This is a genomic window from Novosphingobium hassiacum (assembly GCF_014196055.1).
Lineage (GTDB): Bacteria > Pseudomonadota > Alphaproteobacteria > Sphingomonadales > Sphingomonadaceae > Novosphingobium > Novosphingobium hassiacum.
The window spans coordinates 910,772-964,254 of record NZ_JACICY010000001.1 but is presented as its reverse complement, the minus strand read 5'-3'; the positions used below and the strand labels follow the sequence as shown (position 1 = coordinate 964,254).

44 protein-coding genes, 1 tRNA gene and 1 other RNA gene (1 of these 46 cut by a window edge) are annotated in these 53,483 nt (G+C 63.7%); 27 read left to right on the top strand and 19 right to left on the bottom strand.

The window, feature by feature from the left end:
• The first annotated feature begins 66 nt into the window (after window positions 1-66).
• The 13 genes from GGQ88_RS04680 (at window position 67) to GGQ88_RS04620 (ending at window position 17,517) form a co-directional block, all read left to right on the top strand.
• A complete protein-coding gene (locus tag GGQ88_RS04680) occupies window positions 67-732 on the top strand; it encodes a DUF2891 family protein (RefSeq protein WP_183611892.1) in 666 nt (221 codons plus the stop codon).
• A gap of 116 nt (window positions 733-848) precedes the next feature.
• The gene (locus GGQ88_RS04675; RefSeq protein WP_183611891.1) at window positions 849-1,808 is read left to right on the top strand and encodes a LysR family transcriptional regulator; all 960 of its coding nucleotides are present in this window, start codon (window positions 849-851) and stop codon (window positions 1,806-1,808) included.
• 288 nt (window positions 1,809-2,096) lie between these two features.
• Window positions 2,097-4,421 (top strand): TonB-dependent siderophore receptor, encoded by a 2,325-nt coding sequence (locus GGQ88_RS04670; protein WP_183611890.1) that lies wholly within the window; start codon window positions 2,097-2,099, stop codon window positions 4,419-4,421.
• Between the two features lie 15 nt (window positions 4,422-4,436).
• Window positions 4,437-6,233 (top strand): ABC transporter ATP-binding protein/permease, encoded by a 1,797-nt coding sequence (locus GGQ88_RS04665; RefSeq protein ID WP_246385435.1) that lies wholly within the window; start codon window positions 4,437-4,439, stop codon window positions 6,231-6,233.
• Window positions 6,230-7,579: a TldD/PmbA family protein gene (locus GGQ88_RS04660; protein WP_183611889.1), complete on the top strand. Its 1,350-nt coding sequence runs from the start codon at window positions 6,230-6,232 to the stop codon at window positions 7,577-7,579. Before GGQ88_RS04665 ends, GGQ88_RS04660 begins: the two co-directional genes overlap by 4 nt.
• The gene (locus GGQ88_RS04655; RefSeq protein ID WP_183611888.1) at window positions 7,576-9,036 is read left to right on the top strand and encodes a TldD/PmbA family protein; all 1,461 of its coding nucleotides are present in this window, start codon (window positions 7,576-7,578) and stop codon (window positions 9,034-9,036) included. Before GGQ88_RS04660 ends, GGQ88_RS04655 begins: the two co-directional genes overlap by 4 nt.
• A gap of 41 nt (window positions 9,037-9,077) precedes the next feature.
• Window positions 9,078-9,404 carry a thioredoxin gene (gene trxA, locus GGQ88_RS04650; protein WP_183611887.1) on the top strand — a complete coding sequence of 109 codons (327 nt, stop codon included), beginning with the start codon at window positions 9,078-9,080 and terminating at the stop codon, window positions 9,402-9,404.
• Window positions 9,401-10,288 carry a hypothetical protein gene (locus GGQ88_RS04645; RefSeq protein ID WP_183611886.1) on the top strand — a complete coding sequence of 296 codons (888 nt, stop codon included), beginning with the start codon at window positions 9,401-9,403 and terminating at the stop codon, window positions 10,286-10,288. The genes trxA and GGQ88_RS04645 overlap by 4 nt, the downstream gene beginning before the upstream one ends.
• Window positions 10,289-10,304: 16 nt before the next feature.
• Complete coding sequence (locus GGQ88_RS04640) at window positions 10,305-10,466, top strand: hypothetical protein (protein WP_183611988.1); 162 nt, start codon at window positions 10,305-10,307, stop codon at window positions 10,464-10,466.
• Window positions 10,467-10,518: 52 nt separating this feature from the next.
• Complete coding sequence (locus GGQ88_RS04635; protein WP_343057085.1) at window positions 10,519-12,570, top strand: M3 family metallopeptidase; 2,052 nt, start codon at window positions 10,519-10,521, stop codon at window positions 12,568-12,570.
• A gap of 48 nt (window positions 12,571-12,618) precedes the next feature.
• Complete coding sequence (locus tag GGQ88_RS04630; RefSeq protein WP_183611884.1) at window positions 12,619-13,695, top strand: PLP-dependent cysteine synthase family protein; 1,077 nt, start codon at window positions 12,619-12,621, stop codon at window positions 13,693-13,695.
• Window positions 13,696-14,181: 486 nt separating this feature from the next.
• Complete coding sequence (locus tag GGQ88_RS04625) at window positions 14,182-15,294, top strand: serine hydrolase domain-containing protein (RefSeq protein WP_343057084.1); 1,113 nt, start codon at window positions 14,182-14,184, stop codon at window positions 15,292-15,294.
• Between the two features lie 21 nt (window positions 15,295-15,315).
• Window positions 15,316-17,517, top strand: coding sequence for a TonB-dependent receptor (locus GGQ88_RS04620; protein ID WP_183611882.1), 2,202 nt, complete (start codon window positions 15,316-15,318; stop codon window positions 17,515-17,517).
• Window positions 17,518-17,587: 70 nt separating this feature from the next.
• Here GGQ88_RS04620 and GGQ88_RS04615 read toward each other — a convergent pair whose 3' ends face one another.
• The gene (locus tag GGQ88_RS04615) at window positions 17,588-18,682 is read right to left on the bottom strand and encodes a helix-turn-helix transcriptional regulator (protein WP_183611881.1); all 1,095 of its coding nucleotides are present in this window, start codon (window positions 18,680-18,682) and stop codon (window positions 17,588-17,590) included.
• A gap of 263 nt (window positions 18,683-18,945) precedes the next feature.
• Here GGQ88_RS04615 and GGQ88_RS04610 point away from each other — a divergent pair, with 263 nt between their 5' ends.
• Window positions 18,946-21,750, top strand: coding sequence for a DUF3857 domain-containing protein (locus GGQ88_RS04610; protein ID WP_183611880.1), 2,805 nt, complete (start codon window positions 18,946-18,948; stop codon window positions 21,748-21,750).
• A gap of 68 nt (window positions 21,751-21,818) precedes the next feature.
• On the opposite strand, the gene GGQ88_RS04605 is transcribed toward GGQ88_RS04610, so the two are convergent.
• From GGQ88_RS04605 to GGQ88_RS04585, 5 genes are all read right to left on the bottom strand, one after another.
• Window positions 21,819-23,225: an alpha,alpha-trehalose-phosphate synthase (UDP-forming) gene (locus tag GGQ88_RS04605; protein WP_183611879.1), complete on the bottom strand. Its 1,407-nt coding sequence runs from the start codon at window positions 23,223-23,225 to the stop codon at window positions 21,819-21,821.
• Window positions 23,222-25,006 carry a glycoside hydrolase family 15 protein gene (locus GGQ88_RS04600; protein ID WP_183611878.1) on the bottom strand — a complete coding sequence of 595 codons (1,785 nt, stop codon included), beginning with the start codon at window positions 25,004-25,006 and terminating at the stop codon, window positions 23,222-23,224. Before GGQ88_RS04600 ends, GGQ88_RS04605 begins: the two co-directional genes overlap by 4 nt.
• Complete coding sequence (gene otsB / locus GGQ88_RS04595; protein WP_343057083.1) at window positions 25,003-25,713, bottom strand: trehalose-phosphatase; 711 nt, start codon at window positions 25,711-25,713, stop codon at window positions 25,003-25,005. The genes GGQ88_RS04600 and otsB overlap by 4 nt, the downstream gene beginning before the upstream one ends.
• A 261-nt stretch (window positions 25,714-25,974) precedes the next feature.
• A complete protein-coding gene (locus GGQ88_RS04590) occupies window positions 25,975-27,276 on the bottom strand; it encodes a chloride channel protein (RefSeq protein ID WP_183611877.1) in 1,302 nt (433 codons plus the stop codon).
• A gap of 61 nt (window positions 27,277-27,337) precedes the next feature.
• Window positions 27,338-28,027 carry a L,D-transpeptidase family protein gene (locus GGQ88_RS04585; protein WP_183611876.1) on the bottom strand — a complete coding sequence of 230 codons (690 nt, stop codon included), beginning with the start codon at window positions 28,025-28,027 and terminating at the stop codon, window positions 27,338-27,340.
• 186 nt (window positions 28,028-28,213) lie between these two features.
• Here GGQ88_RS04585 and GGQ88_RS04580 point away from each other — a divergent pair, with 186 nt between their 5' ends.
• A complete protein-coding gene (locus GGQ88_RS04580) occupies window positions 28,214-29,353 on the top strand; it encodes a phospholipase D-like domain-containing protein (RefSeq protein ID WP_183611875.1) in 1,140 nt (379 codons plus the stop codon).
• On the opposite strand, the gene GGQ88_RS04575 is transcribed toward GGQ88_RS04580, so the two are convergent.
• Entirely contained in the window at window positions 29,330-30,544 is a 1,215-nt protein-coding gene (locus tag GGQ88_RS04575) for a DUF418 domain-containing protein (RefSeq protein WP_183611874.1), read from the bottom strand. The two genes, GGQ88_RS04580 and GGQ88_RS04575, sit on opposite strands and share 24 nt — an antisense overlap.
• Before the next feature lie 4 nt (window positions 30,545-30,548).
• The gene (locus GGQ88_RS04570) at window positions 30,549-31,694 is read right to left on the bottom strand and encodes an SPOR domain-containing protein (protein WP_183611873.1); all 1,146 of its coding nucleotides are present in this window, start codon (window positions 31,692-31,694) and stop codon (window positions 30,549-30,551) included.
• Between the two features lie 260 nt (window positions 31,695-31,954).
• On the opposite strand from GGQ88_RS04570, the gene GGQ88_RS04565 reads away from it, so the two are divergent.
• From GGQ88_RS04565 to GGQ88_RS04555, 3 genes are read left to right on the top strand one after another with little or no spacing between them, the layout of a single operon-like run.
• Window positions 31,955-32,683, top strand: a complete 729-nt coding sequence (locus tag GGQ88_RS04565; protein ID WP_183611985.1) for a ParA family protein — start codon at window positions 31,955-31,957, stop codon at window positions 32,681-32,683.
• 13 nt (window positions 32,684-32,696) lie between these two features.
• The gene (locus GGQ88_RS04560) at window positions 32,697-33,209 is read left to right on the top strand and encodes a hypothetical protein (protein WP_183611872.1); all 513 of its coding nucleotides are present in this window, start codon (window positions 32,697-32,699) and stop codon (window positions 33,207-33,209) included.
• Window positions 33,210-33,230: 21 nt separating this feature from the next.
• Entirely contained in the window at window positions 33,231-34,544 is a 1,314-nt protein-coding gene (locus tag GGQ88_RS04555; protein WP_183611871.1) for an SPOR domain-containing protein, read from the top strand.
• Window positions 34,545-34,616: 72 nt separating this feature from the next.
• Here GGQ88_RS04555 and GGQ88_RS04550 read toward each other — a convergent pair whose 3' ends face one another.
• Both GGQ88_RS04550 and GGQ88_RS04545 read right to left on the bottom strand, forming a co-directional pair.
• A complete protein-coding gene (locus GGQ88_RS04550) occupies window positions 34,617-35,846 on the bottom strand; it encodes a dihydroorotase (RefSeq protein ID WP_183611870.1) in 1,230 nt (409 codons plus the stop codon).
• Window positions 35,843-36,868: an aspartate carbamoyltransferase catalytic subunit gene (locus GGQ88_RS04545; protein WP_183611869.1), complete on the bottom strand. Its 1,026-nt coding sequence runs from the start codon at window positions 36,866-36,868 to the stop codon at window positions 35,843-35,845. Before GGQ88_RS04545 ends, GGQ88_RS04550 begins: the two co-directional genes overlap by 4 nt.
• 86 nt (window positions 36,869-36,954) lie before the next feature.
• Between GGQ88_RS04545 and sppA the strand changes: the two genes are divergently transcribed.
• Both sppA and GGQ88_RS04535 read left to right on the top strand, forming a co-directional pair.
• Window positions 36,955-38,847 (top strand): signal peptide peptidase SppA, encoded by a 1,893-nt coding sequence (sppA, locus tag GGQ88_RS04540; protein ID WP_183611868.1) that lies wholly within the window; start codon window positions 36,955-36,957, stop codon window positions 38,845-38,847.
• Window positions 38,837-39,208, top strand: a complete 372-nt coding sequence (locus tag GGQ88_RS04535; protein WP_183611867.1) for a tRNA-binding protein — start codon at window positions 38,837-38,839, stop codon at window positions 39,206-39,208. The genes sppA and GGQ88_RS04535 overlap by 11 nt, the downstream gene beginning before the upstream one ends.
• A 56-nt stretch (window positions 39,209-39,264) precedes the next feature.
• Here GGQ88_RS04535 and GGQ88_RS04530 read toward each other — a convergent pair whose 3' ends face one another.
• A complete protein-coding gene (locus GGQ88_RS04530; protein WP_183611866.1) occupies window positions 39,265-39,447 on the bottom strand; it encodes a hypothetical protein in 183 nt (60 codons plus the stop codon).
• Between the two features lie 142 nt (window positions 39,448-39,589).
• Between GGQ88_RS04530 and GGQ88_RS04525 the strand changes: the two genes are divergently transcribed.
• The 3 genes from GGQ88_RS04525 to GGQ88_RS04515 all read left to right on the top strand — a co-directional run bounded on the left by GGQ88_RS04525 (window position 39,590) and on the right by GGQ88_RS04515 (window position 42,299).
• Window positions 39,590-39,674: transfer RNA gene (locus tag GGQ88_RS04525), tRNA-Leu, on the top strand.
• 77 nt (window positions 39,675-39,751) lie between these two features.
• Window positions 39,752-41,344 (top strand): trigger factor, encoded by a 1,593-nt coding sequence (gene tig, locus GGQ88_RS04520; protein ID WP_183611865.1) that lies wholly within the window; start codon window positions 39,752-39,754, stop codon window positions 41,342-41,344.
• Window positions 41,345-41,576: 232 nt separating this feature from the next.
• Entirely contained in the window at window positions 41,577-42,299 is a 723-nt protein-coding gene (locus GGQ88_RS04515; protein WP_183611864.1) for a hypothetical protein, read from the top strand.
• A gap of 13 nt (window positions 42,300-42,312) precedes the next feature.
• On the opposite strand, the gene GGQ88_RS04510 is transcribed toward GGQ88_RS04515, so the two are convergent.
• The gene (locus tag GGQ88_RS04510) at window positions 42,313-43,956 is read right to left on the bottom strand and encodes an amidase (protein WP_183611863.1); all 1,644 of its coding nucleotides are present in this window, start codon (window positions 43,954-43,956) and stop codon (window positions 42,313-42,315) included.
• A gap of 27 nt (window positions 43,957-43,983) precedes the next feature.
• Between GGQ88_RS04510 and clpP the strand changes: the two genes are divergently transcribed.
• Both clpP and clpX read left to right on the top strand, forming a co-directional pair.
• Window positions 43,984-44,691: an ATP-dependent Clp endopeptidase proteolytic subunit ClpP gene (clpP, locus tag GGQ88_RS04505; RefSeq protein ID WP_246385527.1), complete on the top strand. Its 708-nt coding sequence runs from the start codon at window positions 43,984-43,986 to the stop codon at window positions 44,689-44,691.
• Between the two features lie 164 nt (window positions 44,692-44,855).
• Window positions 44,856-46,112, top strand: coding sequence for an ATP-dependent Clp protease ATP-binding subunit ClpX (clpX, locus tag GGQ88_RS04500; protein WP_183611862.1), 1,257 nt, complete (start codon window positions 44,856-44,858; stop codon window positions 46,110-46,112).
• Window positions 46,113-46,225: 113 nt separating this feature from the next.
• Here clpX and GGQ88_RS04495 read toward each other — a convergent pair whose 3' ends face one another.
• The 6 genes from GGQ88_RS04495 to GGQ88_RS04470 form a co-directional block, all read right to left on the bottom strand.
• Window positions 46,226-46,792: a fasciclin domain-containing protein gene (locus GGQ88_RS04495; RefSeq protein ID WP_183611861.1), complete on the bottom strand. Its 567-nt coding sequence runs from the start codon at window positions 46,790-46,792 to the stop codon at window positions 46,226-46,228.
• A 342-nt stretch (window positions 46,793-47,134) separates the two neighbouring features.
• Complete coding sequence (locus GGQ88_RS04490; protein ID WP_183611860.1) at window positions 47,135-48,070, bottom strand: cation diffusion facilitator family transporter; 936 nt, start codon at window positions 48,068-48,070, stop codon at window positions 47,135-47,137.
• Window positions 48,071-48,112: 42 nt separating this feature from the next.
• Window positions 48,113-48,517: RNase P RNA component class A (gene rnpB, locus GGQ88_RS04485), an RNA gene on the bottom strand.
• Between the two features lie 8 nt (window positions 48,518-48,525).
• Window positions 48,526-49,230, bottom strand: a complete 705-nt coding sequence (locus tag GGQ88_RS04480; protein ID WP_183611859.1) for an N-acetylmuramoyl-L-alanine amidase — start codon at window positions 49,228-49,230, stop codon at window positions 48,526-48,528.
• Between the two features lie 2 nt (window positions 49,231-49,232).
• Window positions 49,233-49,874 carry a histidine phosphotransferase family protein gene (locus GGQ88_RS04475; protein ID WP_183611858.1) on the bottom strand — a complete coding sequence of 214 codons (642 nt, stop codon included), beginning with the start codon at window positions 49,872-49,874 and terminating at the stop codon, window positions 49,233-49,235.
• A 55-nt stretch (window positions 49,875-49,929) separates the two neighbouring features.
• Window positions 49,930-50,334 (bottom strand): M67 family metallopeptidase, encoded by a 405-nt coding sequence (locus tag GGQ88_RS04470; protein ID WP_183611857.1) that lies wholly within the window; start codon window positions 50,332-50,334, stop codon window positions 49,930-49,932.
• Between the two features lie 159 nt (window positions 50,335-50,493).
• Between GGQ88_RS04470 and GGQ88_RS04465 the strand changes: the two genes are divergently transcribed.
• Together GGQ88_RS04465 and GGQ88_RS04460 are read left to right on the top strand one after the other, a co-directional pair.
• Window positions 50,494-52,248 carry a methyl-accepting chemotaxis protein gene (locus GGQ88_RS04465; RefSeq protein WP_183611856.1) on the top strand — a complete coding sequence of 585 codons (1,755 nt, stop codon included), beginning with the start codon at window positions 50,494-50,496 and terminating at the stop codon, window positions 52,246-52,248.
• On the top strand, window positions 52,245-53,408 hold the full coding sequence (locus GGQ88_RS04460) for a carbohydrate porin (protein WP_183611855.1): 1,164 nt from the start codon (window positions 52,245-52,247) through the stop codon (window positions 53,406-53,408). The genes GGQ88_RS04465 and GGQ88_RS04460 overlap by 4 nt, the downstream gene beginning before the upstream one ends.
• A gap of 13 nt (window positions 53,409-53,421) precedes the next feature.
• On the opposite strand, the gene GGQ88_RS04455 is transcribed toward GGQ88_RS04460, so the two are convergent.
• Window positions 53,422-53,483, bottom strand: the 3' portion of a protein-coding gene (locus tag GGQ88_RS04455) for a glycosyltransferase family 4 protein (RefSeq protein WP_183611854.1). Its footprint extends 1,000 nt past the window's final position; 62 of the gene's 1,062 nt are visible here — the last part of the coding sequence; its start codon lies beyond the right edge, outside the window — the gene reads right to left on this strand; its stop codon occupies window positions 53,422-53,424.

Below are 53,483 nucleotides of genomic sequence, written 5' to 3'. Positions count from 1 at the left end.
CCGACATTCATATCTGGGCGGCATCAGCCCGCTCGCGTTCGAAGCCAAGGTGGCTTAATGAGATAGGTGACCGGCACAAAACCGTTACAAGTCCAGCAAAGCGAGCTGGTGACGGCGCGCAGCCCGCACGCAGCGACGCTGCGGCCCCTGTCCGATGCGTTTGCGACGCTGTGGCGCGAGCACCTTGCATTGCTCACTTATCCCGTGCGCACCGGCACGCATGCCAGCACCGCGTTCGCGCTGGTGCTCGCCGAGCGCTATGCGCGGGTGTGCGGCGACGAGCAAATGCGCAGCGTGATGACCGAACGGGCGCAACATTGGTTCGGGTTGGATCGCGCGGCGCAAGCCTGGGAGCCGGGCGGCGAGGATTTCCTCTCGCCCACGCTGATCGAGGCACTGGCGATGCGGCGCTTGCTGCCCGGAGACGCGTTCAAGGGCTGGTTTGCGGCGTTCCTCCCGGCACTGGCGCAAGGGTCGCCGCAGGCTTTGCTTTCACCGGCCCATGTCAGCGATCGCAGCGACGGCAGAATCGCGCATCTCGACGGGCTCAACCTGACGCGCGCGTGGGCGATGCGCGAGATCGCGCCGACGACCGAAGGTGCCGTACGGCAGGTGCTCGAAGCCGCGGCGGATGCGCATCTGGCGGCAGCGCTGGGCACAGTGGCCGGCGATTATATGGGCGAGCACTGGCTGGCGACATACGCGCTGCTCGCGCTGACCGGGCTGGATTAGGTTGTCATATCGCTGCGACGCCTTACCGTGAGGACGTGTATCCGTTGGGGGCAGATTGGCGGCACGGCCGAATGCCGGGGATTGAAAGGCACGCCGCGATGAGCTTCGACGGTCCCATGGCGTCCAGGCATGATCGGCGTCCCCCCGCCACGGAAATGCCGATGCATCGGCTCAACCTCAATCTTCTCTACCCGCTCCACGCCATCCTGCACGCACCCACGCTGACCGAGGCGGGGCGCAGGGTGCGGCTCAGCCAGTCGGCGATGAGCCACGCGCTGCGGCGTCTGCGCGATCATTTCGGCGATGATCTTGTCACGCATTCGGGGGGCGATCAGCAGGTGACGCCGCTCGGCCTGGCACTGCGCGTAGAGGTGCGGCGCGTGATGCAGGAGATCGAGGGCACGTTCAATTACGCGCTCGATTTTGACCCGCTCACTGCGTCGCAGACGGTCATTATCGCGGTGCCCGAGGCGATTGAGCAGATGTTGCTGGGACCGGTAATGCGGAGCCTGTCGAGCGACGCGCCGGGCCTGTCGGTGCGGATGCTTCCGCTCGATGCCGATGCGCCCCAGCGCGCGCTCGATCAGGGCGCCGATCTGCTATTCCTCCCCGCAGATTGCAAAATTGACCGACTGGAGACGCTGCCGATCCTGACCGATCATGCGTCGTGCATGGTGTGGAGCGAGCATACCGAGCTTGGCTCCATCCACTACATGGATGAAGCCCAATACCGGGCAGCGCGGCATATCGTACCGCAAGGCGATGCCAGCGCGCGCATTGCCGTCGATGATCTGGGGGAATGCCTGCTCAAGGCACGGCAGATCAGCGTGCGAACGTCGTCGCATGCGACGCTGCCGGCCATTCTGATCGGCAGCGATCTGGTCGCGACCGGCAGCGCATGGCTGTTTCAATATTATGCCTCGTTCATGCCGCTGAAGGTCCTTGCCGCGCCGTTTCCCACCAAGGAGACGGTGTACGTCGCGCAATGGGCCAGCCACCGTCGGCGCGACCCCATGCTGGCCTGGTTCGTCAAGCGGATCGAAGAACATGTGAGCCAGTTTCCAAACCGGCCCTGACAGCCATCAATTTTGCTCATGCCCGACATGAACACTTCGAATTTGCCTGTCATCGAACGGAAGCATAGCCTCCATCTCGACAGGAAAATCCGGCTGACGCTTTAACGTCAAGATCAGGATACCGGTCAACAGGAGGTTCGGTGCGGTTGAGTGTCTCTTCGGAGATCAGCCGCAATAGTGCGCCGCAAGGCGTATCCGCAGTGATCACCAGGTTTCGTCCAAGCCGACGTGCAGCCGTTGCTGCGCGGGGGTTGCGTTCGGCCTGTGGGGGGGGATGATATGCTTGATATGTCTTTAAATACACGCTGGCTTCTGGGGGCTGTAAGCCTTGGCTCCATCGCCATCATGGATGTGGTCGCGCCGTCGACGGCATTCGCACAGGCTGCGGCCAGCGCCGAGATTTCCGTGCCTGCCATGCCGTTGGCCAATGCGCTCAAGGAAATCGCATCGCAATCGGGTACCACCGTCAACTTTGATCCCGATGCGGTCGCAGGGTTGAAGTCCCGTTCTGTGCGCCGGGCATCGTCGACTGAAGCAGCGATTCAGGCAGCGATCGCGGGGACCACCCTCGCCATCAGCCGCTCGCCCGATGGCTCGTGGGATGTCGTCCAGGACATCGTGGTGCGGGCGCGGCGGGACGAGGCCGAAACCAGCGTGCTCGTTCGCCAGTCGTCGACATCCGATCGCAGCGGTCTGGGCCTGCGCGATCAGCCACGCAACACGCAGGTGATAACCGCCAAGACGATTCAGGATCAGCAGGCGCTCGATATCACCGATATCTTGCGCAACGCCGGCGGCGTTTCGGTGCAATCGAACAATCCCAACACGGGTGCCAGCTATACGGTGCGCGGTTTCAGCGCAGCCGGCCTCGTCAACGGCCTGGCGGGCGGATCGCAATATGGCGTCCAATCGGGCGCCAACCAGCCGGTCGCCAACATCGAGCGCGTCGAAGTGCTCAAGGGCCCCGATGCGTTGCTCTCGGGTTTCGGCAATCTGGGCGGAAACGTCAACGTCGTGACCAAGAAGCCCAGCGCCGAGGAGCGGCTGGCTGTTTCGTTCGACACCGGCTCGTTCGGGCTGGTGCGCGGCGTGATCGACGCCAACAACGCGATCAGCGCCGACAAGAAGCTGACCGCGCGCATGATCGCCAGCGTGCAGACGATGGACCACAATTATGGTGGCTACCGGGGAACCGAGGATTATCTCATCGCGCCGTCGCTGCGGTTCACCGACCGGCTGACCGACATCGTGATCGGCGCGAGCTTGTCGAAATCTGAAGCCGGTATCGGCGCTTACACGCTGTTCAACAACAAGACTTTCGAGCTCATCGAGCGCGATCCTTCAGTGCCCATCTATTCGCCCGACCAGGGCATCAGCGTCAAAACCGACCGCTTCTACTTCGACGCTACGCGCAAGATCACGCCTGGAATCGAGCTTGTGGTGCGCGGCCTGCACGACGACAGCAGGCTTGCACTGCAGGTTTATCAGGTGGGCTACAACCGGGCCGGCAACCTCACTTTGGGCGTCGGTGGATCGCTGCAAGAGGGCAAGTCCGATGCGCTCGACGGCTTCGTCCGCGTCAAGACGCAGCTCGGCAATGCGGTGAAACTGAGCTTCAACGTCGGCTACAACTATAGCAAGGGTTTTACCGATCAAAGCAGCGGCACGGTCTTTACCACGATCCTCAACCCGCCGCTCGGCGCCAACACCAGTCTTCCCGTTCGTCCGTTCTCGCCGCTCGGCGCGGTCCAGATCCGTTCTTCGGGCAAGCAGGAGGCCATCTACGGGCAGGCGCTGGTCGAGTTCTGGAAGATCAAGATGCTCGGCGGTGTGCGAAAGAACTGGTTCGAGACAAGCACGGAGTTCTTTTTCCCCGGTGCAACGCCGCAACCGGTGAACAAGAAGAACGGTCTCGTGCCAAGTGCTGGCATCATCTTCGATGTCACCAGCGATCTTTCACTCTTCGCCAACTATGTGCGCGGCGAACAGGCCATCTTCAATCTCGATCGCGATCGGAATTTCCTGCCCAATATCATCACCACCAACAAGGAAGCTGGCGTCAAGTTCGACCTGTTTGCGAAGCGGGCGACGATTAACGCCTCTTACTTCGACATCTTGCAGGACAACACCATCGTCTTCAATCCGACAATCGGCGGTTTCACATCGGAACCGGGCCAGCGTGGGCGAGGCATCGACCTCAACATCGTCGGCCAGGTGTTGCCGGGATGGACCGTGACCGGCTCTTTCACCCGAACCAAATATGCCTTGCTGACCAAGACGGCCACGCTCACTGACGTTCCGCGTCAGCCACGCGATACTTACAGCCTCTATTCGAACTACCGCACGCGGATTGCCGATGGCGTGACCGCAGGCGGCTCTGTCGGCCTGTACGGACGGTCGAGCTCGTTTGCTGATTTTCTGGGACAATATGTCGTTCCGGCAGCGCGACAGATCGATGTCAACGGCTTCCTCTCGGTCGCCGGCTTCGAATTCAACCTGGGTATCCGCAACATCTTCGATCGGCGCAACTACAACACGACAAGCGTCTTCAGCTACGTGCCGGTCGACGAACCTCGGAACGTGCGCCTGTCTATCTCGAAGCGCATCTTCTGATAGTTTGCGCCTGTCATGATGCCACCCCCAGCCAATGTCGAGGAGACCCGCCGCGAGGCGGGTCTCCAGCCAGCGCAGCCAGCGCGCGAACGCTTCGCGCACGCCTGGCGGCTGAGTACACGCTATTTCGTGTCGGAGGACTGGAAGGCGGCATGGTGCCTACTGATCGCATACGCCGCCATTTCCTTTGGCGGGGTCTATACCTTCATCCTGTCCAACCACTGGCAGCGTGACTTTTTCGATTCGATCGAGCAGCGGCAATCGAGCCTGTTCGTGACTCTGATCTTCACCTTCCTGATGATCGCAGCGCTTCAAGTTGCGTTTGTTCTGGCCAACAATCTGGTCAGCTGGACGCTGTCCATGCGGTGGCGCAACTGGCTCACCAACTGGTACATGGACCGGTGGTTTGCCCGTGACCGGTTCTACGAGATTGACCGTCTGCGTATGATCGATAATCCCGATCAGCGTATCGCAGAAGACATCAAGGCCTTCACCAACGTGACGCAGGGCAACTCGCTCGTCGGGATTGCCGTTGGCATCATCGGTAGCCTGATCAGCGCGGTCAGCTTTGGCTATATCCTCCTGCAGACCTCGAGTGCGATAGTGGTCCCGGTCGCCGGTTATGAAATTGCGCTCCCCGGGGGCGATCTCATCTGGTTCGCGATCGTCTATGTGCTGTTCGGATCGGTCGTGATCACCTGGATCGGTCGCCCATTCATCCGCCGCCGGATGCGCGAGCAGCATTATGAAGCCGATTTCCGCACGAACCTGATCCATGTCCGCAGAAATGGCGAACAGATCGCTTTTTCTCGCACGCAGGATATGGAGCGGCGCGGGCTGCAAGGGTCCTTCGCCAATATTCGGCGCAACTGGTATCGGCTGATGTGGGCTAACATTGGTCTGAGCGCGGGAAGCAGCATCTACGATCGAGTTATGGGCGTCATCCCGCTGTTCCTCACCGTACCCAAGTTCTTTGCCGGTCAGATCAGCTTCGGTCAGGTCATGGCCTCGCGCGATGCCTTCACCCAGTTCAGTTCGTCGCTGTCCTATTTCGTTCAGGTCTATCCCGGCCTTGCGCAACAGATCGCCAACATCAACCGTCTCAAGGCGCTCGATGACTCGATCGACAATGAACGGCCACGCGGGATTGATTTCAGGCCGGGTGAAGCGGGCGAAGGCGTCGCTATCCATGTGCAGAACCTGGAATTGCGTCGCCCGAATGGCGAATCCCTGATCGCTTTGGCCGATTGGGTTGTGCGCAATGGCGAACGGTGGGTCATCGAGGGTCCGTCCGGTAGCGGCAAGACGACGTTGCTGCGTGCTATTGCCGGTCTGTGGCCCGATGGCGCCGGTCAGGTTGCGATGACCCGGCACGGCACGGCGATGCTGGTCCCGCAGCGCCTCTATCTGCCGCTCGGATCGCTAAAGAACGCCATCTGCTTTCCAGATCGCGCCGAGGACCATGACGATGCGACCGTCGCGGCGTTGCTCGAGAAGGTCCGGTTGGCGACCCATATCGACGATATGCACCAGTTGCGTATGTGGCAGGACGAACTGTCACCTGGCGAGCAGCAGCGTGTTGCGCTCGCGCGTATCCTGCTTCAGCGCCCGACCTTGCTCGTGCTGGACGAAGCGACCAGTGCGCTGGACGCCGACAATGCGGCGTATTTCTATGAGGCGGTACGTGCGGCGATGCCCGACGCCACGATCGTCAGCGTCGTGCATAACGAGAAGCTGGCCGCTTATCACACGCATCGCCTGCTGGTGCATGATCGCCAAGCGACAATGTCCACGATCGAGACCGAGACATGAGCGAGTTGCTGACCCACAGCGAGTCGGATCTGCGCGATGCGGCGGCATTGGCGGTGGACCTCGCCGCGCGGCGCGGCGCGAGGGCACGTGCATCGGTACACCATGAAGGTATCGCCAAGATCGCGGTACGCAACGGCGAGGTCGAAACGGCCGAACGCAGCGGCACGCAGGGGCTGGGTCTCACCGTGTTCCACGATGGCCGCCAGGGTTCGGCCTCGACCGCGCGGTTCGACCGCGCCGCGATCGAACGCGTTGTCGAAGAGGCGATGCTGATCGTCGGCCATGTCCAGCCCGACGCCGATGCCGACCTGCCCCCGGCGCAATGGCTCGCCTTTTCCGGCCCCGCACCTGACCTGTATGCCGAAAGCCCGCGCAGCCCCGATGTGTTGCTGGACGCGGCGCAGGCGATGGACGCAATTGCCAGCGAGACCGTAGCCTCCGACCGCCGGCTTCGCGCGGGCGAGCAGGTCGCGGTCGCGACCGAGGGCGTCTGGGCGCTGGCGACGAGCGACGGCTTTTGCCGGAGCACGCAGCGATCCAACGATGCGCGCTGGTCGGTCATGCTGGCGCAGGATGAGGGCGGCAGCAATTCTGCCTTCTGCCAGTCGCAAGAGCGGCGCATCGATGCGCTGCTGCCAGCTGCCGTGCTGGTCGAGCGCGCAGCGAACCGGGCGCGCCAGGCGCTGGGGGGGCGCACGATCGAAAGCAGACGTTGCCCGGTGCTGTTCGCCCCCCACACCGCTGCAACATTGGTCGGCGAACTTGCCGGTGCGCTCACCGGCAACGCGCAGTATCGCAAGATGAGCTTCCTTCCCGACCCGCTCGGCCGCGTCGTTGCCGCGTCGCACCTTGACCTCAGCGAAGATCCGTTCGAACCTTTGGGTCTGGCCAGCGGCGGGTTCGACAGCGAGGGGATTGCCGGTTCGCGCCGCGCGATACTGCGCCACGGCGTGGTCCAGGGCCTGTTCCTGTCGACATTTTCGGGGCGCAAGCTCGGCATGCCATCGACCGGCAATGCCGATGGCTTCTACAATCTGCGCCTGACCAGTTCGGCTGCGAGCGGTGATTGGCAGGCGATGCTGCGCATGCTGGGCTCGGGGCTTGTCGTGACCGAGTTTCAGGGCGGCAAGACCGACCCTGCAAGCGGCAACTGGACGCAGGCGATCAAGGGTTTGTGGGTCGAAGACGGTTGCGTGGTCCATGCCGTCACCGATGTGACGCTGGCCAGCAATCTGCCCGCGATGCTGAACGGCATTCGCGCGGTCGGGCTTGATGTCGAGCGTCTGGGTGCGATCCGGACCGGGTCCATCCTGATCGATGACATGCAGCTGGGAGGCAGACGATGAACGGCGGCGATGTTTCGATCGACCTCGCCCGCGCCCGGCTGCTCGGTCCCGCAGGGCTCGACGAGGCGATGATCGGCCGCGCGCTGGGCCATCTGGCCGGGGGCGGTGCGGACATCGCCGACCTGTTCTTCGAAACGACCAGCCTGCGCACGTGGCGGCTTGAGGGTGGCCGTGTGACCCATGGCGGCTTCATGATGCGCCAGGGTGTCGGCGCGCGCGCGGCGCACCGCGGTCATGTCAGTTTCGCGCACTCCGCCGATTTTCGCGAGAGTGCGCTGAATGACACGGTCCGCGCAGTGCGCGCCCTGGCGCGCGATGGCCATGCGGATCGGCATCCGCAGGGGATCGCGCTGAACCGTCATGCAGGACGCCATGACCTGTATCCCGCGACCGACGCGGTGCTGGTCGAGGATGCAAGCGGTTGGATCGCCGTGCTCGAGCGGATCGACAGCCTTGCGCGGGCGCGCGATCGGCGCATCGTTCGGATCGATGCCAATGTGCGCATGCAGGATACGACGGTACTGGTCGCCAATGCCGATGGCCTGCTGGCGGGCGATGTCCGGCCGATGACGATTCTATCGGTCATGGTCGTGGCCGAATCCGGTGGCCGCCGCGCGCGCGGCCAGGCTGGGCTGGGTCGTCGCGCGGGGCTGAATGGGTTCGATACCGCCTCGGTCGATCAGATGGTCGCGGCTGCGGTGACGATGGCGCTCAACAATCTTGATGCCATCCCCGCGCCGGCAGGTGAGATGCCGGTGGTGTTGGGGCCGGGCTATCCCGGGGTGCTGTTTCACGAGGCGGTGGGGCACGGGCTGGAAGGCGACCATCACCGCAAGCGGCTGTCGGCGTTCGATGGCAAGCTGGGCCAGCGGATCGCCGCGCCGGGCGTCACTGTGGTGGACGATGGCGGCATCGCCGCGCGGCTGGGATCGTTGGGGATCGACGATGAGGGCACGCCGCCCGATCGCACGGTGCTGGTCGACGACGGCGTGCTGACCGGGCTGATGCAGGATCGGCTCAACGCCGGGCTGATGAATGCGCGCTCGACCGGCAACGGGCGTCGCCAGTCCTACGCCCATCTGCCGATGCCGCGGATGACCAACACCTTTCTGGCGAACGGGCAGGCCGACCCTGCCGATATCATCGCCTCGATCGATCACGGTATTTACGCGACCGAATTCGACGGCGGTCAGGTCGACATCGTCACCGGGCGCTTCAACTTTACCACGATCGAGGCGTGGCTTGTCGAAAAGGGCAAGCTCGTGGCGCCTGTGCGCGGTGCGACGCTGATTGGCGTCGGCGACGAAGCGCTGCGTCACGTCTCGATGATCGGCAACGACCTGGCTTTCGATACCGGCATGGCCACCTGCGGCAAGCAGGGGCAGACCCTTCACGTCAGTGTTGGTCAGCCCACGCTTCGCATCGACCGGATGATGGTCGGCGGCCAAGCCGGCTGATTTTTCCCCAGAATCCAATAATTCCAAGAGGATCCCTGAATATGCGTCACGCCACCGAACTGGATTTTGACGAGATCGTCATGAAGAATGACAAGCCGGTGCTGGTCGATTTCTGGGCACCGTGGTGCGCGCCGTGCAAGGCGCTGGCCCCGACGCTCGATGATCTGGCCGAGGAATATGCCGACGAGATGGAGATCGTGAAGGTCGATATCGAAGCCAACCCGGGCCTGGCGACTCGCTTTGGCGTACGCGGTATCCCGCTGCTGATGGTCGTACGCGATGGCGCGGAACAGGCGCGCACGGTCGGCACGATCTCGCGCAGCCGGCTCGATGCCTTCGTCGAATCCCATGTCGGAGCGGCAGAATGAGCGACATCGCTTTTCTCGGCGATCCTGCCGTCAAGGCGATGGCGCAGGCCCGCCTGCGCAGCCACATCGCCGCGGGCACCTTCGTGATCTTTCCGGCCTGGGAAGACGGCAAGGCCAATGTGATCGGTGCACTCGTGGAGGCGGACGACAAGGAGGCTTTCGCCGAACAATATGGTTACCCTATCGCATTCGTGACCGCGCTTGAGGTGATCGTCAACGCCTTCAGTTTCGGACCAAGATCAGAAACGTTCGTTGAAGCCCTGCTCGAACGCACCCCTGTCGGTGCTGACCTGTCCGGGGTCGTTTCGCAGATGCTCATCAGTCTTCTTGAACGGCCTGACATTGTCGCGCTGACCGGTCAGGATGCCGAAGTCGAGCGTTGGCGCCTGGCTGTTGTTGCGCTGCATCAGCGGACGATCGACGGTGACGAGCCCGGTCGGAAGGAGTGGAAGGCGGCGCGCATGGCCTCGATTGCCGCGAGCGACACTGTGGTCGATGATCCTGCGCTGCACATGGCGAGCCTGATCGTCGAGGCGGCCGCGTGGCCCGCGACAATGCGCACCGTCCTGCACGATACGCTGGGCGCGTGTGGTCGCTTGGAAAGCAGGCAGGTCATGGACGCAATCGGCTGGAGCGAGGCCGATGAGAGCCGCGTCTTCAAGATTCGCGAACAGGCTGAAACCGACGGCCGCATGGCCGAGCTGTCCGGGCTGGACCGCGTGCTGGGCCTGCTGGATGCCGATGACCCCGAACTGGCGCGCGGCTTCCGCCAGCGACTCGACCAATTTGAGAAGATGGGGGACAACTATCGCGCCGTCGGCTGGAAAATCATCGAGCTGATCGAGCAAGCGCCCGTTTCATCTCCCCACCGAAATGTGGCCTGACGCGGAACGCCAGCACATGAACTGCCCAGCGACGCCGGCAGCCCAGCACAGCAAGGTCCTGATCATCGGGTCTGGACCCGCGGGCTGTACCGCAGCGGTCTATGCCGCGCGTTTCCTTGCCGGACACGGCGATCTAGGGGTTGCTGCCGAAGAGGTTCGCTGCGTAGCCCTTGCCTGAGTTACGCTACTGTCGGTGCTGACCGACCCGCGCACCCTGCATGATGGATGAAATGACAATGAACCCCCTGCTCGCCACGCTGGACCTGCCGCGCTTTGCCGATATCCGGCCCGACCAGATCGAATCTGCGCTCGACAAGGTGATTGCCGATCACCAGGCAGTGGTGCAGATGCTGGCCGAGACCAAGCCGCGCAGCTTCGCCGAGGTGTGGATGCCGCTTGAGCGTGCGGAAGCCGCGATCTGGGGTGTGTGGTCCGCTGTCTCGCATCTCCACGGTGTTGCCGACACCCCCGAACTACGCGCTGCCTTTGTCGCCGGCCAGGCGCGGCTGGTCGAGAACGATCTGCAGGTCATGCAGAACGAGGGCCTGTACGACGTGCTCGTCGCGCTCACCGCCACGAGTGAATTTGCCACTCTTCCCGCCGCAGATCGCGCTGCCGTCGCGCACATGATCCGGGCTTTCACATTGTCCGGGGTAGCGCTGGGCGCCGAGGCTCGCGCCCGGTTCGCGGCGATCTCGCTGGAACTTTCAGGCCTGACCACCGCGTTCGGCAACGCGGTTCTCGATGCGACCGACGCCTGGTTCGAGCATATCGAGGATGAAGCGCTGCTCAAGGGCATCGCCGATTCGGACAAGGCGATGTTCGCGCAGGCTGCCAACGCGCGCGAGCTGGGCGGATGGGTCGTGACGCTGCAAATGCCCAGCGTGAATGCCGTACTGACCTTTGCTGAAGACCGTGCGTTGCGTCAGCGCGTCTATACCGCGTCGGGCACGCGCGCATCCGACCAGGGACCGCATGCCGGTCAGTTCGACAATTCAGGGCGCATTGGCAGCATTCTGAAGTTGCGCCGCGAGGCGGCAGCCTTGCTGGGTTTCTCCGATCCGGTCGCGTGGTCGCTGGCCACCAAGATGGCCCCGGGGTCAAGCGACGTGCTCACCTTCCTGCGCGACTTGGGGCACCGGGCAAAGCCAGCGGCGCAGCGCGATTTTTCCGCGCTGACAGCTTACGCCGCCGAACATCTCAGCATTCCCGACATCCAGCCGTGGGATATGGCCTTTGTGTCAGAGCGCTTGCGCAAGGCGCGCTTTGCCGTGGACGAGCGCGAGGTGCGCGCGCATTTTCCCGTCGAGCGGGTGATCGCAGGGTGGCAGCAGCTGCTTGACCGGCTATTCGGCATTCGTCTGGTGGCGCGCAAGGATGTGGCCGTCTACCATGGCGATGCCTGTTATTACGATGTGCTTGACGAGGCAGGCGCGGTGTTCGCCGGGGTCTATGTCGACCTGCATTCGCGCCCGGGCAAGCGCAGCGGCGCATGGATGGCGCAGGCGCGACCGCGGCTGAACGATGGCGACATCCAGCGCGTTCCAGTCGCCTATCTGGTGTGCAACTTTTCGCCCCAGACCGATGAGAACCCATCGCTGCTGAGCCATAGCGAAGTGACCACCCTGCTCCACGAGACGGGCCATTGCCTGCACCATCTGTTCACACTGGTCGACCGGCCCAGCATCGCGGGGACCAATGGGTTTGAATGGGATGCGGTTGAGCTGCCCAGCCAGTTGATGGAGGACTTTGCCTGGGATCGCGATGTGCTGCGCGCCATGTCGGGCCATCACCAAACAGGCGCGCCCTTGTCGGACGCGCTGTTCGACAAACTGACTGCTGCGCGCGGCTTCCTGTCGGGCATGTTCGTGGTGCGTCAGGTGGAATTCGCGCTGCTCGACCTGTTGCTGCATCTGGGAACGCTGGGCAGCGACCCGATGGAAGTGGCCGAGGCAGTGCGGGACGAGGTCGCAGTGGTGCGACCTCCTGCTTGGCATCGCTTCCCGCACGCGTTTTCGCATATTTTCGCCGGTGGCTATGCCGCGGGCTATTACAGCTATCTGTGGGCGGAGGTGCTCGCCGCTGATGGTTTCCAGCGCTTTGCCGAGACGGGGCTGATCAACCGATCGACCGCTGCGGCCTTGCGCGATGAGATTTTGTCGCGCGGTGCAAGCCGTCCGGCGCTAGAGAGTTTTCGGGCTTTCCGGGGGCGCGATGCCGATCCGCAGGCCATGCTGATCCGGCGCGGCCTGACAGATCACGCGCGCGTCGCGGCATCGTGATCTGCAACGGCAGCGAGATGAACGAACATCTGATGGGGGTGATGCGCGATGACGACTGACAAGAGCAATCTGTCCGCCCGCGCCTGGCGCACCGAAGCCATTCGCCTCATCGAGGCGGACTATAATCGGTCGGCTGACACGCATCTCATCTGGCTGGACCTCCCGCGTCACCCCGGAATCAAGCTGTATCTCAAAGACGAGAGCAGCCACCCGACCGGCAGCCTCAAGCACCGATTGGCGCGATCGCTGTTCCTTTACGCGCTGTGTAACGCATGGATCGGCCCGGACACCTGTGTCATTGAAGCATCCTCCGGATCGACCGCAGTGAGCGAGGCCTATTTCGCCCGGATGTTGGGGCTGCGCTTCATTGCCGTCGTCCCGGCAACCACCGCTGCTCCCAAGCTTGACGCAATTCGCTTCTATGGCGGCGAGATTCACCCAGTCGACGACCCAAGGACTGTTTACGAGGTCGCGCATCGCCTCGCACGCGACACCGGCGGCCATTATCTCGACCAGTTCACCTATGCCGAACGCGCCACCGACTGGCGCGGCAACAACAATATTGCCGAGAGCATCTTCACGCAGATGTCGGCAGAGGAATTCCCTGTTCCGGAATGGATTGTTTGCGGAGCGGGAACGGGGGGGACCTCTGCCACGATCGGTCGCTACATCAGCTATCAACGGCATGCGACACAGCTGTGCGTTGCCGATCCTGTCCATTCCATCTTCCACAGACACCACGCAGACCGTGCCGCCATCGCGCTGCCGGAAGGGTGTGCCAGCTGCATTGAGGGGATCGGGCGCCCGCGTGTCGAGCCTAGCTTCATTCCATCTGTCATCGACAGAATGATCTCGGTCGATGACGCCAGCAGCATTGGCGCGATGCGCGCCCTGTCCAGCCGTCTGGGCCGCCGCGTGGGAGGGTCAACAGGTACCAATCTTGTCGCTTGCGCGCAGCTCATCCAAGAGATGGCGGCGAGAGGCGATCAAGGCTCGATCGTCACCATCTTATGCGATGGTGGCGAGCGCTATGCGTGCACCTATTACGACGACGATTGGCTAGCGGCACGCGAAATTCACTGGCAGCTGCACGAGCGGGCATTCGATCTGCTTATGAGTGGTTGATTGGCCGTGGTGGCGAAGGTCTCCCTGTTGAGGGCTGGGGTCTGCCGGAACCGGTCGTTCAAGCGTCCTCAGCAGTGGGACGTCGTCCGCTGACACAATCCGACGGTGGCTCCATCCTGCTCGATGGAACGGCTCCTAGGTGTGGACCTACCACGACCACATCACGTCAACCCGAGCCAAACGACGGACGGTGGTTGGCGAATTTTGTCCGACTGTACCGCGCGTCAGCATTCCGAACGGTCGGGTTCCTAAAATTGCTATGTCATATACCAAATGGGTCATGCCAATCCTGTGGCAGCGTTTACTATCAAGCCTGAAGACGGCTCTAATTTTTAGAGAAACGTCGCAGGGAGATGGTTCGGTATGGCTCTTTCACGTCATCTATTGATTGGCGCAATGACCGCCGTGCTCCTCGCTCCCATGCCCAGTCGGGGCCAGCAGCCATTGCCGACGCCACTGCAATCAGGGGCTACCTCGGAGGTGCCCGTGGCAACGCAAGTGATGCGCTGGCACATGAACGACGCCGATGTGAACAGCTTCACCTTCCGCAACATGGATCAGCTGTTCACCACGCGCACGGTCGCGCATTCCGGGGCTGTGTGGACCTTTCCCAAGGTCGAAAGACCGATGGATTTCACATATTCCTTCGGCGGTAAGACCTGGACTGCCGAACAAGCGCTTGAGCGTACTTATACCAACGCCCTTCTGATCATGAAGGATGGGCGGATCGTCACCGAGATCTATCGCAACGGATCGAACGAACGCACGCGTTTCATGGGCTGGTCGATGACCAAGTCGATCACCTCGACGCTGGTTGGCGCAGCGCTGGAAGATGGGCTGATCGCCTCGCTCGATGATCCCATCGTCCGCTATCTGCCTGAATTGAAAGGCGGCGGCTATGACGGCGTGACCATCCGCCAGATCCTTCAGATGCGCTCTGGCGTCGATTACGAGGAACGCTACGACTTTGCCAATCCGGGCATCGCAGCCAGCAACCACATCAACGCCTTGGTCAAGAACGTGGCGCGTTTTGCTGATCCGGCGCGCACGATCAAGCGCGGCTCGAAGCCGGGCGAGGTCTTTGCCTACAAGACCATCGACACGGCTGTGCTTGGCTGGTTGATCGAGCGCGTGAGTGGTGGGACGGTCGCCGCATACACAGCGCGTAAACTATGGGAGCCGCTCGGCACGGAGGCGGACGGGTTCTACGTCATGGACGGACAGCCCGGAAAAGGGCGTGAATTCAGCGGTGCAGGCTTTAACGCAACGCTGCGCGATTGGGCGCGCTTTGGCCAGATGATGCTCGACGATGGCGTGGCCAATGGCAAGCGCGTGGTCAGCGCCGAATGGGTCAAGGCAGCGCAAGCCCCTGTGGGCGCCGAGAACGGCTTCCTGGGTGGCTATGGCTACCAGTGGTGGACCATGGCGAATTCGTCCGCCTACTCGGCCATCGGGCTGCAAGGCCAGTACGTATACGTCGATCCAACAAGCAGGACCGTCGTGGTCAAGCTCAGCTACTTCCCACCGCAGGAAGAGGCAGCCGAGCAGGAGACCTTGGCATTCCTTGCCGCCGCGTCGGCGTGGAAACCACAAAACTAATCAATAAAACGGGAGGCTAAATTGAAAACACAATACATGCTGGGGGGAGCTTTGGCTCTCGCCCTTGCTGCACAGCCGGGCATTGCCTTGGCGCAGTCGCAGAACGCAAGCGGCAGTGATGCCACCGTCACCGACGAAGGGCTTGGCGAGATCATCGTTACCGCCCAGCGCCGCAAGGAAAGGCTGCAGGACGTCGCCGTATCGGCTACTGCATTCGATGCGGGCGCGCTGGCCGACAAGGCAGTGACCAACCTTGCCGATCTCCAGAACGCCAGCCCGGCACTGTCGATCTCCGATGGCGGCATCACCCAGTCGATCAATATTCGCGGCATCGGCCTCGCCAGCAATTCGCCGAGCGTTACCGCAGGCGTTGCCACTTACGTCGACGGACTGTTCCAGCCACCGATCGTGCAGGGCAACAGTTTCTACGATCTTGCCAGCGTGGAAGTGCTGCGCGGGCCGCAGGGCACGCTGGTCGGCTCCAATTCCACCGGCGGCGCAATCTTTATCAACACGCAAAATCCGGTGCTGGACGCTGGCCTTGGCGGCTATGCCATGTTTGGCGGCGGCAATTACGGATCGGTGCAGTCCGAGGCGGCGCTAAACCTGCCTGTCTCGGATACACTCGGCTTCCGCGCGGCAGGTTTCTACCGCAACCGCGACAGTTTCTACAACAGCGTCGGGCCGGTCAGCAATCAGGCGGGCAAGCTGCGCGAAGGCGGTGGCCGGTTCACCGCGATGTGGAAACCGGGATCATTCCAGGCTGTCGCCAAAGTCTCGTTCAACGATCGCGACACTGGCGGTTATGCCTATCGTCCGATCATCGGTACGCCCTATGATGCGTTCCGCGTGGGCGATATCCGCTCGATCAGCTTCGATACACCTGTCGCCGAACGTGAGCGTGCATTCCAGGCGAGTCTCGAACTCCGGCAGGAACTCGCCAGCGGCATCGTCCTGCGCTCGGTAACGGGCTATCAGAACAAGCGCATCAACGCTCTGAACGACATCGACGCTTCGGCAGGACCGGGCGGGATCGTGGAGGACTACTTCGCAGGCGAGAAGGTCTACACGCAGGAAATCAACATCATTTCTCCCACCGATGGCCGGTTCGACTGGATTCTTGGCGGGTACTTCCAGCGCAACGATATCGCGATCAGCATTCTGCAGAATCAGGTCGGATTCCCGACCGACATCGTCGGCGGCAACCAGCGCACCACCACCGGGCTGTTCGCGCAAGGCAACTATGAGATCGCCCCCGGTCTGGAAGCGCAGCTCGGCGCGCGCTATTCGACCTACAAGGCCACCGGCTATGGTGACGTGACGATTGGTAACGGCATTCCCGGGTTCCCATCGGGCGGGCTTGCGGTCGCCTCGCTTGCCGGCAGCCACAAGGATTCGCTCGCGACAGGCAAATTCGCGCTCAACTGGAAGGTCGATCCCGACAATCTGCTCTATGCGCTTGTCGCGCGTGGCTACAAGCCGGGTGGGTTCAATTCGCCCACGTCGAACTTCGATAAGGAACGCGTGATCAGCTATGAAGCGGGCTGGAAGTCGGCCTTCCTTCGCAACCGTATCCGCACCCAGATCAGCGCGTTCTACAACCAGTACTCCAATTTCCAGTTCAACCTGGTTGAGCCGAGCACTGGCTTTGCCGGGGTGGAAAACGTCTCCACGGTAAAGATCAAGGGCGTGGAAGCGCAAGTGCAGGGCCGCTTTGGCGGGTTCGGCTTCGACCTGAATGGAGCCTTTGTCGACTCCGACCTGGCGAGCGTCACTTTCGTCAACACGCGGCCATTGGGCGGTGCCAATCTCGGGCCGCAATGCCCCGCCGGTACGCCTTCGGCGCCGCCGTTCTGCTTCGATTACGCGCCGTTCATCCAGACCACGGGCGGCGGGCCGAACCTTTATGCACCGCGCTGGACCTGGGGCGGGGGCGTGGAATACGAAATCCCCCTTGGGGGCGAAATGTCGCTGACGCCGCGCGTGAACTATGCCTATGTCGGCGAGCAGTTCACCTACATCGGTTATTCGCGGCTGTCGGATCGGCTCAATCCGCGAGGGCTGCTTTCGGCCATCGTCACGCTCAAGATCAGCGAAGCGCTTCGGATCGAGGCTTGGGGCACGAACCTGACGAACAAGGAATATGTCACCGGCCAGCTCAACTCGAACGAGTTCTACGGCGCGCCGCGTGAATATGGCGTCAAGTTGAACGTGACCTTCTGATATCAAAGGGCCGGAGCGGGATGATCTGCTTCGGCCCTTCTGATCCGACACACTGTTTCGGGGCAGATTATTACAACCGGGCGAGGGACTGGCAGACCTGCCGGACCAGATCGGCCTGCCGCCCTACGCCTGCTTTTGTCAGCGCGCTTTTGAGCTGCATCCGGGCTGTGCCTTCGGCAATGCCGCGATGCGCGGCGAAGTCCTTGACGGTCATCCCGCCGACCAGGTGCGTGGTCAGCTTCGCCTCCGCCATGGTGAGGCCAAACAGATCCGCCACTTCGGCTGCATCAATCAGGGGTGCAGTGCCCGGAGAGCATAACGCAATCAGAGCGAGATTCCGGCCCCAGCGCCGCTTGTCCGCAGCATCGCGGCGCAGGACGCGCAGGTGCAGCACTTCGGCAGGCTGGTTGCCCTCCACCCGGCAGGTATCGCCCCGCAATCCGTGGACTACCTCTCGGACGACGGTCATGCCATCGCTCGACCGGAAGCGCAGCCTGCCGCCGATCTGCTCCACCTGCGGAAGGGCATGGACAAGGCGCTCGGCGGCAGCATTCATCCAATGAACCCCCAGGTCCATGTCGCAGGCCACCAGCGCAAGGCTGGTCGAATCCATGAACGCCTCTGCCACCGACAGCCGCGCCTCATATTCGCCAAGGTTTGTGAGAAGGCGCGAGAGCTGCCGGAAATGCGGCAGGAGCATTTGCATGAAATGCAGGTCCGCGTCGGTCATGTCGCGCTCGTCACCTGCGTGGCGATGAAAGATCATCGTCGTGTGCTCACTGGGTGCGGTCCGGCAACCCAGCCAGAAACCCGAACCAAGGCCACATGCTGCAAGCCCGTGCTTCAAAGCCTCTCGGTCTATTGCGCTAAGCGCAAGGCAGCGCTGGTCGCTTTCGATCTCTTCCTGCCCGCGCGGTTCGGTATCGCGGCGAAAACGGGGGTTGAGTGGCGAATTGGCCCATGCATCATGGTGGTGCGCCTCTTTTGTCGACCACGTGTCACGATGGCTGATCACCGGGATCAACTCGTCCCTGTCGGCAACAATACGCTGGAAAACGGCGCTCGCAACACCCAGCCGCGACTTGATGGCGTCCAGCACTTCGGTCCACCGAGCACCCTCGCTGACCGCGCCATACATTGCAGCAATCAGGTCGTTGTCATTCACCGCCCGCCTGCACTCCTCCCCTGATGCTCCCGATGCTTGTTCGCCGAGGGCTGAAGCCTCTCTAGCCTATGTTGAGGCAAGGCGCGACATCAAGTTCGCGCCTCATTGCATCGGGGACCCCCAACCCACGCCGACGTGCTGATCCGCCGAACGAACACGCCAAAGTGGGGCTGTCCTGCATAAAGGCTGTGCAGCCAGCCTGAACTGCAGTTGCCAGCGCATCTATTAGGAGGCACCTAACGCTGTGAGTGCAGGGGGTATGCGTGGCCGCAAGATTCGCGTCGTTTGTCATTGGTCTTCTTGCCACGACTGCACCGGCACTTGCCGGCGATACGGTACTCTATGGCCCAGCTCCGAAGTGGGCCGAAGTTCGCGAAACGGCAAAGATCGATACCGCGTCGAACACGGCGCTTACGCTGCTCGATGTGCAACACCGGATCGAGGGCGAGACGCTGAACGTCTATGTCGATCAGGCCTTCAAGCTCGGTAGCCCGGAATCGCTGACGCAGAGCGGGACGAGCACGGCTTCGTGGATGCCCGACAAGGGCGACCTGACCGTGCATCGGGTGGAGATCCTGCGCGCGGGCAAGGCGATCGACGTGCTCAAGGGCGGCGCGCGCTACGAAGTGTTGCGTCGCGAACGCGGGTTGGAACAGCGCCAGATCGATGGCATGCTGACAGCAACACTCGCCATACCCGGCCTTCAGGTTGGGGATGTGTTGCGCATCGCCTATAGCCAGACGACGCGCGACAAGGCTCTGCAGGGCAAGGTGCAGATCGACAGCACATTGCTGACCCTGCCGGTAGAAGCCGGATTTGCGCGCACCACCGTCTCGTGGCCCGAGGGCATGGCAGTGAAGTGGCAGGCGGGGCCAGCGGCGGGCAGCCCGCATGAGATCGTCAAGGACGGCTGGCATAGCGTCTCCGTCCCACTTCCATTGCCCAAGCGCGAGGAGATGCCGCAGGGGGTGCCGTCGCGTTTCACGCGCCCGCCATCGCTCGAGGCGACGACCTTCGCTGACTGGGAAGAGGTCTCGCGCGTGTTTGCGCCGCTCTATTCCACGAAAGATGCGATTGCGCAGGGCAGTCCGTTGGCCGCAGAAGTGGCGAAGATCGTGGGCCAGAGCTCCGATCCACTGACCCGTGCCGCGCTCGCCACGCGCCTCGTGCAGGATCAGGTGAGCTACCTGATGAACGGCATGTCTGGCGGCAACTATGTGCCCCAGGCTCCGGCCCAGACCTGGACTTCGCGCTACGGCGATTGCAAGGCCAAGTCGCTGTTGCTGCTCTCGCTGCTCGAAGCGATCGGGATCAAAGCCGAAGTCGTCGCGGTGAACAGCCGGACCGGGGATGCCGTGCCGGATTCGCTGCCGATGCCTGCGGCCTTCGATCACGTAATCGTGCGGGCGGAGATCGCGGGCGAGACTTATTGGCTCGATGGCACCGCCACCGGCACGCGCCTCGCCACGCTCGGCGATGTCCCGCCCTTCCGCAACGCTCTGCCGATCCGCGCCGATGGTGCTCCGCTGATGGCGATCACGCCGCGCGTGCCGCAGGTGCCGATGGTTGTCGTCAAGATGGTAATCGACCAACGCGCCGGGATCGACATTCCCGCCTTGGTGACGGCGACGACCACGCTCTCCGGCATGCTCGGCAGCAACATGGGCGCCGCGCTGGGGCAGGCGAGTGCCGAGCAGAAAAAGCAAATGATCGAATCCTTCGGGGGTTCGATTTTCAGCACGCTGTCAAAGAACGGCGGGTTGGTGACCGACGGCGACATGAGCTTCGATCCCGAAACCGGTATGGCCACGATCGCCGTCAAGGGGATCGTGACCACTCAGTTTGGCAGCCGCGATGGCACAAAGCGGATGGACCTTTCTGCCCTTGCCAGCGCCAGTGACTCCTTCGACTTCGACCGCAGCCGCGCGAGCTGGAAGACGCTTCCGGTCGATCTCGGCTCCGCGCGCCGCATGCGCGAGGAAGTGGAAGTGTTGTTGCCGGTGGACGAGCCGGGATTCAAGTTGGGCGGCAAGCCCGACTACGAAGCGATCGTTGCCGGCACGACGGTGACGCGAAAGGGCCTGCTCGAAGGTCAACGGCTGGTCGTGTCCGAGGACCACGCGGCGCTCGGTGGTGAGTTGCCCGCCGCCGACATCCCGATCGAGAGGGCCAAGTCCCTCCGGCTGAAGAACACCACGCCGTTCCTGACCGCGCCGGTCACCGCCGCGCGGGCATGGCGCTACCAGTCCGCCGGACTGAAGGCACGGTTGGCACCGGTCGAGGCGGCGTATGCGCAGGCCATCGCTCGCGAACCCGTAGCGGAGCAGGGGACCGCACTCGTTGCCCGCGCAAGCCTTCGCGGTGGAATCTACGACCTCGAAGGCGCGATTTCTGATTACGACAAGGCCATTGCGATCGAACCCGATGCCGCAAGCTACACACGCCGCGGCTCTCTCAAGCGGCAGCTTGGCCGGGTCGACGCTGCGATCGCGGACTTTCGCGAGGCGTTGAAGCTCTCGCCGTCGGTCGACGCTGCGCTGACCCTGGCCGATACCCTCGGCTATGCCGGCAAGGGCGAGGAAGCCCTGAAGCTGCTCGCCGAGTACGACGACATGGGGGACGAGCACAGTGCGGTGGTGCAGGTTCGCTCGGACGTGCTGGCCTATACCGGGAAAGGTGCGGATGGCCTGAAGGAGATCGACGCGCTGATCGAGGAAAAGCCGGGCGACACTTCGTTGCTCAACGCCTCTTGCTGGTATCGCGCGCGCTTCCGCATCGGCGCCGAAGGCATGATGCAAGTATGCAACCAGGCGGTGGAGAGGGCGTCCAATGCTTCTGCTGTGCTCGACAGTAGAGCGATGGCCGGAATCGCCAGCGGCAACCTCATCGCAGCGCTCGCGGATGCCGAAGCGGCATTAAAGATCGCGCCGGGACAGGTTTCGACGCAATATGTCCGGGCGTGGATTGCAAACGCCATGGGCAAACCCGATTCCAAGACCGACCTTGCCTACTTCCGAAAGGTCATGCCCGGCCTTGTGCAGGAGTACGCGCGCTACGGACTGAGGTAGCGCAATGGGCGGCCTGATCCACGCCACCCTCCCGTCTCAGCGCACATTATCAAGAGCGGCGCCGATGGTTAGTGAGCGCCGTGCGGTGATTCATCGTGCGCGGTGCTATGAACGTCGCAGGCCTGAAGGGCATCGGTAAATCGCTTCGACCACCACATCACGTCATGTTCTTCAACGCCCTGCATCAACGTGCGCCAGCGCCGGATGCGTTCGTCGCGCGGCATGGCGATAGCCCGGCCCAGAGCGTCGGAAATTTCCTCTGCACTGTGGGGATTGACCAGCAGCGCTTCAGTCATCTGCTCGGCCGCGCCGGCAAACCGTGACAGGATCAGCACGCCTGGATCTTCGGGATCCTGCGCCGCGACGTATTCCTTGGCGACAAGGTTCATCCCGTCGCGCAGTGGTGTAACAAGGCCTACCTTGCTGGCACGGTAGACCCCGGCAAGCATGTCGCGCGTGTAGCCCTGGTTGACGTAGCGGATCGGGACCCAGTCGAGGCCAGCGTGCGCGCCATTGATCCGCCCGGCCAGCCCTTCGAGAGCACTGCGAATGCGCTGGTAGCTGTCGACAGTGCCGCGCGAGGGCGGTGCGATCTGGAGCAGCGTCACTTCCTTGCGCTCTTCGGGATGCTCGGTCAGAAACCTTTCATAGCCCAGAAAGCGTTCCTCCAGTCCCTTCGAATAGTCCAGCCGATCGACGCCGACGATCAATGTCCGGCCGACGGCACTGCGCCGAACGCGTTCATACGTTTCCTTGGCCTTTTCGCTGGCGGCCAGGGCAGCAAACTCCTTGGCGTCGATACCGGCCGGGCAGGCGATCAGCCGCACCCGGCGCTCGCCCACCGTAAGCCAGCCGTCGTCATCGATCGTTCCGCCGAGGTCATGCTTCACGTAATCACCGAACGATTGCAGCCATTCGTCGGTGTGGAAGCCGATCAGGTCGTAGTCGAGCAGGCCTTCAGTCAAGGTCCGCGCCTCGGGCAGGGTCGCCAGCAGCCGGCGCGGTGGCCAAGGGATGTGCAGGAAAAACCCTATGCGGTTGCCAAGGCCGCGTGCCCGGAGTTCCTTGCCGAGCGGAAACATGTGGTAATCCTGAACCCAGACAAGGTCATCGGGTTCAATCAGTGGCAGAACCGTGTCGGCAAATCGCTCGTTCGCGCGCCTGTAACCGTCGGCAAAACTGCGCTCGTACTCGGCGAGGTCGATGCGGTAATGAAACAACGGCCAGAGCGTGCGGTTGGCGTAGCCGTCATAGTACTCCTCGATGTCCTGCTCCTCGAGATCGACGGTGGCGGTGGTGACGCCATCGACGCGCTCGAAATTGATATGGCCGGTGAATTCGTTCGTCTCTTTGCCCGACCAGCCGAACCAGATGCCACCATGTTCACGCAAGGCTGCAGACAGCGCAACGGCAAGTCCCCCCTGCGCGCCTCCACCTGCGCTCACGCGGTTGGATATGACTATGAGCCTGCTCATCGTACGCTGTTCCAGGGCTTGCTCAGCAGGACAGCGCAGTTGATCAGGCCGACGAGCGAGTAGGTTTGCGGATAGTTGCCCCAGAGTTCACCGCTCACGGGGTCGATATCTTCGGAGAGAAGGCCAGCCTGCGTGCGCCGGGTCAGCATCTCTTCGTAAAGCGCGCGCGCCTCGTCGCTGCGGCCGGTCAGGTAAAGCGCCTCGATCAGCCAGAAGGTGCAGACGTTGAACGCGGTTTCCGGCAATCCGAAATCGTCTTCGGTAGCATAGCGCAGCATGTGCGATCCGCGGCGCAGACCTTGTTCGATCGCCTCCAGCGTGGAGACGAAGCGCGGATCGTAGGGCGCAAGGAAACGCAGGTCGAGCAACTGGATGACGCTTGCGTCGAGATCGTCGCCCGAGAACGTGGCGGACATGCGTTCGCTATCGGGGCGCCACGCGGCTTGCTCGATACGTTCGCGGATGTCTGCTGCGCGCTGACCCCAGAAGCTTGCGCGTTCATCGAGACCGAGCGCCTGTGCCGCATTGCCGAGTCGGTCGCATGCCGCCCAGCACATCGCTGCCGAATAGGTATGGACCGACTGGCGGGTGCGCAACTCCCACAGGCCGGCGTCGGGCTTGTCGAACAGCGCCCATGCTCGCTCGCCGACCTTTTCCAGGGCCTCGAAATCGGCGACGCCAGAGATGCGCAGCAGGCGCTGGTCGAGGAACCCCTGGGTATTCGACAGCACGATCTGGCCATAGGCATCGTGCTGGACCTGCGAATAAGCCGCATTGCCGACGCGCACCGGCCCCATGCCACGATAGCCGGGTAGATCCTCGGCAATGCGCTCGTGGAGCGTGGCTTCGCCGAGAACGCCATAAAGCGGCTGGATATGTCCGCCACGCGCGTTGTCGACGATGTTGCGCAAGTAGGCGAGATAGCCTTCGAGCACGTCGAGCGCGCCCAACCGATTGAGCGCCTGCACGGTATAGTAGGCATCGCGGATCCAGCAGTAGCGGTAGTCCCAGTTCCGTTGCGAACCGGCGTGCTCGGGAATCGACGTCGTCAGCGCGGCTACGATCGCACCGGTTTCCTCGTGCTGGCAAAGCTTGAGCGTGATGGCGGAACGGATCACCACGTCCTGCCATTCTACCGGTGTGGCAAGACCGCGCACCCATTCGCGCCACTCGGCTGCGGTCGCGTCGAGCATCTGCTCGACCGTTTCGGCAAGATTGCCACCGAAACTCTCGTCCGGGCCAAGGAAGAAGTGCTGTGCACGTTCGAGGCGAAAGGCGCGCTCTTCTGCGACAAGACCGATCGGCGCAGAGGTGGTCAGCCGCATCGTTATCGCGCCGGACAAGTAGCGGATGTGGTTTGACCCGCCGACGTTGATGCCGCATTCGCTGCCCCAGCCACAGGTCGGCCGCAACCGCACTCGGATGCGTGGGGATCCGGCGATGGGCCGCACGATCCGCGCAAACGCCACGGGCCGGTAAGTACGGCCATTGCGTTGGAAATAAGGGCAGAAGTCCACGATCTCGATTTCGCCGCCATTGGCATCGCGGTGGCGCGTCACGAGGATCGGGGTATTTCTGAGGTAGGACTGGCTTGTCTCGACCCGATCTTCCAGATCGATGGCCCACAGCCCGCTGGCGGGTTCGTCTCCCCCCAACAGCGCCGAAAAGAACGGATCGCCATCGACCCGCGGCACACAGCCCCAGACCAGTTTTCCAGCGGTGTCGATCAGTGCCGAAACCTGGCAATTGCCGATTGGCCACAGATCCAGCGAAACGCTCATGGCAACACTCCCCAAAGCCATTCGCGAAGGTTGGTCGGGGAACTCAGCCCATAGTTGGCTGCGGTAGGTCGTGGCTCGCCCACCAGAATACCGTGCCCGCCAAGATCGCGTACGGCTTCAAATCCCGGCTCATCGGTCACGTCATCGCCTGCGAACACCGGAATTGTGCCGGGCATTGGCGGGCGGGACATCATGGTGCGAATGGCACTGCCCTTGTCTGCACTGCCGACGCGCAATTCCGCCATCATCTTGCCGTGCTGGAGAAGGAGGCCGTGCTGGTTGGCCAGTTCCCGCGCCAAGGTGAGAGCTGCCGTCTCTGCCTGCGGGGTAACCCTGTAATGCAAGGCAACGCCGAGGCTCTTTTCCTCGACCAGCACACCCGGTCGGTCGTGCGCAAAGGCGTGGAACTGCGCCGCCGCGTCATCCAGTGCAGAGGGCCTTGGCGGACATTCGATCACGCCCTGCCAGCGTCGCTCGCAGCCATGGCTGCCTGAGACCCACAGATCGCTGGCAGTTGCACCGAGCATCCTGTCGATCTGTGCCAGAGAGCGGCCGCTGACCACCGCAAGTCGGCCGTTCAGATGGTTCAGGAGCCGCTCCAGCAGCCTATGGATATGTGCATCAGCACGGACATCGTCGGGCCTGTCGACCAAATCGAACAGCGTGCCATCAAGGTCCAGAAAGAGCGTGGCGTTGTTAAGAACCACGTGGGGAGGACGCGATAATAGGGCGGTGGTATTCCCGATTGTGCTTCTCCTGAGGGTTTATCGCGCAAACGGCGGGGCGCCCGCGCCCTTCCGGAACCGCGTCACCCGGTGTTTGGTTCCTGCCGTCAGCCTACAGGCAACGCGGTATTGGCCGCACTAGCGGGCCCTGCTGCCGCCAATTTCCACGCGATCGCAGGGATGATCAGGCGAAACGCAGCGTTTGTGTGACCGGTCTCGCCTTCCGGCAGGCCGGTGGGCCTGTCATGCGATCGGCTGCTGTGCAGGCGCCGGACGGAAGCCTTGTGCGAGTGCATGATAGAGCTTGGTCTTGCAGACCTTGCTGCTCACCCAGTCCGCAATCAGCGCGGCAATGAATAGCGGAATGATCATCGCACGATCTGCGGTCATCTCCGTCACGATGATGACCGCAGTCAGCGGTGCGCGTACCACGCCGGTAAAATATGCCGCGACACCGAGCAGCACGAGCGCCCCGGATGGCTCACCCGTCGCCACGAGCGACACCAGTTGTCCCATGCCTGCGCCCACCGAGAGGGACGGTGCGAAAATGCCGCCAGGGGCTCCGCTGAGCGCGGTTGCCAGTGTCGCAAGAAACTTCGTCGGCCCGAAAGCAATCGGCGCCTCTCCGCCACTCAGCAGGTTTCGGGTGGTTTCATACCCCGTGCCCCAGCTGACGCCACCACTGATCAGGCCGAGACCGCCAACCACGATGCCGCAGGCCAATGCCAGCTTCATCGGATGGGCACGTGCGCGGGCAAGCAGTGGGTGCTCGGACGTTGCCATAGCCACCAGTGCGCGCGCAAACGCACCTCCCGCCAGACCGCCGAGCAGACCCATCAGCGGCGCAAAAATGGCAATCTCGCGTATTGCCAGATGCCGGGTCATGGCACCGAAATAAACGTAGTCCCCGGCGATGCCGAGGCTGACGAGGCCCGAGATCATTACCGCAGCCATGACCATCAGCGCGACCTTCTGCTCGAACGCTGCCGCCAGTTCCTCGATCGCGAAGGCGACACCTGCCAGCGGTGTGTTGAATGCTGCCGAGACGCCCGCGGCACCACCTGCGATGATGACGCCGGCGTTGATCGGCACGCGCAGCCAGCGATGCACCGCAACCATGAGCGCGGCGCTGATCTGCACCGTCGGGCCTTCTCGACCGACTGCACCGCCGCCAAGCAGCATCAACAGCGTACCTACGAACTTCGCTGCCGCCGTGCGTAACGAGATCAACGGGCCATTGGCGCTTGCATCGGGTTTGTGACCGGCTGCCATGACCTGCGGAATTCCCGAGCCGCGCGCTTCGGGGAACCAGCGCCGGGTCAGCCCGACGACCGTTACGAACATGAGCGGAGTCAGGGCCGACGCCAGAACGGGATGTGCGGCAAATGCGCGCGCGAAAGCATGCTGGGCCAAGTCGCCGGCCTGCGCAAAGACGATCGCAACCAAGCCGAGAAGGACTGCGCCGACGACCGCTGCCGTGCGCGCCAGCCAGAGCCTGCGATCGAGGTTGTTGGTCGCAAGCTGAACCTTTGCCAGAATACTCATAGCTTCCGCCTAGAGATCCGGTGCAGGCGGTACAACCGCAATGGCATAAAACTGATCTGACTTAGTTGGCGTGGTCGCCGGTCAGGATCGGTTGACCGACAGTCAGTTTCTTGCCGTCGGTGATGATCACCTTGTCGCCAAGCTTTGCCAGCTTGAACAGGTTGCGGGCAAATTCATCGGGTACGCCGACGCAGCCGTTGGTGGCATAGCCCATTTCGACCTTGCTGCCGTGAATCGACACGCCGTCGTTGGTCAGACGCAGCATGTGGGGCATCGGCGCGTCGTAAATGTTCGAGACGTGGTCGGCGTCTTTTTCGGTGATCGGGAAAATCCCGGTAGGCGTCGGCTTGTCGCCATAGCCCTTGAGGATGGCAGCCGCGCCGATCTCGTGGCCATCGCGGAAGACGCTGATGACGCGCGCTTCGAGGTCCACAGTCACGACCAGCGCTCCGGAGGCGGGCGCGCGGGTTTCGTCCCAGTAGAACTTGCCGAACTTGATCGGCTCGGCGATCGGCAGGATCGACTTGACCACGAACGGGCCATCGACCGGCTTTGCCGCGAGCGCGGTCGCGGCGGCGGGCTTGGGCGCGGCGGAGACCATCGGCGCTGCTTCGGCCACGCCATTGCCGAACGCGACTTCGGCGATATCCTGCCCGGCATGGAACGCGAGAAGCGAGGCCAGCGACGTCGCCACGAAACCCAGCGGCAACCGCACCCAGCGCTTTGCCCAGAGGTTGTTCGGCTTGGTCATCGCTACGTCGCTCCTTCGCGTAAAGGAATAAGCGTTAAATCTGGGGGTTGCGAGTCCGCAAAATGCGGCGTCCCGGCACGGGACGCGGGGGTTCACATGCGTTTCCAAACAGGGTTAACGCTGCCCGGTAGGCGGCCGTCGACAGCAAAACGGTTTGGTGGCAAGGGCACTTTCGGGGGGTAATCCATGACCGGATCGACAGGCCGTTACCAGTTGCTGGTGGGATCAGCTGCGTTCTGGGCGCAGGCAAGCGCCGATCTGGCTGCGGCGAGTTCGCGCGTCGCGGTGCAGGCGATGACGTTCGAAGCCGACGCGGCGGGGCGGTCGGTTGCCGACGCGATCCTTGGATCACATGCGGCATCCCGCCGGGTGCTGGTGGACGATTACAGTCGCAACGTGATCAACGACACGATGCTGCCCCTGCCGTTCCGACCGGCCGAGGTGGTGGCGGAGGCGCGGGCGACGCTGGCAATGTTCGATGCCATGAATGGGGCGGGGGTGCCCGTGCGGGTGACGAACCCGGTGCTCGGCCATCTGTTGCGTTACCCCTTGCGCAATCACAAGAAGCTGCTCGTGATGGACGATGTCGCGCACATCGGCGGAATCAACTTTTCAGACCACAACTTTGCGTGGGCTGACCTGATGCTGCGGATAGAGGACCAGGAGATCGCGGACTTTCTGGTGCGTGACTTCGACAATGACTGGGCAGGGACGCCGCGCGGGGTCAGCGGGACGTTCGGCGATATCGAACTGGTGTGCTTCGACGGCGACAGCAACGACCGGCTGATGCAACCGCTGATCGATCTTGTCGCCAGTGCGCGCCGTTCGGTCGAGATGGTCAGCGCCTATCCGACGATGCCGTTCGTCGGTGCGATGGCGCAGGCCGCGCGGAACGGGGCGCAAGTCACGATCTACAGCCCGGCACCGAACAACAAGCCGGTGATCCGCGATTACCTTGCAGGCGTGGCGGGTCCTGCCGGGATCCACTTGCGCCTCTTGCCTGAAATGACTCACGCCAAGGCTCTGCTGATCGACGGCGATACGCTGGTGCTGGGATCGAGCAATTTCAACTTCGCCTCGCATCGCACCAGCAGCGATATCGTCGCTGTCGTGCGCAACGCTGCGTTGATTGCCGACTTCGAGGCGCGGTTGCTGGGGCCTGCGAGAGCGTCGTCGTTTCCAATCGGCGAGGCGCGCATTCCGGCGTGGCGGCAGTGGCGCGCGCGGGCGATGCTCGAATTGGCCGACAAGGCGCTGGCGAATCTGCGGCATGGGCCGGTGCGAGCGATGGACTGGAAGGAACTATGCGCGCCGCGGCAGCGCTAGTTTCCGCCACAAACCTTCGAGCGGGCCCTGGCCGTATCGGGCCAGCCAGTGGCGCGGCCAGACGAGCATGGCGCTCCAGCCGAGCAGAACGAAAGCCGGAAGCCAGACGCGCGGCAATTCCGGGCCGAGGCCAAGCCCCCAGCCGCAGAAGATCACGCTCATCAGCACGCTGGTGCCGATGTAATTGGTGAAGGCACAACGCCCGGCCGCTGCGAGCGCCTGCCCTAGCCAGCCATTGCGGATGAGCGGAAACAGCACGAGCAATGCCGCAGCGTAGCCGAGCGCCATCAGCAGGTGCGGCACCGCCATACCCGCCTGCATGGCAGCGAACATCGCGCGTGGCGGCCAGTCGTGTGCGGCGAGCCATTGGAGGCACAGCAGCGTCGGCACTCCGCCCACCACTATTCCGCCGACCGCGCTCGCGGCCAGACGCCGGGTGGGCCATCGGGTGAAGAGCCCACTCCGCAGCAGAGCCATGCCGATCAGCATGAGCGGCAGTGTTTCGGTGAAGGTGCCGAAAGTAACTTCCAGTGGCTGCAGCGCAGAATGCGATAGTTTCAGCCGGACCGCTTCGACGAACCCGGCATTCAATATGGAGGTATCGGCCCCAACCGAATCGGAAATCCGCGCCATCATGCCCGCTTGTTCCGCCATGTCGGAGGGTAGGGCGCTCCCTCCCAGCACGCCCTGCTCAGCGATAAGTCCGGGAAGCGATAGCAGCGCGTCGATCCCGTGCGAGAACAGATAGATCGACAGCGCGATGAATATCTGGCCTGCGGGCTGCACCCGGCGCAGGGCAAGTGCGCCGAGGCCGCACAGCGCATAGGGAAACAGAATATCGCCCCACCATAGCAATGCGAAGTGGAGGTAGCCGAACAGCGCCAGCCACAGAAGGCGGCGCAGTTGCGCGATGTCGGGGTCATGGCCGTGGCGCTCGGCTGCTTGCGCAAACAGGACCATGCTTGCGCCGAACAGCAGGCTGAACATCGCGCGCATCTTGCCTTCGAAGATGACGAAGGCAATGCCGAACCAAGTTACTCCGCCTGGGTCGAGTTCAGGGATCGCGGGCGAAAACGTCGCCAGCGACGGTCCCCAAAACCCGGTTACATTGATCGCGAGTATCCCCAGCACGGCAACGCCGCGCAGGAAATCTATCGCTTCTATGCGGGTGGGGGGAAGGTCCGGGTCCAAGCCATCAGGGCCTTACCACCAGGCAAGTGAACCCGCCAGACTTGAGCGCTGCGCAAGCCTTGTCCGCATCGGCCAGTGTAGCAAAACCGCCCGCCAGTAGCCGGGTGACGCTGCCCGAAGCCAGATCGATCCGGCCGTGTCCGGCAAGCTCAGCCCGTCCCCTGACCTTGGCCCAGAGGCTATCGGCGTTGCTCTTCACCCCGAACGCGCCAAGCTGCACGCGCCAGTTGCCCTTTGCGGCAGGAGCGGGCGCAGGGGCCGCCATGCGCGGCTTGGCGGCGGGTTGCGCAGTCGGCTTGGGCGCAGGCACCACCGCGGGCTTGGCAGGTGGTTTGGTCTGAAGCGCCGGGGCAACAGCAATACGCTTGGGTTGCTGCATGGTGACCGGGTTGGCGAAGTCGGCACCGGCAGTAACCGGACCGGAAGGAACGGAGGGTGGCGCCGGATTGTAGCGGGTCGATGGCGGCAACTCGGTGCGTTCCAGCGGCGCGCCCGATTGAGCAGGGCGCAATGGCGCGGTCGGTGCCGACCTTACGCCAAGGTCAGCGGCTGCGAACTGGCGAGACCGATTTTCCTGCGCTTTCTGTTCGAGTTCGGCCGAAAGTGACATTGCCAACTGACGCTGCTCGAGCGGGACGATCCCGTCCATGGTGGCAAGGCTGCGTGTCGCCTGTTCGAGCCCTGCGGCGGACGCCCGGCTCATCAGCGCATAAGCGCGGACCCAGTCCTTGCCGACCAGGTCGCCGTTGAAGTGGGCGATCCCGAGGATGTACTGCGCGCGCGGCTCTCCACGCTCGGCTGCGGCCTGAATGAACGGCAACGCCTCGGTCTTGCGGTCCTGTTGGAACAACACAAGTCCGAGCGTGTCCGCCGCTTTGACATGACCTTGCGCGGCGGCCTTGCGGTACCATGCCTCGGCGCGCTTCATATCCAGCGTCACGCCCTTGCCCAGCTTGTAGGCCTGGCCCATGTTGAACTGCGCATCGGCATCGCCCTTGGCGGCAGGGCCGAGCCATTCCTTGATCGCAAGCTCGTATTCGCCGCGCGACCAGGCATCGACGCCGGTCTTTACGTCGGCCGATGCCGGAGCGGCAGCCAAAGCCAGCGCGAACCCCAGCGGTAATGTCACAACATGCCTGAGATGTGCCATGGCAAGAAACACCCGTCCTGTTTCGTTAATGAGCGTAGTCCTGCAACCCGGACTGTTGCCGGATCAAAACCGGTCGTCTGTCTGGAAGCGTATAGTCAACGAGGCGTTAGCGAAGTCTTAGCGGCTATTACGCAGGGGAAAACCCACGGCTAGCCTCGTTCGGCAGGTCTGCCAATGCGACGAGCCGTGCATCTTAACCAAAATTTCAACCCATTCTGCGAATCCGTCTCCACGAGTTATCGATTTCGAGGGGTTTGACTTTGCGCGTACTGGCATTGGCATCGCAAAAAGGTGGTTCGGGCAAGACGACCTTGTCTGGCCACCTCGCCGTCCAGGCCCAGCGAGCGGGCGCTGGCCCGGTCGTGCTGATCGACATCGATCCGCAAGGTTCCCTGTCGGACTGGTGGAACGAGCGCGAGGCCGAATTCCCAGCATTTGCGCAGACCACTGTGGCCCGTCTGGCCAGCGACCTCGCAATCTTGCGCCAGCAGGGGTTCAAGCTGGCGGTTATCGATACGCCGCCCGCGATCACCATGGCGATCCAGTCGGTGATTTCGGTTGCCGAACTGATCGTCGTCCCCACCCGTCCCAGCCCGCATGACTTGCGCGCAGTCGGTGCCACGGTCGACTTGTGCGACCGCGCCGGAAAGCCGCTGATTTTCGTAGTGAACGCAGCAACGCCAAAGGCCCGGATCACCGCCGAGGCAGCCGTTGCTCTTTCGCAGCACGGCACCGTTGCACCGATCACCCTGCACCAGCGCACCGATTTTGCCGCCTCGATGATCGATGGTCGCACCGTCATGGAATGCGATCCGGGCGGCAAGTCGGCAGGCGAAGTCACCGCACTGTGGACCTACATTTCCGAGCGTCTCGAAAAGAATTTCCGCCGCACCGTGTTCGCCGTCCCGCAAGCCGCGGCGGCGATCCCGATGAATGGCGGTGCGGCTCGTCCGATGGGCGGCTTTGGCCGCCGCGTTGCGGGTTCGTGAGGGAGATCGTCTGATGAGCGCAGCCAAGCCGCTGGCCTCGCTGTCCCCCGCGCTGCTCGCCCGCAAGGGTGCGGCGCGTCCTGCCATGCGTCCGCAACTGGCTTTGAGCGCGGAAGAGCAGAGCCGTGTCATCGTTTCGATGGGTGGCGCACTGCCGGCGGCGACGCAGGATGATCTGGGCTGGAATGACATGGGCGAGGAAGGTTTCGTGCCCGCCGCCCATGCCGAACCGCCTGCGATCGTGAAGCAGATCGAAGACCTTGCCGCTGCCGTCACGCAGATGCAGGTGCCGGACCCCGTCAGGACACAGCGCACCAAGGGCGGCAAGGCCGTCCGTTCGGCGCTGCAGGAGGGCCGCAAGGCTGCCTTTACCCTGCGGCTCGACAACTATCGCCACCTGCGCCTGCGCCTTGCCTGCACGCTCGAAGGGCGCAGTGCTCAAGGCCTCGTGATCGAGGCGCTCGACCGCTTTCTAGCCGATCTGCCCGGGATCGAAGACCTCGCCAAGCGCGCGGTCCGTAACTGATTGATCGAAGGACCTGAAAGAATGAAAGAACTTCTCTCCACCTTCGCCCCCAGTCGCGCCGCGCGGCTGATCGTGTCGACCGCACTTGCCGCCGGAATCCTCACCGGTTGCGCCGCCGGAAGCAATCGGCCTGCAAAGCTCGCGTCGTCGGCGCAGACCGCTCTGAATGGTGGCAGCACGAAGGTGGCTGTGGACAACGCGGAAAAGGCGGTGCTCGCCGATCCGCGCAACGCGGCCTATCGTGTGCTGCTCGGCAATACCTACCTCAAGGCAGGGCGCTTCGAATCGGCGCGTCAGGCTTATGACGAGGCGATGGAGCTTGGCGAGGACAGCAGCCGCACCGCGCTGAGCCTTGCGCTCGCCGATGTCGCGCTGGGCCGCCATGCCGAAGCGATCGATACGCTCAATTCGTATCGCGACAGCCTCGAAGCGTCGGATTACGGTCTGGCGCTCGCGCTGGCAGGTCAGCCTGCCCAAGGTATCGCTGTGCTGTCGCAAGCGGTGCGGGGCGGTGAAAACACCGTCAAGGTGCGCCAGAATCTCGCGCTTGCCTATGCAATGGGCGGTTACTGGCGCGAAGCGCGCGCGATGGCCGCGCAGGACGTTCCCGCTGCCGAACTCGGCAATCGCATGGAGCAGTGGGCGATGATGGGGCAGCCCGAATTGACGCGCGATCGCGTCGCCGGGCTGCTTTCGGTGCCGTTGCGCGCCGATAAGGGCCAGCCAGCCGCGCTCGCCCTTGCCAATTTCCCCGGCGAGCGGCAGCTTTCTGCACAAGCTGCAGCCCGCGCCGAGCCGCTGGCCGAAGCCGCCGTCGAGGAATTGCCTGCCACGGAAGCCACTGCCGCGCCGCAGCCCTCGCTTTCGGACGCTTCGTCGCAGCCGAAGCAGGACCAGCTCGCGATGATCGACATGCCAGCGTCTTCGCCGCAGCCGATGGCCGCGCCGTACTACCAGCCCGCAGCCAAGACCACCCATGCAGCCCGCGCCGCAGCGCCGACCCATAAGGCCGTTGCGCCTGTCGCTGTGGGCAAGGGTACGCACCTCGTCCAGCTTGGGTCATTCGGCAGCGCTGAAGGCGCGCGCCGTGCATGGCGCCATTTCGCCGCGCGCAATCCGGCGCTCGCGGGCTACCGCAACGTAACCACGCAAGTGACCGTCAATGGTCGCCAATTCTGGCGTGTACAGGCCGCAGGTTTCAACGGTCTTGCTGCCGCCAGCTCGCTTTGCGGTTCGGTCAAGGCACGGGGCGGTGCATGCTTCGTCCTGCGCGGCAGCGGTCCTGCCGGGCTTCCCGGCCAGCGCCCGCTGGAAACGCGCATGGCCAAGCGCTGATCTGCATTAATCGATTACGGGTTCGCGTGGAGCGCCAAGGACACAACGTCCTGGCGCTCCTCTTCTTTGGTTTCAGTCGATCTTCGTCCCGCCCTTGAACAGCGCGGTGACGCGGCCCTCGACCGGGCGGCGGTCGAACGGGGTGTTGCCCGCGCTTGCCGCCATCTTGTCCGAATCGACCACCCATGGCCGCACCGGGTCGATGATTGCAAGGTCGGCTTCTGTGCCCACCGCCAGCCGTCCAGCATCCACGCCCAGCAGGCGCGCAGGGCTTGCGCTGAGCAGATCGAACGCGCGCGCCATCGAGATTACGCCATCGCGCACCAGCGTCAGCGTGAGCGGCAAGAGCGTCTCGGCCCCCGCCATGCCGGGTTCGGCATCCGCAAACGGCAGGCGCTTGTCCTCCGGCCCGCGCGGATCGTGGCCTGACGAGATCACGTCGATCGTGCCGTCGGCGATTGCGGCGATCACAGCCTTGCGATCCGTGTCCGAGCGGAGCGGCGGCGACATCCGGCAGAACGTGCGGAAGCCTACCAGTTCGAGGTCCGAGAGGATGAAGTGCGCAGGCGTCACCCCGGCGGTCACCTGCACGCCGCGCGCCTTGGCCGTGCGCACCAGATCGAGCGCAGATGCCGTCGTTACCTGCCGGAAATGGACGTGGCATCCAGAAACCTCGGCCAGCGCAATGTCGCGTGCCACGGCCAGCGCCTCGGCCACCGCAGGCGCTGATGGCAGGCCGAGCCGCGTTGCAACCTCGCCCGCCGTTGCCACGGCACTGCCGGTCACGCCTGCATCCTCGGCATGGGTCACCACGACCAGTCCGAGCATCGCGCAGTAGCGCAGCAGCCGCAGCATTACCCCCGAATCACCGATCCACGCACGGCCCGTCGCCACGGCACGTGCGCCCGCGTCGCGCATCAGCGCAAGCTCGGCAAGGTCGCTGCCCTCCAGCGCCCGCGTGGCAGCGGCCAGCGGGTGGACCCACAAGTCAGGCTTGCCCGATTGTGCCGCGAACCGCACGCGTGCCGGGTGGTCCAGCGGCGGTCCTTGATCGGGCATCAGCGCCGCGCGCGTGATCCCGCCGAAGTGGAACGCAGGCTTGTCGATGGCAAAGACGCCGAGGTCCACCAGTCCCGGCGCGACCAGCGCGCCTCTCGCGTCGAACACAACGTCGCCCTCGTGTGGCGTCACGTCGCCCAACGCCACGATTCGGCCACCCTCGCAGCGCAGCGCACCGGGTTGAGGTTCTCCATCGCCGAGGACCAGCCGTCCGCCGGTGATCGTCAGGGGGCCCGCGATCATGCTGCTGCTCCCGCTGCTTCCCAGCCGGGCACCTGTCGCGTCCGGCGTGTCAGCACTTCGAGGCAGGCCATGCGGATCGCCACGCCCATCTCGACCTGGCGCGTGATCAGGCTGCGCGTCGGGTGATCGGCTACGGTCGAATCGATCTCTATTCCGCGGTTCATCGGGCCGGGGTGCATCACGAACGCATCGGGCTCCGCCTTGGTCAGCCGCTCGGGCGTCAGGCCGTAGAGGTGGCGATATTCGCGCGGGGAGGGGATGAACTGGCCGGACATGCGCTCCTGCTGGAGCCGCAGCATCATCACCACGCTGGCACCCTTCAGCGCCGCGTCGAAATCATACATGGGCGTGACGCCCATCGCCTCGACCTCGTCAGGCATCAGCGCGGGCGGCGCGCACACGCGCACTTCGGCCCCAAGCGCTGTGAGGCACAGGATGTTCGAGCGCGCGACGCGGCTGTGCAGGATATCGCCGCAGATCGTGACCTTCAGTCCATTGAGGTCGCTCCCGATCGGCAGTTTCAGCGCATGGCGCATGGTCAGCGCATCGAGCAGCGCCTGCGTGGGATGTTCGTGCTGCCCGTCGCCCGCATTGAGCACCGGGCAATCGACCTTCTCCGCGATCAGCCGCACTGCGCCCGAGCTGGCATGACGGATCACGATCGCATCGGCACGCATGGCGTTGAGCGTCATCGCGGTGTCGATCAGCGTCTCGCCCTTCTTCACGCTCGACGTGGCGGCATGCATGTTGACCACGTCCGCACCCAGCCGCTTTCCGGCAATCTCGAACGACAGCAGCGTGCGCGTCGAGTTCTCGAAGAAGGCGTTGATGATCGTCAGCCCGTTCAGCAGGTCGGTCTTCTTGTGGGCGTGGCGGTTGAGATCGACCCACTGTTCCGCCTCGTCCAGCAGATAGAGGATCTCATGGCGGGCAAGCTGGCCGATGCCGGTCAGGTCGCGATGCGGGTAGGCAAAGCCGCCCGCCGGGTAGCGGCCTGCCTGAGGGTTGTTCCGAGCTGTCATTGAAACCAGTTCCCTAGAGGGCGGGAGGGCAGCACTCAAGCCGTTTCCCGCTGGCTTTGGCCCGGCGTCCACAATAGAGGTGCGCCATGAGCTTTGCCCGTTCGGTCTGGAAGATCCTCGTCGCCATCAAGGATGGCCTTGTCCTGTTGTTCCTGCTGCTGTTTTTCGCAGCACTCTACGCCGCGCTGACGGCCCGGCCTGCGCCCGGAATGGTTCGCGATGGTGCGCTGTACCTGCCGCTGACCGGTTCGATTGTCGAGGAAGCGGCAACGCTTTCGCCGACGGACCTGTTGCTGTCGGGGCAGGCACCTGTCGCCGAGTACGTCGAGCGTGATGTCGTGCGCGCGATCGAGGCTGCGGCGACCGATGCCCGGATCAAGGCGGTCGTGCTCGATCTCGAACAGTTTGGCGGCGGATCGTCGGTGCAGATCACCAACATCGGTGCCGCGCTCGACAAGGTTCGGGCTGCCAAGAAGCCGGTGCTGGTGCGCTCGCTGATCTATACCGACGATGCGGTCCAGCTTGCGGCCCATGCCAGCGAAGCGTGGGTCGATCCGATGGGCGGCGTGGCGATCAGCGGTCCGGGCGGGACGCAGATATTCTACAAGGGCCTGATCGATCGGCTCAAGGTCAAGGCGCACGTGTTCAAGGTCGGTGCCTACAAGAGCGCGGTAGAGCCCTACACCCGCGCCGAAAGCTCGCCCGAATCGCGCGAGGCGCTGAATGCCGTGCTCCAGCCGATCTGGCAGAACTGGCAGGACGATGTGAAGCGCGCGCGCCCCAAGGCGGACCTGACGCTGGCGCTGACCGACCCGGCCAAATGGGTTGCCGATGCCGGTGGCGATGCGGCGCAGGCTGCGGTGAAATCGGGGCTGATCGATCGCGTGGGTGATCGGGTGGCCTTCGGTCAGCGTGTTGCCGAACTGGTCGGGGCGGACACGCAAGGCCCGCTCGGCGCGTTCAAGAAGACCGATTTGCGCGTCTATCTCGCTGACAAGCCCGCGCCGACGAAGGGCAAGGCCGTCGCCGTGGTTACCGTGGCGGGCGAGATCGTCGATGGCGATGCCGGACCGGGGACTGCAGGCGGCGACCGCATTGCCGACCTGATCGACAGCGTGACCAAGAGCGATGATTACGCGGCGATGGTCCTGCGCGTCGATTCGCCCGGCGGATCGGTGATGGCATCGGAACGGATTCGCGCGGCGGTCGAACGCGTGCGCGCCAAGGGGCTGCCGGTCGCGGTTTCGATGGGCAGCGTCGCGGCGAGCGGCGGGTACTGGGTCTCTACGCCTGCCCAGCGCATCTTCGCCGAACCCAGCACGATCACCGGCTCGATCGGCGTGTTTGCGGTGATCCCCACGTTCGAGGCGACGCTGCCGCAATACGGCGTGACCACCGAACAGGTCCGCACGACGGGTCTGTCGGGACAGCCGGACTTGCTCGGCGGCCTCAGCCCGCAAGTCGAGGCGGTACTGCAGGGCCAGGTCGAGCGGACTTATGCGCTGTTCCTGGGCTACGTCGCCAAGGCACGCGGCAAGAGCGCTGCCGATGTCGACAAGATCGCGCAGGGCCGGATCTGGGATGGTGGGACCGCGCGCCAGCTTGGTCTTGTCGATGAATTCGGCGGACTGGATGATGCCGTTGCCTGGGCGGCGAAGAAGGCAGACGCGAAGGAGTGGCACGCGGAATACGTCGAAACCGAGGCCAGCCCGTTTGTCGCGTTCCTCCAGCAGATGGAAACCGGAGCAGCGCCGGAGGGGCGTGCGCGCGACCTGGTCGGCGCGCTGGCAGCGCAGCAGCAGGGCCTGCTGGCGCGGGTCGAGGCTGACGTCACGCGACTGGTCGGCGGTGGCGGGATGCGGGCTTATTGTCTGGAGTGCGTGGGCGATGATACGGCGCGAGGGCAGGGCGCAGCTGTTCGGCAATCCGGCATATTTCGGATGCTCAAAGTCCTGCTAGGCGCGCCGGATGCACATTGACCATCGTGCAGATGAACCTGCCGCTGAACCGATCACCTTCGCTGATTTTTTGAAAGTGGATATCCGCATTGGACGGATCATTACCGTCGATGCGTTTCCCGAAGCTCGCAAGCCTGCCTACAAGCTGACGATCGATTTTGGCCCCGTCATCGGTATCAAGAAATCATCGGCCCAGATTACCGGCAATTACGATCCGGAAAATTTGCTGGGAAAGCTGGTCGCCGCCGTGGTCAACTTTCCTCCACGCCAGATCGGCAAATTCATGTCCGAGGTTCTCACAGTCGGGTTTCCCGACAGCGAAGGGAATGTCGTTCTCTTCTCGCCCGACAACGACGTGTCGCCAGGGGCGCGTCTGTTCTGATTGCGAACAACATGCGCCTGGCGAGGTCGCGCTCACGCTACGCGGGATAACAACAATCAATCCGGCGGCGGCATGATTTCGGGCGGGCTGTCAGGCTGCACAGTGTCGGGCTCCACCACCGGCGTCTCGTCAGGCTGGATTACAGGCGGAACTTCGTTGGGCTCGATCACTTCCGGCGATTCCGGTGGCGACTGTGGCTCGATTCGGTCGGGCTGCGGGATTTCGGGGTTCGTGGCCATTGGGGGCTCCTCAAAATACGTGCTTGTTGCCTAAACGCGCCCCGTTCATGCCCGTTCCGACGCGCGCTGGCACGCGCCAAATCCAAGGTGCTTGCCCTTTCCCGGCGGCTGCGATAGGGGCACCGCTCGCTTTTCACCGGATGCGGGCGTGGCGGAACTGGTAGACGCAGCAGGTTTAGGTCCTGCCATCGCAAGATGTGGGGGTTCGAGTCCCTTCGCCCGCACCAGACCGCGCGCCGGCGTCCGAATCAGCTTTTGCAGCGCCCGCGCGGCGTAAAATGACTTACGAGAAAGTTGGATCAGGATGCAGATCGTCGAAACCAGCAACGAAGGCCTGAAGCGCGCCTATACCGTCACCATCCCCGCGGCCGATATCGCCGCTCGGGTCGATGGCGAGGTCAAGAAGATCGCGCCGCAGGTGAAGATGCCCGGCTTCCGCCCCGGCAAGGTGCCCGCCAACCTCGTGCGCAAGATGCACGGCGCGCAGATCCATCAGGAAGCGTTGCAGACTTCGATCCGCGAAGCGATGGACAAGCTGGTCATCGACAACAAGCTGCGCCCTGCGATGCAGCCCGCCGTCGCGCTGACCGATGGCTATGACGAAGGCAAGGATGCCGAACTGACCGTCGAGCTCGAAGTGCTGCCGACGATCGAAGCGCCTGCGCTCGATGGGCTGAAGCTCGAGAAGCTGACCGTACCCGTCACCGATTCCGAAGTGGACGAAGCTATCGGTCGCATCGCGCAGGGCCAGAAGTCGTTCACCGACGCCGAAGAAGGCGCGGTTGCCAAGGACGGCGATCAGCTGATCATCGATTTCCTGGGCAAGGTTGACGGCGTGGCCTTCGAAGGCGGCGCGGCTGAAGACACTCCGCTGGAACTCGGCGCTGGTCGCTTCATCCCGGGCTTTGAAGAGCAGCTCGTCGGCGTCAAGGCTGGTGACGAAAAGGTCATCACCGTGACCTTCCCGGCCGATTACCAGGCTGAAAACCTCAAGGGCAAGGAAGCCACCTTCGACATCACCGTCAAGGCGGTGAAGGTTGCCGGTGAGTTCGAGGCCAATGACGAATTCGCCAAGATGCTCGGCCTCGAAAGCATCGAACAGCTGCGCGGCCTGCTGCGCGGCCAGCTCGAGCAGGAAACGGCCGGCCTGACCCGCACCCAGATGAAGCGCGCGCTGCTCGACCAGCTGGCCGCCGGTCACGATTTCCCCGTTCCGCCTTCGATGGTCGAAGCCGAGTTCGAGCAGATCTGGCAGCAGCTCCAGCAGGAAGCGCAAGGGGAGGAAAACCCCGAGGACGCGCTGAAGGAAATCGAAGCCGAGAAGGACGACTACCGCAAGATCGCCGAGCGCCGTGTGCGTCTCGGCCTGCTCCTGTCGGAAATCGGCCAAGCCAACGGCGTGCAGGTTTCGAACCAGGAAATGGAAATGCTGATCCGCCAAGCGGCGCAGCAGTACCGTGAACAGGATCGCCAGCGCTTCGTCGAGTACATCCGCAATGAACCGCTTGCTGCCGCCCAGCTGCGCGCGCCGCTCTATGAAGACAAGGTCGTCGACTTCCTGTTCGACAAGGCCGAAGTTTCGGAACGCGAAGTGACCAAGGACGAACTTCAGGCCGCGATCGAAGCCGAGGAAGGCGCTGCTGAAACCAAGCCTGCCAAGAAGGCTGCGCCCAAGAAGAAGGCTGCCAAGGAAGACGCTTCCGTAGCTGACGAGGCGCCCGTCGCCGAAGCTGCGTCAGAAACCGCAACTGAGGAAAAGCCCAAGAAGGCTGCTCCGAAGAAGAAGGCCGCTGCAGCTGACGAAGCGCCTGCCGCTGAAGCTGCGCCCGAGGCTGCCGCTGAGGAAGCGCCTGCGCCCAAGAAGAAGGCCGCGCCGAAGAAGAAGGCCGAGGGCTGAACCATTTCGGATTGATCCTGCCCGACGGGGCGGGATATCGGACGACCCGGTACGCTTCGGCGTGCCGGGTCGCTGCCGTTTTGGGCCTCCAAACTACGTAGCCGCGCGCCGTATGAACGCCTAATTTCTGGGAAAATACCGGGACTGCTCCAAACTCGATCAGGTTGGGGCTTCGCAGCGAGTCGCACTGTGTCAGAATCTGCATGCAAGAACCCTCGTCCGAGGAACTGCCATGCACACGGTACGCAATCGAGTTGCATCCAAGCCGCGCCCGATGGGGAAGGCCAAGCCCGCAGTTAATCGCAAGCGCCGCGAACCGGCGTTCATGCTCAAGTCTGGCCATCCGCCCGCTTTTCCCGCTGGCCTGATCGTGCCCCCGCCGCGCGGCGCCGTGATCGCCACCGTGCCCTGGCCCGCGCCCGCTAGAGTCGAGAGCGCCCTGATCACGCTACCCGCCAAGCCCGCGCGCAAGCCTTCGGGCCCGCGCAAAGCTCGCAAAGCGCGCAAGAGCGCCGCCCGCAAACACCGCTCTGCGTCGGGCAAGCAAAAACGCACGCGCCAGGTCGCGATGATTACGCACGACAAGCAGGAAGCCACAGCACCGATGATCACCGCAGACCTGCTCGATCGCGCACTCGCCATGCAAGCAACCCCGGTGGAGGCGGCAGTTATAGCCGTCCCGCCAACCCCCGCCCCGGCCGCCGCACCAACCCTCGCGGCCGGGGTAACCCCCATCCCTCGTTCCCACGCCGTCGCGCAGCATCGCAGCACTGCGCTGCTCGACGTGATCGGCTATTGGCTGCGCGATGCCGGGCGCAGGCTGCTGCGCTGGGGCCAGCCGCGTCACAGGGCCAAAGCGCGCGTGCAGGTCGCTCGTGCCAACGCGCGTCTTCGTGCCATGCAATCACAAGTTGAAGCACTGGAAGCTCTTCGGGAAGTCGCAAGGGCGGACTAACCGCCCTACCCGCTCATTCGCCCCAGCGCTTCAGGCTGGGCACCGGGACCGCCACGGTCCGCGCGCGTTCGTAGGCTGCACCTACGTTCAACACGCGCGCGTCGTCCCATTTGGCCCCCATGAACGACAGTCCGATCGGCAGGCCCTCGACCGCGCCCATCGGCACGGTCAGGTGCGGGTATCCGGCAATAGCGGCAAGGCTGCCCGCGCCGACGCCCACGAAGTGATCACCGAGCACGAGGTCTATCGGCCATGCCGGGCCTTCGGTCGGCGCGATCAGCAGGGTGACACGGTTGTCGGCCAGCAGCTTGTCGATGCCCTCCGCACCTGCGAGCCGCAGCGAATTGGCACGTGCCTTTTCGTAAGCCACCGTGTCGGTCGCAGCTTCCGCCTGCTCGAAGACGTCCTGCCCGAACCAGCGCAATTCTTCCGCGTTCGCCTTGTTGAACGCGATAAGGTCGGCAAGCCTCTTGGGCCCGGTCTTGTTCGGTAGCGAGCGCAAGTAGGCCCCCATGTCCTCGCGCAGCTCGTACAGCAGCACCGCGAATTCGTCGCGGCCCATGTCGGGTGAGGGCTCGAAGTCGATCTCGACCAGCTCGGCACCCGCCGCCTTGAGGTCGGTCAGCGCCTTGTCGAACAGGGCCAGCAGTACGGGATGATTTCCCGCCTGCTTGCGCATCACACCCAGCCGAATGCCCTTGATGCCGGCGGTGGCGAGCCCTGCGGTGAAGTCGGTCTTGCGACTGTCAGCCTCGGCCGTTGCCGAATCGGCTGAATCGCTGCCCGCCAGCGCATTCATCACGAGTGCCGCGTCGGCCACGCTGCGCGTCATCGGGCCTGCCGTGTCTTGGCTGTGGCTGATCGGCACGACATGGGTGCGGCTGACCATGCCGACGGTCGGCTTGAACCCGACGATGCCGCTGACCGAGGCCGGACAGGTAATCGATCCGTCCGTCTCCGTCCCGATCGCCGCCCACGCCAGCCCCGCCGCGATTGCCGCACCGCTGCCCGAGGACGAGCCGCACGGGCTGCGGTCGAGTGCGTGGGGATTCTTCGTCTGTCCGCCGACCGCGCTCCACCCGCTCGATGACGATGATGAGCGGATATTGGCCCATTCGGACAAGTTGGTCTTACCCAGAATCACCACGCCCGCTTTGCGCAGCCGCGCCACAAGCGGCGCATCGCGACCCGTGACACTGTCTTTCAGCGCAAGGCTCCCGGCGGTCGTCGCCAGCGGGCCTGCCATTTCGATATTGTCCTTGATCAGCATGACCTTGCCCGAAAGCGGCCCGGCGATCGTACGCGCCGCCGCTTCGTCCTTTGCGGCATCGGGATTGATCGCCAGCACCGCGTTGAGCATCGGCCCGCTGTCGTCGATCGCTGCGATCCGCGCGAGGTAATCGCTCACGCCCTGCGCCTGCGCGGGTAGCGCCAGCAGGCTTGCGATGGACGCCACGGCGAAAGCTGGCAGCTTCATGGAAACCTCATGGATCGTGTTCTGGCGCAACGGTGCTGTGCTGCAGGCTTGAGTGCAAGCGTGCCTGTGCCGCAGCAACACCTTTGTGCATGCCCAATCCACGCGCAAAAGCACACCATCCACGGGTTTACGCGGATTTGCGGTTAACGCCCTTGAACATCTTGCCGTGGCACGCGACATAGCAGGCCTAACCAGATGAGGATTCCCATGCTCGACCTGTTCGGCGCTTCCAGCGCCAGTGTTTACGGAGCCCAGGGCAAGTTTACCCACGATCCTGTTACCGGCGCTCTGATCCCGGTTGTGGTCGAGCAATCGAGCCGTGGCGAACGCAGCTTCGACATCTATTCGCGCTTGCTGCGCGAACGCATCATCTTCGTCACCGGCGAAGTCGAGGACCACATGGCCTCGGTGATCATCGCGCAGTTGCTGTTCCTCGAATCGGAAAACCCGTCGAAGGACATCTCGATGTACATCAACTCGCCGGGCGGCGTCGTCACGGCGGGTCTCGCGATCTACGACACGATGCAGTACATCCGCCCGCGCGTGTCGACCGTGTGCATCGGCCAGGCCGCGTCGATGGGCAGCTTCCTGCTTGCCGCCGGTGAGCCGGGCATGCGCATTGCGCTGCCCAACGCGCGGATCATGGTTCACCAGCCTTCGGGCGGCGCACGCGGCATGGCCTCGGATATCGAGATCCAGGCGCGCGAAATCCTGCGCATCCGCGCCCGGATGAACGACCTCTACGTCAAGTTTACCGGCCGCTCGCTTGACGAGATCGAACGGGCGATGGACCGCGACACCTTCCTTGAAGCCGAGGAAGCACTGAAGTTCGGCATCGTCGATCGCGTCTTCGAATCGCGTCCTGCATCCGATGCAGTGGGCGAAGGCGAAGGCTCGGGCGGCGCCCCGGCGTAGTTCGGGCCGACTTAATTTCGGATCTGTCCGGCGCGCTTTAAGCTTGGCGAAAGGCGCAGGGCAGTAAGAACATGTTACCTGTTTTCGAGTCCGGTTGATTAATGCCCTTGCGGTAGTAGGATAACCGGACCGGCCCCTCGTGGAGGGGCGCCTGGGATGGACGAATGACCAAGCTTTCCGGATCGGATACCAAGAGCACCCTGTACTGCAGCTTCTGCGGGAAGTCGCAGCACGAAGTGCGCAAGCTCATTGCCGGGCCGACCGTGTTCATCTGCGATGAATGCGTCGAACTGTGCAACGACATCATCCGCGAAGAGACCAAGGCCGGCATTGCCGGGAAGAAGGACGGCGGCGTACCCACCCCGCGGGATATCTTCGAGACCTTGAACGATTACGTGATCGGCCAGGACCGCGCCAAGCGCGTGCTGTCTGTCGCCGTGCACAACCATTACAAGCGGTTGAAGCACAGCGGCAAGGGTGGCGAAGTCGAACTTTCGAAATCGAACATTCTGCTCGTCGGGCCGACCGGTTCGGGCAAGACGCTGCTCGCGCAGACGCTGGCCAAGACGTTCGACGTGCCGTTCACGATGGCCGACGCCACGACGCTCACCGAAGCGGGCTATGTCGGCGAAGACGTCGAGAACATCATTCTCAAGCTGCTTCAGGCATCCGACTACAACGTCGAGAAGGCTCAAGCCGGCATTGTCTACATCGACGAGATCGACAAGATCAGCCGCAAGGCCGAAAACCCCTCGATCACGCGCGATGTGTCGGGTGAAGGCGTGCAGCAGGCCCTGCTCAAGCTGATGGAGGGCACCACTGCCTCCGTCCCGCCGCAGGGTGGCCGCAAGCATCCGCAGCAGGAATTCCTGCAGGTCGATACCACGAACATCCTGTTCATCTGTGGCGGCGCGTTCGCTGGGCTGGACAAGATCATCTCGGACCGCTTGCAGAAGCGTTCGATCGGTTTCGGCGCGCATGTCGCGGATCCTGAAAAGCGCAAGATCGGCGAACTCCTCCAGAAGGCTGAGCCTGAGGATCTTCTCAAGTTCGGTCTGATCCCCGAATTCGTCGGACGCCTGCCGGTGATCGCGACCTTGGAAGACCTCGACATCGAGGCGTTGGTCAAGATCCTCAAGGAACCGAAGAACGCGCTGATCAAGCAGTACGCCAAGCTGTTCGAACTCGAAGACGTCGCGCTGACCTTTACCGACGATGCTTTGGAAGCCATTGCGAAGAAGGCCATCGCCCGCAAGACCGGTGCGCGTGGGCTTCGCTCGATCGTCGAAGGCCTGCTGCTCGACACCATGTTCGACGTGCCGACCGAGACCGACATCGCGGAAATCGTCGTCGACAAGGACGTCGTCGAAGGCCGCAAGGATCCGATCCGCGTCCTCAAGGGCAAGGAAGAAGCGGCTTAATTCCGCTTCGGAACTCCAACACAAAAAGGGCGGACGCTGCAAAGCACCCGCCCTTTTCGTTAGCCCTGTCCCCCCTCCCGCTGGCGGGAGAGGCTGGGGTGGGTTCGCTAACCTCAGTTCGGCAGTGAAACCGCGTCGGTCACGTGGATCACGCCGTTCTTCTGCATCACGTCAGCTTGCGTCACGTGGGCCATGCCGCCCTTTTCGTCGGTGAGCATCACGGTCTTGCCCATCATCGAGGCGGTCAGCGTTCCACCGGCAACGGTGGTCAGCTTGGCCGAGCCCTTGCCCTTCTTGATCATCGCTATCAGCTTGGCGGCGGTCACCTTGCCGGGCACGACGTGGTATGTCAGGACCTTGGTCAGCATGGGCTTGTTCTCAGGCAGGAGCAGCGTGTCGACGGTGCCGGCGGGAAGCTTGGCGAAGGCCGCATTGGTCGGTGCGAACACCGTGAATGGACCCGGGCCGCTCAGCGTATCGACAAGGCCCGCTGCCTTGACGGCGGCGACCAGCGTGGTGTGATCGGCCGAGTTCACGGCATTCTCGACGATGTTGCGGCTTGGCAGCATGGCAGCCCCGCCAACCATAACGGTCTTGGCGGATGCGGCCGGAGCGGTGAGTACTGGCGCGGCCATTGCAGCGGTTGCCATCGCGGCGGCGATCATAAACTTGCGGGTCATGGGTATTTCCTTGCTCGATAATTGAGAAGGTCTGGTGCCTTGTACAAGCAACCAAGCCAGCCCCGTCCGCGACCAGAAGTGGGGCGGATCCGTCGGTAAAACAGATGGCCCTTAGGGCATGTTCCTGAAATGCCGCAGCAAACTGGAAAAACGGCGCGCCGCCGTGAAGCAGCGCGCCGAAGAGAATCCTGGCCGGAGGGAAGGATCACGGCAGGACGATGAAGGGATGCCCGGAGCCGAAGGGGTAAGTCTGAACCGAAGCGCGTCCCTTGCGACAAGAAACTGCGCTCGGCGGGTCGCTATGCCGACATGTCCTTTGGGGACAGTGCCCGCAAGGTCAGGTCAGACCGTATGTTCGCTCAACAACGCGCAATCGTGCCCTGCCAGCGTTTCGACCTGCACCGTGGCGTGACAGATGCCGAAGTCGTGCTCGAGTTCGTGAGCGAGTTTGTGCAGGAAGCCATCGCCGGGATAACCGCCGGGCATGACGAGGTGCGCGGTCAGTGCGGTTTCGGTCGTGCTGATGGGCCAGATGTGCAGATCGTGCACCGCCTCGACGCCGCTCAGCCCGGTAATGAAGGCGCGCACGCGGCGCTCGTCGACGCCCGGCGGCACGGCATGCATGCTCATCTTGAGCGAATCCTTGAGCAGGCCCCAAGTCCCGACTGCGATGATGCCAACGATGGCAAGGCTCGTGACCGGATCGATCCACTGCGCGCCGGTCAGCGTGATCAGCAGCCCTGCTACGACCACGCCTGCCGATACGGCTGCGTCGGCCGCCATGTGCAGATAGGCACCGCGAATGTTGATGTCGTGCTTGCGGCCACGCATGAACATCAGCGCGGTGGCGGTGTTGATGACGATGCCGATGGTCGCCACGATCATCACCGGCCCGCCTGCAACGGGTTCCGGATCGATCAGGCGGCGGATCGTCTCGACCAGAATCGCGCCAAGCGCCACCAGCAGGAAGGCCGCATTGCCCAGCGCGGCAAGGATCGAACTGGACTTGAGGCCGTAAGTGTACCGGGCCGAGGGTGGGCGTGCGGCGAGGATGCTGGCGATCCAGGCGATGACTAGGCCCAACACGTCCGACAGGTTGTGGCCCGCGTCTGCGACCAGCGCCATCGACCCGGCGATCACACCATAGACCGCCTCTACCACCACGAAGGCAAGATTGAGCGCGATGCCGACCGCAAAGGCGCGGCCGAAGCTGGCAGGGGCGTGGGAATGACCGTGCCCGTGGGCATGATCGTGGTCATGGTGATGCGCGCCGGACATCTGCGTCCCCTAGCGCGTCGGGCAAGTGGTGGAAACGAACAATATGCCAGGGGGCCTGTAAGCCGGGTTCTGTAGCGCCGACGGTATCCCACGAGTGGACCGTATCGGCACTGGCAGCCATTCCTCTAGGCGGACCGTTGCCGGAACGCTCAAGCAATCAACCCGGACTGCTGGCCCGAAACAAGCCTGCCTCTTGCGAAGCGCGCAGTCCCTATTCGATCTTGCTCCGGGTGGGGTTTGCCATGCCGCTTCCGTTGCCGGTCGCGCGGTGCGCTCTTACCGCACCCTTTCACCCTTACCTCGTGAGAGGCGGTCTGCTCTCTGTGGCACTTTCCCTTGACCGGGGACGTTAATCCCAAGCCCGGCGGGCGTTACCCGCCACCCTTGTTTCGTGGAGCCCGGACTTTCCTCGGGATCTTGCGATCACGCGGCTGCCCGGCCCCCTGGCACGGCGGTCACCTAGCATGGCCCAGATCGCGTTCCAACAGCAGTTCGAACAGCAATGCCCCGATCTGTCCGTCTACCTCGCCATCGATCTTGTGCGGACGCCAGCGCCGCTGGAACGCGCGCACGGCGGCTTTCTGGTCGGTGATGTCGTATCCGAAGCGGTCGAGCGCGAGGAAGAACGCACCCTCGTTGTCGAACAGCAGCCGGATCTTGAGCTTGGGTGTGGGCAGGCACAGGCGGTGGCGCGCCAGCGTTTCCCACGGGAACAGTTCGCCTGGATCGTCCTTGCGGGCGGGCGCGATGTCCGAGTGTCCGACAATGTTGGCGCGCGGGATGTTGTGGCGCTTGACGATGTCGGCCAGTAGCGGGAGCAGCGCCTCGATCTGCGCGTCGGGGAAGGGGCGGTAGCCGAATTCGTGGCCCGGATTGACCAGCTCGATGCCGATGCTGGCCGAATTGACATCGGTGATCCCGCGCCAGCTCCCACGCCCGGCATGCCACGCGCGTTTGTCTTCATCGACAAGGCCGGTGACCGTGCCGTCCTCGTCGATCATGTAATGCGCCGAGACTTCCGCCGCCGGATCGCACAGCCGGTCGAGCGCGGCCTGCGCGGTTTCCATGCCCGTATAGTGCAGCACGACCATGGTGATCGGCAGCTTGCGCTCGTTCCAGTTGGGCGAGGGGACCTCGCGATGGACGAGCCAGCGGCGCATGGTCAGTTGGAAGGGAGGACCGCGCCGAGCACGAGGCTTTCCGCCGTGACGTGGACCTGCACGCTGCCGCCAACAGCTGCGGCGAGCTGCTGGACCATCGCGGCAGGTGCGGTTCGGCTGGACAGTTCGGTCGAGGCCAGCTTGCCTTCGAGCGCCTGCCCGATCGTTGGGTCAAAGGCGATGCGTTGTCCGGCCGCGCGGACGACGATCTCGGTCGAGCCGTCGAGAACTTCGGCGCCGATGTCGAGCGTGCCGCCGCGCACCAGAGCGTCGAGGCCGATCAACGCAAGGTTGAGCAGCGTCTTGACCGCTGGTTTGCCCAGCGCATCGACGCCGAACATCCAGTTGACCGAGACGCGGCCGTTGCTGCCCGCCAGCGCATCGACCAGCGCGCGCGCTTCGCCGACCGCGATCTGTTCGCCGAAGCCACCAGCCGCACCGAAGGCGAGGCGGAAGAACTTGAGCTTGTCTGCCGATGCCTTGGCGCTCTGTTCGAGCAGTTCGAAGCAGCGCTGGCGCATTTCGGGGTCCTTCTCGTCGGCGAGAAGTTCGAGGCCATTGGAAAGCGCGCCCACTGGGCTTAGCAGGTCGTGGCACAGGCGCGAGCAGAGCAGGCTGGCAAGATCGATCGGGGAAACGGTCATGTTGAGGAGATTGTCCCTTTGCCTGATTAGGTCGCTCGTGGTGCGGGTGACTGCCTTAGCCCTGCATTACGCAGTATGAAAGTGGTTCGAAGCCACCCGGCCCATCGGACCAACACGTAGTCGTATCGCCGGCGACGATTATCCAAACCCGCCCGTCGCGCGCGGCCGATTCGGCATCGGTAACAGACGGGCGCGCCAGCCCGTTGGGGTGTGAGTGAAAGTATCCCACAACCTGCGGGCCGCTGCCATCGCGCACAGCGCGATGCGCCGCGATCAGAGCGGCCGGGTCGATTTCGAAGTGCCGGTCCGGGTTGCAAGCGACGTTGGCGGTAACTTGCGCGGTTGCGATGTGCGCGCCCGTACCCAACAGCAGTCCGCAAACTTCGAGCGGACGCGCCGCAGCTGCAGCGGTCACCATCGTGGCGTAGGCGTCTGGCGCGATCGTCAGCTCGGGCGGCATTGCTGGCAGGGTTTGGCCTGATCAGGGAGCTAGGGCAAGCCTGCGCTGCGGATACCGCTTGGTGCTACTACCTAGCCTCCGCTCGCGTGATTTTATTCACGCTGTGCCACGGTTCACCTTGGTTGTTTGCTTTCTGTGGACGACAAAGGAACTTGATCGATGCTGAAAAAGCAAACGATAATCCGGAAGGTCTGGATCGGCTGTGCGGTGCTCGCTGCGGCTGCAACTGTTTCGACAACGTTGAGCGCGATCGGCATGGCGCGGCAGGAAAGCGCGATGAACCGCATAACCGCGGCGACAGCGCTCCTGCGACAGCACATGGAAGCCGATATGGGCCATGACGCGATACGCGGGGAAGTGGTCAGCATCGTCGCGTCGCGCCAGACATCTGCAATCGACGCACAGGCGACCGCCCGCGAACTCGACGACCGCCTTGCCGAATTTCAGGCGAACATGGCCCCGACCGCCAAAGTCGATGACGCGCCGGAGGTTCTGGCCGCACGGACCAAGGCCGAAAAGGCGTTCAGGGCCTATGTCGGCATCGCCACGACAATCGCGCAGCAAGCCCGCGCAGGTGTCATCCCGGACGACACCCAGTTGCGCCTGTTCCAGAAGTTGTTCCTGCAACTGGAAACCGAAATGGGGCAGATCTCGGATGCGCTGCAGGCCCATGCTGGAAAGACGTCCCAGGAAGCACAAGCGATCGCCATGGAGGCTCGCTACCTGGCGTTCGCCAGCCTGCTGTTGACCCTCTTGGCGCTGGCCACGATCGCGCGGTACGGTCGCAAGGATCTTGTCAAGCCGATCGTCGATCTAGCCAGCGCGGTTCGGGGAATGGCCGATGGCAACCTCGAGATCGCGATCGAGGGTGGCGCGCGCCATGACGAACTGGGCGATCTAGTTCGCTCGCTCGATGTGCTGCGCGGCAATCTGGCGCAGGCGCGCGCGGAAACCGCATCGCAGGCCCATTCGATCGTTTCGTCGATCGGGTCGGGCCTGAGCGAGCTGGCCGCAGGCAACCTTGCCTATACGATCGATCAGCCGCTGGCGGGACCGTTCGAAAAGCTGCGCACCGATTTCAATGCGGCGCTCCACGCACTGGGCAACACGCTTTCGAACGTTCAGGGATCGACCGAGCGGCTTCACGCGGTGGCGCTGGAAATTGGTAACGCGGCCGGTGACCTGTCCAACCGGAACGCCAGTCAGGCTGCCAGTCTCGAAGAGACAACCGCTGCGATCACCAATCTGGCGCTGCGCGTGGCGGGCTCGACCCAGGCAGTCAGCACGGCACGCCATGCGGTCGACAGCGTCGGGCAGGTGATTACGCGCGGCGGTGACGTGATCCAAGACGCCGAAGCGGCGATGGACCGGATCGAGGTTGCCTCGCAGGAGATCGGCCAGATCGTCAGCGTGATCGACGCGATCGCATTCCAGACCAACCTGCTTGCGCTCAACGCGGGCGTCGAGGCGGCGCGGGCGGGCGAACAGGGACGCGGATTTGCGGTCGTCGCCAGCGAAGTGCGGGCGCTTGCCCTGCGCAGCGCCGACGCCGCGCACGAGATCAAGGACCTGATCGTCAATTCCTCGCGCGAGGTGGGTGAGGGCGTGCGGCTGGTTCGCGATGCCGGATCGACCCTGCGGGAGATCACCGAGCAGATGAACGAGATCAATGCGATGATGGAAGTCGTTCAGGCAGGCGCGAGTGAGCAGGACCTCGCCTTGCGCTCGATCGACCAGACATCGAAGCAGATCGAACAGATCACGCAAAGCAATTCTGCCGTGGCCGAACAGGTCGATAATGCCAGCCGCGCGTCGGTCGGCTCGATCGGCGAAGTCGTCCAGCAACTGGGCCGGTTCGTCCTGCCTGCCGCGACGGGCGCAGTGCGCAAACGTGCGCTGCGGGCTGCGGCATGACCATGCGCGCGGGCCTTGCTGCGCTGGCGCTGGCGCTGGCGCTGGCACCCGCATCGGCGCGTGCCGGTGATCGACCGATTGACCTTGGCGGAGCGGTGACGCTCGACATCGCCAGCGTGGTCGCAGGCGATGGCGATGCGAGGCTGCGCGTGCTGAGCAACATCGACCTGACAGCCGAGGCGGACCTGGCAGTGCTGATCGGATGGAACGGGGCGAAAGCCTATGCCCACGTGCTCGACAACCGCGGCGCGCGGCCCAATGACGCGGCCATGACCTTGCAGGGGGTCGACAATATCGAGGTGCCCGACGCGGGCCTGCGCCTGTTCGAGGCGTGGGTTGAGCAGGATCTGGGCAAAGGGGCGAGCCTGCTGATCGGGCTCTATGACCTCAACAGCGAATTCTATGCCAACGATGCCGCAGGCGTGTTGCTGGCCCCGCCCTTCGGCATCGGCTCGGAACTGGCGGCGACCGGGCCGAACGGACCGTCGATCTTTCCCTACAGCGCGCTTGCCGCAAGGTTGCGCCTGTCGCTGGGAGATGGCGGAGGCTATGTGCAGGCAGCTGTCGTCAATGCGCGCGCCAGCACAATCGGCGACAGCGGCGGGATCGACATGAGCTTCAGGGACGGCGTGCTGCTGATCGCCGAAGTGGGCAAGTCCGAAGGCCGCTTGCGCGGATCGGCGGGCGTCTGGCGCTATTCGCGCAATCCAGAGGACAGCGTCGAGACCGCACCGGACGGCGCGCCTCTGCGCAAGCCCGCGCAAGGCGCCTACTTCGTGGTCGAAGGCGATCTGCTGCCGGGCGAGGGGCGGCAATTGACAGCTTTCCTGCGCGCAGGGCTGTCCGATCCGCACACCACGCCGTTCACCGGCGGGTTTCAGACGGGGCTGCTGCTGGCACCTGCGATCGCCTCTCGGCTCGACAGCGAGTTTTCCGTAGGTGTCCATCACGCTTGGACCAGCGACCACTTCCGCGATGCTTTCGCTGCCGCTGGCGGACGCCCGGCCTCGGGCGAAACGGCGTTCGAGGTGACGTATGCCGACAGCCTGACGCCGTGGCTGGCAGTCCAGCCCGACCTGCAATGGATCCGCCGTCCTGGCGCTGATCTTGCGGCAAGCGATGCGGTGGTGGCGACGTTGCGGGTGACCGCCAGCTTCTGAGCCTGGCCAACAATCAGGCTGCGTCGGCGCGGCCTGCTGCGACAAGGTCTGCGTAGATCGCGCAATAGCGCCGTG

Coding starts and splice junctions, on each gene's coding strand:
- GGQ88_RS04675 (WP_183611891.1), top strand. CDS start 849: ATGGCGTCCAGGCATGATCGGCGTCCCCCCGCCACGGAAATGCCGATG.
- GGQ88_RS04670 (WP_183611890.1), top strand. CDS start 2,097: ATGTCTTTAAATACACGCTGGCTTCTGGGGGCTGTAAGCCTTGGCTCC.
- GGQ88_RS04665 (WP_246385435.1), top strand. CDS start 4,437: ATGATGCCACCCCCAGCCAATGTCGAGGAGACCCGCCGCGAGGCGGGT.
- GGQ88_RS04660 (WP_183611889.1), top strand. CDS start 6,230: ATGAGCGAGTTGCTGACCCACAGCGAGTCGGATCTGCGCGATGCGGCG.
- GGQ88_RS04655 (WP_183611888.1), top strand. CDS start 7,576: ATGAACGGCGGCGATGTTTCGATCGACCTCGCCCGCGCCCGGCTGCTC.
- trxA (WP_183611887.1), top strand. CDS start 9,078: ATGCGTCACGCCACCGAACTGGATTTTGACGAGATCGTCATGAAGAAT.
- GGQ88_RS04645 (WP_183611886.1), top strand. CDS start 9,401: ATGAGCGACATCGCTTTTCTCGGCGATCCTGCCGTCAAGGCGATGGCG.
- GGQ88_RS04640 (WP_183611988.1), top strand. CDS start 10,305: ATGAACTGCCCAGCGACGCCGGCAGCCCAGCACAGCAAGGTCCTGATC.
- GGQ88_RS04635 (WP_343057085.1), top strand. CDS start 10,519: ATGACAATGAACCCCCTGCTCGCCACGCTGGACCTGCCGCGCTTTGCC.
- GGQ88_RS04630 (WP_183611884.1), top strand. CDS start 12,619: ATGACGACTGACAAGAGCAATCTGTCCGCCCGCGCCTGGCGCACCGAA.
- GGQ88_RS04605 (WP_183611879.1), bottom strand. CDS start 23,225: ATGAGCAGGCTCATAGTCATATCCAACCGCGTGAGCGCAGGTGGAGGC.
- GGQ88_RS04600 (WP_183611878.1), bottom strand. CDS start 25,006: ATGAGCGTTTCGCTGGATCTGTGGCCAATCGGCAATTGCCAGGTTTCG.
- GGQ88_RS04590 (WP_183611877.1), bottom strand. CDS start 27,276: ATGAGTATTCTGGCAAAGGTTCAGCTTGCGACCAACAACCTCGATCGC.
- GGQ88_RS04585 (WP_183611876.1), bottom strand. CDS start 28,027: ATGACCAAGCCGAACAACCTCTGGGCAAAGCGCTGGGTGCGGTTGCCG.
- GGQ88_RS04580 (WP_183611875.1), top strand. CDS start 28,214: ATGACCGGATCGACAGGCCGTTACCAGTTGCTGGTGGGATCAGCTGCG.
- GGQ88_RS04570 (WP_183611873.1), bottom strand. CDS start 31,694: ATGGCACATCTCAGGCATGTTGTGACATTACCGCTGGGGTTCGCGCTG.
- GGQ88_RS04560 (WP_183611872.1), top strand. CDS start 32,697: ATGAGCGCAGCCAAGCCGCTGGCCTCGCTGTCCCCCGCGCTGCTCGCC.
- GGQ88_RS04555 (WP_183611871.1), top strand. CDS start 33,231: ATGAAAGAACTTCTCTCCACCTTCGCCCCCAGTCGCGCCGCGCGGCTG.
- GGQ88_RS04550 (WP_183611870.1), bottom strand. CDS start 35,846: ATGATCGCGGGCCCCCTGACGATCACCGGCGGACGGCTGGTCCTCGGC.
- GGQ88_RS04545 (WP_183611869.1), bottom strand. CDS start 36,868: ATGACAGCTCGGAACAACCCTCAGGCAGGCCGCTACCCGGCGGGCGGC.
- sppA (WP_183611868.1), top strand. CDS start 36,955: ATGAGCTTTGCCCGTTCGGTCTGGAAGATCCTCGTCGCCATCAAGGAT.
- GGQ88_RS04535 (WP_183611867.1), top strand. CDS start 38,837: ATGCACATTGACCATCGTGCAGATGAACCTGCCGCTGAACCGATCACC.
- GGQ88_RS04530 (WP_183611866.1), bottom strand. CDS start 39,447: ATGGCCACGAACCCCGAAATCCCGCAGCCCGACCGAATCGAGCCACAG.
- tig (WP_183611865.1), top strand. CDS start 39,752: ATGCAGATCGTCGAAACCAGCAACGAAGGCCTGAAGCGCGCCTATACC.
- GGQ88_RS04515 (WP_183611864.1), top strand. CDS start 41,577: ATGCACACGGTACGCAATCGAGTTGCATCCAAGCCGCGCCCGATGGGG.
- GGQ88_RS04510 (WP_183611863.1), bottom strand. CDS start 43,956: ATGTCGCGTGCCACGGCAAGATGTTCAAGGGCGTTAACCGCAAATCCG.
- clpP (WP_246385527.1), top strand. CDS start 43,984: ATGCTCGACCTGTTCGGCGCTTCCAGCGCCAGTGTTTACGGAGCCCAG.
- clpX (WP_183611862.1), top strand. CDS start 44,856: ATGACCAAGCTTTCCGGATCGGATACCAAGAGCACCCTGTACTGCAGC.
- GGQ88_RS04495 (WP_183611861.1), bottom strand. CDS start 46,792: ATGACCCGCAAGTTTATGATCGCCGCCGCGATGGCAACCGCTGCAATG.
- GGQ88_RS04490 (WP_183611860.1), bottom strand. CDS start 48,070: ATGTCCGGCGCGCATCACCATGACCACGATCATGCCCACGGGCACGGT.
- GGQ88_RS04480 (WP_183611859.1), bottom strand. CDS start 49,230: ATGCGCCGCTGGCTCGTCCATCGCGAGGTCCCCTCGCCCAACTGGAAC.
- GGQ88_RS04475 (WP_183611858.1), bottom strand. CDS start 49,874: ATGACCGTTTCCCCGATCGATCTTGCCAGCCTGCTCTGCTCGCGCCTG.
- GGQ88_RS04470 (WP_183611857.1), bottom strand. CDS start 50,334: ATGCCGCCCGAGCTGACGATCGCGCCAGACGCCTACGCCACGATGGTG.
- GGQ88_RS04465 (WP_183611856.1), top strand. CDS start 50,494: ATGCTGAAAAAGCAAACGATAATCCGGAAGGTCTGGATCGGCTGTGCG.
- GGQ88_RS04460 (WP_183611855.1), top strand. CDS start 52,245: ATGACCATGCGCGCGGGCCTTGCTGCGCTGGCGCTGGCGCTGGCGCTG.